General features: G+C 70.0%; 51 protein-coding genes, 1 tRNA gene and 1 pseudogene (1 of these 53 running past the window's edge). 31 read left to right on the plus strand and 22 right to left on the minus strand.

Annotated features, from left to right (window positions below):
- The 4 genes and pseudogenes from EV684_RS08915 to EV684_RS08930 form a co-directional block, all read right to left on the minus strand.
- Positions 1-1,308, minus strand: a pseudogene (locus tag EV684_RS08915) (diguanylate cyclase); the annotation flags it as partial.
- Between the two features lie 25 nt (positions 1,309-1,333).
- On the minus strand, positions 1,334-1,552 hold the full coding sequence (locus EV684_RS08920) for a hypothetical protein (RefSeq protein WP_132646344.1): 219 nt from the start codon (positions 1,550-1,552) through the stop codon (positions 1,334-1,336).
- A 161-nt stretch (positions 1,553-1,713) separates the two neighbouring features.
- Positions 1,714-3,099, minus strand: a complete 1,386-nt coding sequence (locus EV684_RS08925) for a sensor domain-containing protein (protein WP_132646346.1) — start codon at positions 3,097-3,099, stop codon at positions 1,714-1,716.
- Positions 3,100-3,243: 144 nt separating this feature from the next.
- Positions 3,244-3,684 (minus strand): phosphate-starvation-inducible protein PsiE, encoded by a 441-nt coding sequence (locus tag EV684_RS08930; protein ID WP_132646348.1) that lies wholly within the window; start codon positions 3,682-3,684, stop codon positions 3,244-3,246.
- A gap of 450 nt (positions 3,685-4,134) precedes the next feature.
- Between EV684_RS08930 and EV684_RS08935 the strand changes: the two genes are divergently transcribed.
- The 17 genes from EV684_RS08935 (at position 4,135) to EV684_RS09015 (ending at position 19,644) form a co-directional block, all read left to right on the plus strand.
- The gene (locus EV684_RS08935; RefSeq protein WP_132646350.1) at positions 4,135-6,063 is read left to right on the plus strand and encodes a methyl-accepting chemotaxis protein; all 1,929 of its coding nucleotides are present in this window, start codon (positions 4,135-4,137) and stop codon (positions 6,061-6,063) included.
- Positions 6,064-6,185: 122 nt separating this feature from the next.
- Entirely contained in the window at positions 6,186-7,817 is a 1,632-nt protein-coding gene (locus tag EV684_RS08940) for a chemotaxis protein CheW (protein ID WP_132646352.1), read from the plus strand.
- A 16-nt stretch (positions 7,818-7,833) separates the two neighbouring features.
- Entirely contained in the window at positions 7,834-8,940 is a 1,107-nt protein-coding gene (gene cheB / locus EV684_RS08945; protein ID WP_132646354.1) for a chemotaxis-specific protein-glutamate methyltransferase CheB, read from the plus strand.
- Between the two features lie 42 nt (positions 8,941-8,982).
- Positions 8,983-9,609, plus strand: a complete 627-nt coding sequence (locus EV684_RS08950; protein ID WP_242478613.1) for a HEAT repeat domain-containing protein — start codon at positions 8,983-8,985, stop codon at positions 9,607-9,609.
- A gap of 68 nt (positions 9,610-9,677) precedes the next feature.
- Complete coding sequence (locus EV684_RS08955) at positions 9,678-10,532, plus strand: CheR family methyltransferase (RefSeq protein WP_243651121.1); 855 nt, start codon at positions 9,678-9,680, stop codon at positions 10,530-10,532.
- A gap of 50 nt (positions 10,533-10,582) precedes the next feature.
- Positions 10,583-11,011: a response regulator gene (locus EV684_RS08960; protein ID WP_132646358.1), complete on the plus strand. Its 429-nt coding sequence runs from the start codon at positions 10,583-10,585 to the stop codon at positions 11,009-11,011.
- Complete coding sequence (locus EV684_RS08965; RefSeq protein WP_132646360.1) at positions 11,008-13,344, plus strand: chemotaxis protein CheA; 2,337 nt, start codon at positions 11,008-11,010, stop codon at positions 13,342-13,344. Before EV684_RS08960 ends, EV684_RS08965 begins: the two co-directional genes overlap by 4 nt.
- On the plus strand, positions 13,326-13,556 hold the full coding sequence (locus EV684_RS08970; protein ID WP_132646362.1) for a hypothetical protein: 231 nt from the start codon (positions 13,326-13,328) through the stop codon (positions 13,554-13,556). Before EV684_RS08965 ends, EV684_RS08970 begins: the two co-directional genes overlap by 19 nt.
- A gap of 139 nt (positions 13,557-13,695) precedes the next feature.
- Positions 13,696-14,061 (plus strand): response regulator, encoded by a 366-nt coding sequence (locus EV684_RS08975; protein ID WP_043815880.1) that lies wholly within the window; start codon positions 13,696-13,698, stop codon positions 14,059-14,061.
- 1 nt (position 14,062) lies between these two features.
- Entirely contained in the window at positions 14,063-15,127 is a 1,065-nt protein-coding gene (locus tag EV684_RS08980; protein WP_132646364.1) for a methyl-accepting chemotaxis protein, read from the plus strand.
- A gap of 28 nt (positions 15,128-15,155) precedes the next feature.
- Complete coding sequence (locus tag EV684_RS08985; protein WP_132646366.1) at positions 15,156-15,542, plus strand: response regulator; 387 nt, start codon at positions 15,156-15,158, stop codon at positions 15,540-15,542.
- The gene (locus tag EV684_RS08990; protein ID WP_132646368.1) at positions 15,539-16,393 is read left to right on the plus strand and encodes an STAS domain-containing protein; all 855 of its coding nucleotides are present in this window, start codon (positions 15,539-15,541) and stop codon (positions 16,391-16,393) included. Before EV684_RS08985 ends, EV684_RS08990 begins: the two co-directional genes overlap by 4 nt.
- A gap of 10 nt (positions 16,394-16,403) precedes the next feature.
- Positions 16,404-16,811, plus strand: a complete 408-nt coding sequence (locus tag EV684_RS08995; RefSeq protein WP_132646370.1) for an STAS domain-containing protein — start codon at positions 16,404-16,406, stop codon at positions 16,809-16,811.
- The gene (locus tag EV684_RS09000) at positions 16,804-17,196 is read left to right on the plus strand and encodes an ATP-binding protein (protein WP_132646372.1); all 393 of its coding nucleotides are present in this window, start codon (positions 16,804-16,806) and stop codon (positions 17,194-17,196) included. The genes EV684_RS08995 and EV684_RS09000 overlap by 8 nt, the downstream gene beginning before the upstream one ends.
- Entirely contained in the window at positions 17,193-17,627 is a 435-nt protein-coding gene (locus tag EV684_RS09005; protein ID WP_132646374.1) for an ATP-binding protein, read from the plus strand. The genes EV684_RS09000 and EV684_RS09005 overlap by 4 nt, the downstream gene beginning before the upstream one ends.
- Before the next feature lie 5 nt (positions 17,628-17,632).
- Positions 17,633-18,253 carry a SpoIIE family protein phosphatase gene (locus EV684_RS09010; protein ID WP_165908443.1) on the plus strand — a complete coding sequence of 207 codons (621 nt, stop codon included), beginning with the start codon at positions 17,633-17,635 and terminating at the stop codon, positions 18,251-18,253.
- Positions 18,253-19,644: a two-component system sensor histidine kinase NtrB gene (locus EV684_RS09015; RefSeq protein ID WP_165908444.1), complete on the plus strand. Its 1,392-nt coding sequence runs from the start codon at positions 18,253-18,255 to the stop codon at positions 19,642-19,644. The genes EV684_RS09010 and EV684_RS09015 overlap by 1 nt, the downstream gene beginning before the upstream one ends.
- A 51-nt stretch (positions 19,645-19,695) precedes the next feature.
- Here EV684_RS09015 and EV684_RS09020 read toward each other — a convergent pair whose 3' ends face one another.
- From EV684_RS09020 to EV684_RS09040, 5 genes are read right to left on the minus strand one after another with little or no spacing between them, the layout of a single operon-like run.
- Positions 19,696-20,514 (minus strand): SDR family NAD(P)-dependent oxidoreductase, encoded by an 819-nt coding sequence (locus tag EV684_RS09020; protein ID WP_132646380.1) that lies wholly within the window; start codon positions 20,512-20,514, stop codon positions 19,696-19,698.
- Positions 20,511-21,233 carry an SDR family NAD(P)-dependent oxidoreductase gene (locus EV684_RS09025; protein ID WP_132646382.1) on the minus strand — a complete coding sequence of 241 codons (723 nt, stop codon included), beginning with the start codon at positions 21,231-21,233 and terminating at the stop codon, positions 20,511-20,513. The genes EV684_RS09020 and EV684_RS09025 overlap by 4 nt, the downstream gene beginning before the upstream one ends.
- Entirely contained in the window at positions 21,226-22,005 is a 780-nt protein-coding gene (locus tag EV684_RS09030) for a citryl-CoA lyase (protein ID WP_132646384.1), read from the minus strand. The genes EV684_RS09025 and EV684_RS09030 overlap by 8 nt, the downstream gene beginning before the upstream one ends.
- On the minus strand, positions 22,002-23,543 hold the full coding sequence (locus EV684_RS09035; RefSeq protein ID WP_132646386.1) for a class I adenylate-forming enzyme family protein: 1,542 nt from the start codon (positions 23,541-23,543) through the stop codon (positions 22,002-22,004). The genes EV684_RS09030 and EV684_RS09035 overlap by 4 nt, the downstream gene beginning before the upstream one ends.
- A gap of 24 nt (positions 23,544-23,567) precedes the next feature.
- Positions 23,568-24,548, minus strand: a complete 981-nt coding sequence (locus EV684_RS09040; RefSeq protein WP_132646388.1) for a tripartite tricarboxylate transporter substrate binding protein — start codon at positions 24,546-24,548, stop codon at positions 23,568-23,570.
- 68 nt (positions 24,549-24,616) lie between these two features.
- Here EV684_RS09040 and EV684_RS09045 point away from each other — a divergent pair, with 68 nt between their 5' ends.
- A complete protein-coding gene (locus tag EV684_RS09045) occupies positions 24,617-25,447 on the plus strand; it encodes an IclR family transcriptional regulator domain-containing protein (protein ID WP_132646858.1) in 831 nt (276 codons plus the stop codon).
- A 60-nt stretch (positions 25,448-25,507) separates the two neighbouring features.
- Here EV684_RS09045 and EV684_RS09050 read toward each other — a convergent pair whose 3' ends face one another.
- Together EV684_RS09050 and EV684_RS09055 are read right to left on the minus strand one after the other, a co-directional pair.
- Complete coding sequence (locus tag EV684_RS09050) at positions 25,508-26,587, minus strand: sensor histidine kinase (protein WP_132646390.1); 1,080 nt, start codon at positions 26,585-26,587, stop codon at positions 25,508-25,510.
- Complete coding sequence (locus EV684_RS09055; RefSeq protein WP_132646392.1) at positions 26,584-27,303, minus strand: response regulator; 720 nt, start codon at positions 27,301-27,303, stop codon at positions 26,584-26,586. The genes EV684_RS09050 and EV684_RS09055 overlap by 4 nt, the downstream gene beginning before the upstream one ends.
- A gap of 124 nt (positions 27,304-27,427) precedes the next feature.
- Here EV684_RS09055 and EV684_RS09060 point away from each other — a divergent pair, with 124 nt between their 5' ends.
- The 5 genes from EV684_RS09060 to EV684_RS09080 all read left to right on the plus strand — a co-directional run bounded on the left by EV684_RS09060 (position 27,428) and on the right by EV684_RS09080 (position 34,259).
- The gene (locus EV684_RS09060; protein WP_132646394.1) at positions 27,428-28,546 is read left to right on the plus strand and encodes an efflux RND transporter periplasmic adaptor subunit; all 1,119 of its coding nucleotides are present in this window, start codon (positions 27,428-27,430) and stop codon (positions 28,544-28,546) included.
- Positions 28,547-28,560: 14 nt separating this feature from the next.
- Positions 28,561-31,692 (plus strand): multidrug efflux RND transporter permease subunit, encoded by a 3,132-nt coding sequence (locus EV684_RS09065; RefSeq protein ID WP_132646396.1) that lies wholly within the window; start codon positions 28,561-28,563, stop codon positions 31,690-31,692.
- A gap of 2 nt (positions 31,693-31,694) precedes the next feature.
- The gene (locus EV684_RS09070) at positions 31,695-33,092 is read left to right on the plus strand and encodes an efflux transporter outer membrane subunit (protein WP_132646398.1); all 1,398 of its coding nucleotides are present in this window, start codon (positions 31,695-31,697) and stop codon (positions 33,090-33,092) included.
- A gap of 228 nt (positions 33,093-33,320) precedes the next feature.
- Positions 33,321-33,776, plus strand: a complete 456-nt coding sequence (locus EV684_RS09075; protein WP_132646860.1) for a helix-turn-helix domain-containing protein — start codon at positions 33,321-33,323, stop codon at positions 33,774-33,776.
- Positions 33,777-33,800: 24 nt separating this feature from the next.
- A complete protein-coding gene (locus EV684_RS09080; protein ID WP_132646400.1) occupies positions 33,801-34,259 on the plus strand; it encodes a PIN domain-containing protein in 459 nt (152 codons plus the stop codon).
- A 115-nt stretch (positions 34,260-34,374) separates the two neighbouring features.
- Here EV684_RS09080 and EV684_RS09085 read toward each other — a convergent pair whose 3' ends face one another.
- Both EV684_RS09085 and EV684_RS09090 read right to left on the minus strand, forming a co-directional pair.
- Positions 34,375-34,656 carry a type II toxin-antitoxin system Phd/YefM family antitoxin gene (locus EV684_RS09085; protein WP_132646402.1) on the minus strand — a complete coding sequence of 94 codons (282 nt, stop codon included), beginning with the start codon at positions 34,654-34,656 and terminating at the stop codon, positions 34,375-34,377.
- 111 nt (positions 34,657-34,767) lie between these two features.
- Positions 34,768-35,667 (minus strand): restriction endonuclease, encoded by a 900-nt coding sequence (locus EV684_RS09090; protein ID WP_132646404.1) that lies wholly within the window; start codon positions 35,665-35,667, stop codon positions 34,768-34,770.
- A gap of 377 nt (positions 35,668-36,044) precedes the next feature.
- Between EV684_RS09090 and EV684_RS09095 the strand changes: the two genes are divergently transcribed.
- Entirely contained in the window at positions 36,045-37,268 is a 1,224-nt protein-coding gene (locus EV684_RS09095) for a nucleotide pyrophosphohydrolase (protein WP_132646405.1), read from the plus strand.
- Positions 37,269-37,553: 285 nt separating this feature from the next.
- Here EV684_RS09095 and EV684_RS09100 read toward each other — a convergent pair whose 3' ends face one another.
- Positions 37,554-40,133 (minus strand): AAA family ATPase, encoded by a 2,580-nt coding sequence (locus EV684_RS09100; protein WP_132646406.1) that lies wholly within the window; start codon positions 40,131-40,133, stop codon positions 37,554-37,556.
- 737 nt (positions 40,134-40,870) lie between these two features.
- On the opposite strand from EV684_RS09100, the gene EV684_RS09105 reads away from it, so the two are divergent.
- The 4 genes from EV684_RS09105 (at position 40,871) to EV684_RS09120 (ending at position 44,441) form a co-directional block, all read left to right on the plus strand.
- The gene (locus EV684_RS09105) at positions 40,871-41,680 is read left to right on the plus strand and encodes an abortive infection family protein (protein WP_132646407.1); all 810 of its coding nucleotides are present in this window, start codon (positions 40,871-40,873) and stop codon (positions 41,678-41,680) included.
- A gap of 226 nt (positions 41,681-41,906) precedes the next feature.
- The gene (locus tag EV684_RS09110) at positions 41,907-43,241 is read left to right on the plus strand and encodes an SIR2 family protein (RefSeq protein ID WP_243651124.1); all 1,335 of its coding nucleotides are present in this window, start codon (positions 41,907-41,909) and stop codon (positions 43,239-43,241) included.
- Between the two features lie 106 nt (positions 43,242-43,347).
- On the plus strand, positions 43,348-43,836 hold the full coding sequence (locus EV684_RS09115) for a toll/interleukin-1 receptor domain-containing protein (protein ID WP_132646411.1): 489 nt from the start codon (positions 43,348-43,350) through the stop codon (positions 43,834-43,836).
- A 5-nt stretch (positions 43,837-43,841) separates the two neighbouring features.
- Positions 43,842-44,441: a TIR domain-containing protein gene (locus EV684_RS09120; protein WP_132646413.1), complete on the plus strand. Its 600-nt coding sequence runs from the start codon at positions 43,842-43,844 to the stop codon at positions 44,439-44,441.
- Between the two features lie 415 nt (positions 44,442-44,856).
- Here EV684_RS09120 and EV684_RS09125 read toward each other — a convergent pair whose 3' ends face one another.
- On the minus strand, positions 44,857-45,336 hold the full coding sequence (locus EV684_RS09125; RefSeq protein ID WP_132646415.1) for an RNA polymerase sigma factor: 480 nt from the start codon (positions 45,334-45,336) through the stop codon (positions 44,857-44,859).
- A gap of 28 nt (positions 45,337-45,364) precedes the next feature.
- Positions 45,365-45,946 carry a transposase gene (locus EV684_RS09130; RefSeq protein WP_132646417.1) on the minus strand — a complete coding sequence of 194 codons (582 nt, stop codon included), beginning with the start codon at positions 45,944-45,946 and terminating at the stop codon, positions 45,365-45,367.
- A gap of 94 nt (positions 45,947-46,040) precedes the next feature.
- Here EV684_RS09130 and EV684_RS09135 point away from each other — a divergent pair, with 94 nt between their 5' ends.
- Positions 46,041-46,370, plus strand: coding sequence for a helix-turn-helix domain-containing protein (locus EV684_RS09135; protein WP_132646419.1), 330 nt, complete (start codon positions 46,041-46,043; stop codon positions 46,368-46,370).
- Between the two features lie 83 nt (positions 46,371-46,453).
- Here EV684_RS09135 and EV684_RS09140 read toward each other — a convergent pair.
- Positions 46,454-46,530 (minus strand) — tRNA-Arg (locus EV684_RS09140).
- Positions 46,531-46,586: 56 nt separating this feature from the next.
- On the minus strand, positions 46,587-47,510 hold the full coding sequence (locus tag EV684_RS09145) for a LysR family transcriptional regulator (RefSeq protein ID WP_165908445.1): 924 nt from the start codon (positions 47,508-47,510) through the stop codon (positions 46,587-46,589).
- Positions 47,511-47,632: 122 nt separating this feature from the next.
- Here EV684_RS09145 and EV684_RS09150 point away from each other — a divergent pair, with 122 nt between their 5' ends.
- Complete coding sequence (locus tag EV684_RS09150; RefSeq protein ID WP_132646423.1) at positions 47,633-48,361, plus strand: siderophore-interacting protein; 729 nt, start codon at positions 47,633-47,635, stop codon at positions 48,359-48,361.
- Between the two features lie 35 nt (positions 48,362-48,396).
- On the opposite strand, the gene EV684_RS09155 is transcribed toward EV684_RS09150, so the two are convergent.
- The 4 genes from EV684_RS09155 to EV684_RS09170 are packed head-to-tail and all read right to left on the minus strand — an operon-like array spanning position 48,397 to position 55,515.
- Positions 48,397-49,848: a patatin-like phospholipase family protein gene (locus tag EV684_RS09155; RefSeq protein ID WP_132646425.1), complete on the minus strand. Its 1,452-nt coding sequence runs from the start codon at positions 49,846-49,848 to the stop codon at positions 48,397-48,399.
- Positions 49,835-51,232 carry an efflux transporter outer membrane subunit gene (locus tag EV684_RS09160; protein WP_132646427.1) on the minus strand — a complete coding sequence of 466 codons (1,398 nt, stop codon included), beginning with the start codon at positions 51,230-51,232 and terminating at the stop codon, positions 49,835-49,837. Before EV684_RS09160 ends, EV684_RS09155 begins: the two co-directional genes overlap by 14 nt.
- Position 51,233: 1 nt before the next feature.
- Positions 51,234-54,362, minus strand: coding sequence for an efflux RND transporter permease subunit (locus tag EV684_RS09165; RefSeq protein WP_132646429.1), 3,129 nt, complete (start codon positions 54,360-54,362; stop codon positions 51,234-51,236).
- A gap of 10 nt (positions 54,363-54,372) precedes the next feature.
- Positions 54,373-55,515, minus strand: coding sequence for an efflux RND transporter periplasmic adaptor subunit (locus EV684_RS09170; protein ID WP_132646431.1), 1,143 nt, complete (start codon positions 55,513-55,515; stop codon positions 54,373-54,375).
- 110 nt (positions 55,516-55,625) lie between these two features.
- Between EV684_RS09170 and EV684_RS09175 the strand changes: the two genes are divergently transcribed.
- A protein-coding gene (locus tag EV684_RS09175; protein WP_132646433.1) for a TetR/AcrR family transcriptional regulator crosses the window boundary here: on the plus strand, positions 55,626-56,036 show its 5' portion. Its footprint extends 219 nt past the window's final position; 411 of the gene's 630 nt are visible here — the first part of the coding sequence; its start codon is at positions 55,626-55,628; the stop codon falls past the right edge of the window.

Consider the following 56,036-nt stretch of genomic DNA (forward strand, 5'->3'; position numbering starts at 1 on the left):
GAACGCGGCCTCGCCCAGCTTGCGCACCTGCTGGTAGTTGTAGAGCCGCGTCAGGCCGTCGTGCTCGGACTGCCAGCGGTAGCGCCGGCGCTCGAGCAAGGACCGCCGCAACAAGACGGTGAGCAGGATCGCGATCAGCAGCAGCCCGCCCAGGCCCGCGCCCATCAGCAACTGCCGGCGCTGCGTCGACGTGACCTGCAGCGCCGCGAGTTCCTTCTCCGCCTGCAGCAGCGCGATCTGCTGCTCCTTCAGGCGGGTGTCGAACTGCACCTGCAGGAAGGCCAGCCGGCGCTCGCGTGCATCGCTCTCGGCGGATGCCGTCGCCGCCGCCGTGGCCTTGTAGTGCACAAGAGCCTCGACGAGGTCGCCACGCTTCTCGGCCAGCCGCGCCAGGAAGTGCTCGGTCTCCGCGATCGCGAGGTGCGCCTCGTGGCCCCGGTAGTACTTCAAGGTGTCGGCCAGCAGCCGGCCGGCACGGCCCAGGTCGCGGCCCGACTCGATCAGGCTGCCGGCGAGCATCAGCCGCGTGCTCCACGCGCCGGCGGCATAACCGGCCTTCCCGAACTCCACCAGCGCCTGCTCGGCCCAGCCCAGCGCCTCGTCATGGCGCCCCTGCGAGGCCAGCATCTTCCCGATTCCATACTTGCCGTTTGCGGCATAGACGATGTCGCCGGCGCGCACGCAGGCATCGATCTGGCGGCGACGCCAGCGTTCGGCGTCGCGGAAACGACCCAGATGCTCCTCGGCGATGGCGATGTCGCTCAGGGCGAGGCACTGCGCACGCTGGTCTTGGCTCTGGTCGACCAGCGCCAGTTCGCGCATCGCGAGTTCGCGCGCTTTCTCGCTCTCCCCCACGAGGGTATGAAGATAGCTGGCCACGCCCAGCAGGCTCGCCGACTCCTGCGGCGCCCGGTCCAGGTCGGCGAGCGCCTCGTCGAGCCAGACGAACGCCCGCGACCACTCCTCGACATTCGCCGCGGTACTGATCGCGGTGCTGTAGACCCGGACCCGCAGCGCCGGGGGCAGCGGCTCGCGCAGCAGCGCCCCAAGGCCATTCATCGCCCCGACCTCGTCGCCCGACAGTCCCAACATGCGCAGGCGCACGAACTCCACGCGCTGCCGCTGCTCCCGGCTCAAGGCATCCAGTCGCGGCGACAGCGCCTGGATGCTCGCGTTCGCATCGCGCCAGCTCGAGGCGATGCCCAGACGCTCGATCTCGGCCACCTCGGCTTCAAGCGCCTCGTTGGCGAAGCTCGGCGCTGCGGCCAGCACCAGCCACAGCAGCGCACACGCCCAGGATCGGCGCATATCGGCGTTCGACGGCCGAAGCCGCCTACTGGTCGTAGGCGCGGATGACGTGGTTCGTGGCGAACTGCCCGTCTTGAAGCCCGGTGAGGCGCTTGATCGTGTCGTAGTCCTTGGCCAGCAGGGCGGCGCCCTCCTCCGCGGACAGACCGAAACGTTGGATCACCGCCTGCGGGTTCTGGTCGTACTCGGCGCTCAACGCGGCATCACTGCCCAGCTTCCTCATCAGATCAAGCAGCTTCGACATGACGGCTTATTCCTTATTGATGATCGACGACGTATCGCGTGGCGCTGCGTCCGACTGCCGCCGAACGGACCGACCGGCACTGGTTCACCGGTCGGACGCACCCTCTGTTTCGCGCGATACAAACGACCACCATAGTATAGGGGTCGACCCGTCGTGCAGGCCTATGTAGCGCCGATGCCGAAAGCATCGCCACAAGGCAGCACGCACACCCGGTTGCCACCCGCGCGCTTGGCGGCATACATCGCCTGGTCCGCGCGGTGGATCAGCTGGTCGCCGTCTTCGCCGTCCGCCGGGTAGCCGACGAGGCCGATGCTGGGCGACACCACGACGGCGTGCCCGGCGATCTCGAAAGGCTGGCACAGCGCCTCGCGGATCTTCTCGGCCACCAAGGCGGCGTCCCCGGGCGCGTGCAGCTGGGCGAGCAGCACGACGAACTCGTCGCCGGCCATGCGGCCGACGGTGTCGGAGGCGCGCACGCAGTGTTTCAGGCGCTGCGCCACCTGCTGCAGCAGGCCGTCGCCCACGGCGTGGCCGAAGCGGTCGTTGACCGGCTTGAAGTCGTCGAGATCCAGGTACAGCAGCGCCAGGCCGCCGCCGTCGCGCCGGGCGCGCGCCAGCGCCATCGCGACGCGGTCGCGCACCAGGCTGCGGTTGGGCAGGCCGGTCAGCGGGTCGTGCTGCGCCACGTGCAGCAGCCGCAGCTGGGTCTGTTTGCGTTCGATCGCGGCGGCGATCTGGGCCGAGACGAACTTCAGCAACTCGACCTCGGCCGCGCCGTAGCGCACGTCGCGCGAATGGCTCTTGAGCACCAGCGCGCCGATGACGCCCTGCGGCCCGCCAAGCGGCACCCCCAGCCAGTCGACCGCCGTGCGGCCGACGTCCGGGTGCATGGGCGCGGGCACTGCGTCCGCGGGATCGCGGCTGAACAACCGCTCGCGCCCGCTGCGGATGACCTCGGCGCACAGCGTCTCGGCGTCGAGCGCGCCGGGCGGCGGCGCCGCGTCGAGCTCGTCGACGAAGTACGGGAAGCTGAGCCAGTCGCCCGGGGCGTCGTAGAGGGCGACGAAGAAGTTCTTCGCCGGCAGCAGCCCGTCGATGATGCGGTGGATCCGCGCGAACAGCGCCATCAGGTCCTCGGCCGCGTGCGCCGCCTCGGAGATCGCGTACAGCGCCGCCTGCACCGCCTCGGCGCGTTTGCGCGCGGTGACGTCACGCGCCACGGCCACCCGCACCCCGTCGGCCGGCGACCAGCGCGCCGACCACATGAGGTGCACCACGCGCCCGTCCTTGCGCACGTAGCGGTTCTCGAAGATCGGCTTGTGATGGTCGGCGACGATCTCGGCCACCGCGTCGAGCGTGCGCTCGCGGTCCTCCGGGTGCACCAGCTCGATCATCGGCCGGCCGATCAGATCCTGCGGCGCATAACCGAAGATGCGTTCGCCGGCCGCGCTGACGAAGACGAAACGCCCCTCGGTGTCGACGACGCAGACGGCGTCGAGCATGAGGTCCATGACGTTCGCCAGGAACGCGCGGTCGAGGTGATCCATGTGAAATGCAGTCTCCGGGCTGCGCCGATTGTGGGGCGGCCCGGCGCAGGGCCGGAACTCACGGGCCTGCCGGCGACCGCATTCGGCGACACGCCGCCTCGGCGGGCGTGGCCGCGGCGCTCTCGGCCGCGGGCCCGGATGCTCTCAGGACTTGCCGCCGCGCACGATGACGACCACGGCGATCGCCAGCACGAGGATGGCACCCGCCTCGAACATGATGTTCTCCGGCTTCATCTCCTTGCCCTGGAGCACGATGAGGCGGGCGAGCGCCGTGATCGCGATGAACAGCGGATAGATGAAGGGCGAACCGCGGCCGGTGTAGAAGACCGCGATCATGCCGATGACCTCGGTGTACAGGAACATCAGCAGGATGTCCGCGAGGTCGATCTTGCGCGAGCCGATGACGCCCCAGATCTCGATCGCGGCGGCGCCCACGGTCATCAGCGCCACCGTGATCAACAGGCCGCGTTCGACGAGACGCAGTGCGCCGACGATCAGCGCCTCCTCGTCGTTGCCGACCTTGGGCGTCGCCGGGTCGGCGATGAGCTTGGGGGCCTCGTGGGACGGATCGTGCTCGGCACTCATGCGGCACAGGATAAGAGCTCGGACTTGTCCGTCATCCCGTGGGTGCGCTCGCAGCGTGGGCCGGCACCGTGAACTGGGCCGACTGGGCCGCCGCCGCACTCGGCGGCACCCAGGACGGCCCCTCGGGCTGGCCGCGTTCGCTCTGGCGATCCGGCACAGGCGCCCCACACGAGGGCGAGATCGCACTACTCTAGTGCATTGATGAAAGCGCGATAAAGCATAAAACCGCACATTTCCATCCCACTTCATTCCGTCACTGACCGGCGGCCAGCCGTCCAATCGAAGACGTTGGTCAGCCAATAAGCGCGAGCCGGTCGAACAAGCAGTCTCCGACGATGAGCGTTTCAGGGAACCCCCCGGGGTTTCCGGCCTGACGCCAATACCCGCCATCGCGGCCGGCTCTTCGTGCCGCGGGGTTCAAGAGCCAGAACGTTCACCCGGAGCACTCGCATGTCCCTGATCCGCAAGGCCACCGTGGCCAAGGAAGTCCCTCAAGCCGCGCACGGCTTCTCCGCCGCCATTCCGAAGAACGTCGCCCGTGACGCCGACGCCCAGCGCAAGCGCGCTCGCACGCTGGCCAAGCAGCAGCAGGCGTCGGAGCGCGTGGCGTCTGCGGCCAGCGAACTGTCCGCGGGCATCAACGAAGCCGCGTCGGCCGCCGAAGAGCTCAAGCGCGCCGCCGCGCAGATCGCCACCGGCGCCGAGGAAGCCTCGGGCGCGGCCCAGGAGTCGCTGGCCGCGGTGACCCAGGTCTCGACTGCGATCACGCGCCAGATGGCCGCCGTCGGCCAGGCCCAGCGCAAGGCCGAAGGCATGCAGAGCCTGGCCGGCGAGATCAACGGCCAGGTCGAGGCCACCGTCAACAACGTGACCACCGCGGCGCAGCGCCAGGCCGAGTCGGTGAAGATGGTCGCCGAGCTCGAACGCCAGGCCGCCAACATCGGCGAGATCGTCAAGGCCGTCGCGCGCATCGCCGACCAGACCAACCTGCTGGCGCTCAACGCCGCCATCGAGGCCGCGCGCGCCGGCAAGCACGGCAAGGGTTTCGCCGTCGTCGCCGACGAGGTGCGCACGCTGGCCGAGACCTCGGAGAAGAGCGCCAAGCAGATCCAGGAGCTCGTGGGCCAGATCCAGGGCGAGGTCAAGACCATCGCCGAAGGCATCAACGAAGGTGCCGAGGCGGTGCGTGCCGAAGTCGAGAAGAGCGCGCTGATCTTGAAGCAGCTCGAGCAGATCCGCCAGGACGCCGCCGCCATCGCCAGCGGCTCGGTCGAGATCTCCACCGCCGCGATGCAGAGCAACGTCGCCGCGCAGCAGGCGCTCAAGGGCTCGGAGCAGATCGCCGCCGCGTCGACCGAACAGTCCTCGGCCTGCGAGGAGGCGAACAAGACCGTCGAGGAGCAGACCACCGCGCTGTCGCAGTGCGAGCAGACCGCCGCCGGCCTGTCGGAGATCGCCGACGAGCTGAAGAACTCCACCGACATCGCCAAGAGCGCCGAGGAAGTGGCGAGCTCCGCCGAGGAGCTGTCCAGCGCCGTCCAGGAGATCAACCGCTCGGCCTCGCAGATCATGGTCGCGCTCGATCAGATCCGCAAAGGCGCGCAGGCCCAGGCCGCCGCCAGCGCCGAGTCGGCCGCCGCCGTGGCCCAGATCGAGAAGGGTGCGCAGATCGCCGAGACGCGCGCGACGCAGGCCAACACGCGCACCGATTCGATCGCCGAGCTGATGGCCGAGAACAAGAAGAACATCGACAGCCTGATCAGCGGCATCGCGTCGAACGTCGGCAGCACCGAGATCAGCATCAAGCAGGTCAAGGACCTGGAGCTGGTGTCGCGCAAGATCGACAAGATCGTCGACGCGATCACCCAGGTGTCGGTGCAGACCAACATGCTGGCCGTCAACGGCAGCATCGAAGCCGCGCGTGCCGGCGACTTCGGCAAGGGCTTCGTCGTCGTCGCCACCGACATCCGCAACCTGGCGCACGACTCGGCCGAGAACGCCGACCGCATCAAGGACATGGTGAAGTCGATCCAGGACCAGATCGGGCTCGTCGGCCGTGACCTCGGCGCCATCGTCGCGTCGGCGCTCAACGAGGTCGAGAAGGCCAAGGTCATCACGATGGGCCTGAACACGATCGAGGGCGACATCGTCGAGATCCAGAAGGGCAACCGCGAGGCCGTGGCCTCGGCGCAGGAGATCGCTGCGGCGGTCGCGCAGGTGAAGGTCGGCGTCGAGCAGGTATCGGCCGCCGCGGCCCAGGCCGAGAAGGCCGCCGAGCAGGCCGCCGCCGCGGCCAAGCAGCAGGCGCAAGGGGCCGAGGAGCTGTCGGCCGCGATCGAGGAGATCGCCTCGCTCGCCGACGAGCTGCAAAGCGCCTGAGGGCGTTCGCGCCGGGCGGCACCGACGCCGCGCGGCCGGGCCCGACGGGCCCGCCGCGCCGCCCGGGCGCCGGCGCGCCTGCCCTCTGCATCCGACCCCGAATCGACCACAGGAGGTCTGCGATGAACGCAGCCTTGACACCCAATGCGGGCATCCCCCCGACCGACGGCGACGAGCCGGACGACGACGCGGGCCATGCCAACCAGTTCGTCACCTTCGCGGTGGCGGGTGAACTGTTCGCGGTGCCGATGGCACCGGTGCAGGAGATCATCCGCGTGCCCGAGGTGGCCCACCTGCCGCTGGCACCACGCACGCTGGACGGCCTGGCCAACCTGCGCGGCCGGGTGCTGCCCATCATCAACCTGCGCCGCCTCTTCGGCTGCGACGAACGCGAGCACGACGACGCCACGCGTGCGCTCGTCATCAACCTCGGCCAGCCGCTCGGGTTCGTCGTCGACCGCGTTGCCAGCGTCGTCACCATCGAGCCCGGCGAGATCGAGCCGGCCGACAGCATCCAGAGCGTCGTCGACGCCGACTACCTGACCGGCGTCATCAAGCGCGCCCGCGCCGACGGCGGCCACGACATGCTGCTGGTCATCGACTTCGCGCGCCTGATCGAAGGCCAGTTCGCCCATTGCGGCGGCGGCGCCGAGCGCAGCAGCCGTGGCGGCGCCGGCCTGAGCGGCGCCGCGGCCCTGGCCGAGGCGAACGAGGACGGCGGCGCCGGCGACGAGCTGCGCCTGGTCTCGTTCTCGGTCGCCGAGCAGGAGTACGCGCTGGACATCGCCGAGGTGCAGGAGATCGTGCAGCTGCCCGAACGTGTCAACGAGCTGCCCAACACGCCGTCGCACGTGCTCGGCGTGATGTCGCTGCGCCAGCGGCTGCTGCCGCTGGTGAGCCTGCGCACGCTGTTCGGCCTGCCGCGCCTGGCCTACGCCGAGCAGCACCGCATCGTCGTGACCTCGCTGCCCGGCGGCCTCAACGTCGGCCTCGTGACCGACTCGGTGAAGGAAGTGCTGAGCGTGCCGCGCTCGCAGGCCGAGCCGATGCCCGGGATGCTGGCCGCCGGCGGCGGCATGGACGAGTTCGCGTCGATCTGCCGGCTCGAGGGCGGCAAGCGCCTGGTGTCGATCATCGCCACCGACAGGCTGCTGCGCATGCCGGCCATCGAGGCCGCGCTGGACGCCACGCGCGACGCCGGCACCCCACTGCAGCAGGAGGCCGCCATGAGCGCCGACATCGCCGAAGACGACAGCAGCACCGACGACGACACGCAGGTGGTGATCTTCCGCCTCGGCGCCGAGGAGTTCGGCGTGCCGATCATGAGCGTGCAGGAGATCGTGCGCCTGCCCGAGACGCTGACGCGCGTGCCGCGCACGCCGGCCTTCGTCGAAGGCGTGATCAACCTGCGCGGCACGGTGCTGCCGGTGATCGACCAGCGCAGCCGCCTGGGCCTGCCCGGCATCGAGCGCAACGACCGCCAGCGCATCATGGTCTACCTGCTGGCGGGCATGCGCACCGGCTTCATCGTCGACTCGGTGGCCGAGGTGCTGCGCATCCCGCGCGACCACGTCGTCGCGGCGCCGGCGATGTCCGACGAGCAGAGCCGGCTGATCAGCCGCGTCGCCAAGCTCGACGGCGACAAGCGCCTGGTGATGCTGATCGACCCGCAGCACCTGCTGCAGGGCCGCGAGATGCAGCAGATGCACCAGTTCGACAACGGCTCGCAAGCCCCGCTGGCCCAGGCCGCGTGAGCCCCGCCGACGCACCATGAAGAAGGTCCTGGTCGTCGACGACTCGGCGCTGATGCGCAAGCTGCTGATGGGCGTGCTCGCCGAGGGCGGCTACGAGGTCAGGAGCGCGCGCAACGGCGCCGAGGCCGTCGACGTCGTCGTCCAGTGGCAGCCCGACGTCGTCACGCTGGACATCAACATGCCGGAGATGGACGGCCTGACGGCGCTGTCGCTGATCATGTCGGCGCGGCCGACGCCGGTGGTGATGGTGTCCTCGCTGACCGAGAAGGGGGCGCTCGCCACCTTCGAGGCGCTGGCGCTGGGCGCCGTCGACTTCATCCCCAAGCCCGGCGGCACGATCTCGCTGCACGTCGACGACATCAAGTCGATCCTGCTGGACAAGGTGCGCAGCGCCAGCCGCGCACGGCTGGGCGGCCGCACGCCGGGGCAGCGCATGGCCGCCGCCGCGGTGGCGCCGCGCCGTGCCGAACCCGCGCCGCGGCGCGCCGTTCCGCCCTCCCCGCCCGTCGCCGGGGCCCCGGCGGCAGCGGCGGTGCCGAAACCGGCAGCGGTGCCGGGGCTGGTGCTGATCGGCGTGTCCACCGGCGGCCCGCGCACGCTGGAGGACATCCTGCCCAAGCTGCCGGCCGACTTCGCCTGGCCGGTGCTGGTGGCGCAGCACATGCCGGCCAACTTCACCGACACCTTCGCCCGGCGCATGGACGGCCTGTGCGCGATGAAGGTGGTGGAAGCCGCTGCGCCGATGCCGCTGCAGGCCGGCACGGTCTACATCGGCCGCGGCGGCACCGACCTCACCGTCAGCGACCGCGGCGGCGTGCTCTATGCCGCGCCGCGGCCCGAAAGCCCGGGCGTGCTCTGGCATCCCTCGGTCGAGGTGCTGGTCAACAGCGCGCTGCAGCACCTGCCGGCGTCCCGGCTGGTGGGCGTGATGCTCACCGGCATGGGCAACGACGGCGCCGCCGCGATGGGCCGGCTGCACGCCGAGGGCGGCCGCACGATCGCCGAGTCGGCCGACACCGCCGTCGTCTTCGGCATGCCGGCCGAGCTGATCGAGCGCCGCGGCGCCAGCCTCGTGCTGCCCTGCACCGGCATCGCCGCGCAGCTGCGCATCTGGCTGACATGAACACCAGGCGCTGAACGGCGGCGCCCACAACAAGGATCAGGCATGGCACTGAAAAAACCCGGCGACCCCTCGACCCTGCGCCCGATCGAGACGCGCGAGTACCCGCGCGACCTGGCCGGGCTGCTGGCGCAGCTGGGCGACCCCGACAGCAGCCGGCGCCGCTGGGCGGCGCGCGACCTGGCCGCGCACCCGGCCGCGGCCGCGGCGGTCTGCGCGCGGCTGGCGGTCGAGACCGAAGCCAGCGTGCGCGCCGTGCTCTTCAGCACCGCCACCCACCTCGGATCGCCCGAGGTGGTGCAGGCGATGATCGAGCTGCTGCGCAGCGAGGACCCCGCGCTGCGCAACGGCGCCATCGAGGTGCTAGCCAGCCTGCCCGGCGCGGTCGCCGAACACGTCGACCGCCTGCTCGCCGACAGCGACGGCGACGTGCGCATCTTCACCGTCAACCTGCTCGGCGAGCTGCGCCACCCGCAGGTGCCGGCCTGGCTGAACCAGGTGCTGCTGCACGAGGCGCAGGTCAACGTCGTCGGCGCCGCGCTCGAGGTGCTGAGCGAGCTCGGCGGCCCCGAGAACCTGCCGGCGCTGCAGCAGGTGCGGCGCCGCTTCGCCGCCGACGCCTACATCGACTTCTGCGTCGGCCTCGCGCTGGAACGCATCGAGGCAGCATGAGACCTCAGGACTTGTCCGGGGCTCAATCCCGCCTGGCGGGACCGGCCGCCAGGCCGAAGGGTGCTCCAGTGACATCGGGCACCGTGGCCGCGCCGCCCGTCATCACCGACGCGGACTTCCAGAAGTTCGCCGAGTTCTTCTACCGCAAGACCGGCATCCACTTCGACGAAGGCAAACGCTACTTCGTCGACAAGCGCCTGGTCGACCGCATCCAGGCCACCGGCGCCGAGAGCTTCCGCAGCTACTTCGTCGCGCTGCGCTTCGAAGCCGACGGCGCCGAGATGCAGCACCTCGTCAACTGCATGACGGTCAACGAGACCTACTTCTTCCGCGAGGCCTACCAGTTCGACTGCCTCGTCAACAACCTGCTCGACGAGGTCGCCGCGCGCAAGCGCCCGGGCCAGCGCATCCGCATCTGGTCGATCCCGTCGTCCACCGGCGAGGAGCCGTATTCGATCGCGATCTACCTGCTCGAACGCTGGCCCAGGATCGACGAGTTCGACGTCGAGATCCTGTCCTCCGACATCGACACCACGGTGCTCGCGTCGGCCCGGCGCGGCGTCTACTCGCCGCGCTCGGTGCAGTACCTGCCGCCGGCGTACCTGAAGAAGTACTTCACGCGCCACGGCCAGGACGAATGGGCGATCTCGCGCGACCTGGTGAGCGCGGTGGAGTTCAGCCGCGTCAACCTCTCGGAAGGCGCGGACACGCGCCAGTTCCGCGACATCGACATCGTCTTCTGCCGCAACCTGCTGATCTATTTCGACGACCTGTCGCGCCGCGTCGCGGCCGAGGCGCTGTACGACACGATGAGCCCCGGCGGCTTCATCTGCCTGGGGCACTCGGAATCGATGAGCCGCATGTCCTCGCTCTACACCGTGCGCCGCTTTCCCGACGCCATGGTCTACCAGAAGCCGCAGTGAGGACGACATGAACCACCCCCGCTGCGCCGACGGCAACACGGAAGACTGAGATGGCGAACACCACCAAGCACATCCTCGTCGTCGACGACGCCGCGACCGTGCGCATGTACCACCGCAAGCTGCTGGGCGACGCCGGCTGGGCCACCGACGAGGCGGTCAACGGCGTCGAGGCGCTGGAGCGTGTGCTCGCGCAGGACGCCGGCAGCGCCTTCGACCTCTACGTCGTCGACATCAACATGCCGCGCATGGACGGCTACAGCTTCGTGCGCGAGCTGCGCAAGCTCGAGGCCCGGCACCAGGCGCCGGTGCTGATGGTGTCCACCGAAGCCCGCAGCCAGGACGCCAGCAGCGCCTTCGACGCCGGCGCCAACGGCTATCTCGTCAAACCCGCCCGGCCGGCGGACCTGGTGCTGACCGCCGCCCTGCTGCTGGGCGACACCGCGGCCACGCTGAAGGCGGCCGAAGGAGCCGGAACATGAACCAGAGCGAACTGCTGGACCAGTTCGTGCTCGAGGCGCGCGAGTGCCTCGAGGCGATCGGCAAGGGCCTGCTCGAAGTCGAGCGCGAACCCGAGGACGCGACCCTGCTGAACGACCTGTTCCGCTCGGTGCACACGCTCAAGGGCAACTGCGGGCTGTTCGAGTTCAAGCCGCTGGAGCGTGTCGTGCACGCCGGCGAGGACCTGCTGGACCGCGTACGCAACCAGGAGCTGGCCTACAGCGCCGAACTCGCCGACGCGCTGCTCGACGCGATGGACTTCAGCGCCCAGCTCATCGACCAGATCGAAAGGAGCGGGCGCATCGAGGCCGGCGCCGACGCCCGGGCCCAGGCGCATGCGAAGGCGCTGCGTGCGCTGCTCGACGGCGCGCCCGCCGAGCCGCCGCAAGCCGCGCAAGCGGCCGCCGAGCCGGCCGCCCACAGCCCTGCCGGGACGGCGCAGACGGCGGCGCCGGACTGGCTCGACCGGCTCGACCCGGCGCTGCGTGCGGCCCACCCCGGCGCCACGGCCTGGCGCTACCAGCCCGAGGAAGGCTGCTTCTTCAAGGGAGAGGACCCCTGGCGCCTGGCCTGCACCACGCCCGGCCTGCTGGCGGTGACGGTGGCCGGCCAGCAGCCCTGGCCCGAGGGCGAGGCGCTGAACGACTGGGACTGCTACCAGTGCCGGCTCGACATCGTGCTGCTGAGCAGCGCGCCGCGCGCCGACGTGCAGGAGCACTTCCGCTGCGTGCTCGAACAGCTGCAGGGCTGGCAGGCACCGCCGGCGCCGCCGGCCGAGCCCACGGCCGCCGAACGTGCGGCCCGCGCGCGTGCCCGACAGCTCTGGGCCGACCAGCTGGCGCTGCTGGCGCGCAGCACGGTGGCGCCGGGCACGGTGCGCGCGGCGCGCCGCACGCTGCAGCGGCTGCTGGCCTGGCTGGACGACGGCAGCGCCGTCGCCGGCCTGCAGGCGCTGGCCGACGACGCCGACGCGGCCACGCTGCTGGCCTGGGCACGCCGGCACGCGCTGCCGGCCGAACCGGCCACGGCCGAGGCCGCGCCAGGCGTGGCCGAAGCGGCCGCCGAGCCCGCCGCCGCAGACCCCGGCCGCCGCGGCGGCGACGAGGCCAACGGCGCCGGCGCGCACAAGGTGCTGAAGGTCGGCCAGGAGAAGGTCGACCGGCTGATGGACCTGATCGGCGAGATGGTGGTGGCCAAGAACAGCCTGCCCTACCTCGCCCAGCGTGCCGAGACCGTCTTCGGCCAGCGCGAGCTGGCGCGCGAGATCAAGGCCCAGTACACGGTGATCAACCGCATCGCCGAGGACATGCAGCACGCCATCATGCAGGTGCGCATGCTGCCGGTGGGTGCGGTGTTCCAGCGTTTCGGCCGCCTGGTGCGCGACATCTCGCGCAAGCTCGGCAAGGAGGTCCACCTCGTCGTCGAAGGCGAGGAGACCGAGGCCGACAAGAACGTCATCGAGTCGCTCGCCGACCCGCTGATCCACATCCTGCGCAACAGCCTGGACCACGGCATCGAGACGCCGCAGGCGCGCCGCGACGCCGGCAAGCCCGCGGCCGGCACGATCCGCATCCGCGCGCACCAGGAAAGCGACCGCGTCGTCATCGAGATCAGCGACGACGGGGCCGGCGTCGACGCCGCCCGGGTGCGCACCAAGGCCGTCGAACGCGGCCTGATCCCCGCCGACCGCGCCGCCACGCTCGGCGACCACGACGCGGTGCAGCTGATCTTCCTGCCGGGTTTCTCGACCGCCGAGCAGATCTCCGACCTGTCGGGCCGCGGCGTCGGCATGGACGTGGTGCGCACCGCCATCGAGCGCATCAACGGCAGCGTCGAGCTGAGCAGCGTGCAGGGCCGCGGCACGACGCTGCGCCTGTCGCTGCCGCTGTCGATGGCCATCACCAACGTCATGGTCATCGAGAGTGCCGGCCGCCGCTTCGGCGTGCCGATGGACCTGATCGTCGAGACCGTGCGCGTGCACGGCGACGACATCCACTGCTTCAAGCAGGCGCGCACGACGGTGCTGCGCGGGCGCATCGTGCCGCTGCGTGCGCTCAACGAGCTGCTGGCGCTGGACACCGAGCCGCTGAAGAACGCCGACGGCGAACTCGCCGTGCTCGTGGTGCGCCTGGGCGCCGAGGCGGTCGGCCTGATCGTCGACCAGTTCCACGGCGCCAGCGACATCATCCTGAAGCCGCTGGAAGGCGTGCTCGCCGGCCTCACCGGCTTTGCCGGCACCGCGCTGATGGGCGACGGCGGCGTGCTGATGGTCCTGAACCCGAAGGAACTGCTGACATGGGCATCCGCTACCTGAAGAAACACGCCGCGCTCGAAGGCGTGGTCAGCGTCGACGACGCCGAAGCCCTGCTGCAGTGGCTGCTCAAGCAGCCGCGGCCGGCGGTGCACCTGGGCAAGTGCGAACACCTGCACGCCGCCGTGCTGCAGGTGCTGCTGGCGCTGCGCCCGCACATCACCGCCGCCCCGCCAGACGCCTGGCTGGCCCAGGCGCTGCAGCCCGCGCGCTGACCGTCAGCACTCAAGTCATCCGTCCAACTGCCGATAGACCACGGATACGACTCATGGCGCCAAGCGCCTTCGACGTCACGAGGAGGCCCCCGGCTGCCGACCCGCGACAGGTCACACAGCCGCCCAACTTCCCGATCCCATGAAGACCATATTCATCGTCGACGACTCCGCCACCATGGTCATGAGCGTCAAGAGTTCGCTCGAGATCGCGGGCTTCAAGGTGGAGACGGCCGCCGACGGCGAGCAGGCCATGGCCAAGATCAACAAGGGGCTCAAGCCCGACTTGATGATCACCGACATCAACATGCCGAAGATGGACGGCATCGAGCTGATCCGCCAGGCGCGCCGGGTGCTGCGTTTCACCCCCATCCTGACGCTGACCACCGAGAGCCAGCAGGCCAAGCGCGACGAGGCCAAGAAGCTCGGCGCCACCGGCTGGCTGGTCAAGCCCGTGGCCAGCGCCGACCTCGTGCGCGTGATCAAGCAAGTGCTGCCGGGAGCCTGAGGTGACGACCGAGCAGACCGGCTCGGCCCCAGCCCTGCCCTGGAGCACACGCTGGCGGGCGCGGCTGGCGAAGTGGATCGCCCCCGCAGCCGCGCCGGGGCAACGTGATCCCGACGGCGCGACGCTGGAAGGCATCCGCGAACTCGACCGTCAGGTGCTGCTGCAACTCGGGCGCGCGGTGGGCCTGTCCGAGACCGCGGCGCTGCAGTTCGTCGAGCGCCTGGCCGAGCTGCGCGGCCTGTCCAGCCGCCTGGTCACCTACCTCGGCCACGCGCAGACGCAGAGCGAGGCGATGCAGGCCGGCATCGAGTTCAACGGCCACATCATCCAGGAGCTGGCGGCCTTCGTGCAGACGCTGCCGGCGCAGATCGCGCAGGAGCGCGGCCACTTCAAGCAGCTGGTCGACGAGGTCAAGAGCCTGTCGGACATGACCGACACGATCCGCGCCATCGCGCGCCAGACCGAGATCCTGGCGATCAACGCCGCGATCGAGGCGGCCCGCGCCGGCGAGGCCGGCAAGGGCTTCGCGGTGCTCGCCGGCGAGGTGCGCCGGCTGGCGACGCAGGCCAACGAGACCGCGGCCAAGGCCAACGAGGACATCTCGCGCCTGGTCGGCACCGTCGAGGCCGGCTTCAGCGGCGACTTCGCCGAACGCACGCGCCACAACGAGGCCGAGGCCGACCGCCTGGGCCAGATGACGCGCCAGCTCGACGAGAGCTACGTCGACATGCGCCAGTTCTACGAGATGCTGATGACCGCCGTCACGCAGCACAACACCGACCTCGACCAGGGCATCGGCCGGCTGCTGGACACCGCGCAGTACCAGGACGTGTTCAAGCAGATCGTCGACCGCGTGGAGCCGGCCATAGCCAACCGCAACACCGTGCTCGCCGAGCTCATCGCCCGGCTGCGCAGCGGACGCCAGGACACGCAGGACATCGAGGGCCGCGCCCAGGCGCTGGCGCCCGAGTACCTGCAGCTCGAAGCCGAACACGCCGACCCCGACGCCGGCGCGCCCGCCGGCGCGCCGTCCGGCGAGCCGCTGCAGCGCATCGAGCTGTTCTGACGCAAGACGAGATGAAAGGTCGAGCGCCATGGCTCAGATCCTGCTGATAGACGACGACGAACTGCTGCGCGACACGCTGCGCCAGATGCTGGAGCTCGACGGCCACGCCGTCACCGAGGCGGCCGACGGCGAACAGGGCCTGGCGCTGTTCCGCAGCCGCGCCGGCCGCTTCGACGCCGTCATCACCGACATCCTGATGCCCGGCATCGACGGCACGCGTGTCATCGTCGAGCTGCACCGCACCCACCCGCAGCTGCCGGTGATCGCGATCTCCGGCGGCCGGCGCGTGCTGTCGCCGCAGTTCAACCTCGAGACCGCAGCCCTGGCCGGTGCCAGCTGCCAATTGAGCAAACCGTTCAGCCGCCATGATCTACAGTCGGCGCTGACTCAGGCCCTGGCGGCATCCCAACGATGACAGCAAGCCCCGACCCCCTGCTGCTGACGCTGCTGCGCCGCCGCAGCGACAGCCTGAGCGCGCGCTGGCAGGCGCGCCTGAAAGCCAGCGGCGGCAACTACCTGCGCGGCCTGACCCCGCAGACCGAGCTGAACGCCGAGATGCAGGCGCTGCTGGACGGCCTGGCCCAGGTGCTGGACTCGGGCAGCGAAGCCTTCGACCGTGACCCGGACCACCCGCTGTCGGCCGCGCTGCGCAGCGCCAGCCAGGTGCGCGTGGCGCGCGGCTTCACGCCGGAGGAATCGATCACCTTCGTGCTCGCCTGCAAGGAGTCGCTGATCGAGGAACTGCACGAGGACGTGGCGCTCGCCGACACGCGCCTGGCCGCGACGCTGCACGTCGAGCGCCTGCTCGACCGCTGCGTGCTGGTGCTGGCCTCGTCCTTCGTCGCCGCGCGCGAGGAGGTCATCAAGCGCCAGAGCGAGTCGCTGCGCGAGGTGTCCACGCCGGTGATCACGCTCTGGGACTCGATCCTGCTGCTGCCGCTGGTCGGCGTCGTCGACTCGGTGCGCGCGCAGCAGATCTCCGAGCGCCTGCTCGAGGCCATCGCCGCATCGGAGTCGGAAGTCACGCTGATCGACGTCACCGGCGTGCCGGTGATGGACACCAGCGTCGCGCGGCACATCCTCAAGACCGTCGCCGCGGCCGAGATGCTGGGCACCCGCGTCATCCTCACCGGCATCAGCCCGAGCACGGCGCAGACGATGGTCAAGCTCGGCATCGACATGTCCGGCGTGCCGACCCGCGGTTCGCTGAAGGCCGGCATGGCGCTGGCGCTGCAGCTCACCGGGCGCCGCGTGGCGCCGGTCTAGGCCCGTCCCGATGCGCGTGCCCATCCTGCGGCTCAACGCCCGCGTGCTGCTGGTGGCGCTGGGCGCCGACATCACCGACGAAGGCGTGATGGACTTCCAGGCCGCCCTGACCGAGCGTGCGGCCACGATGCAGGCACGCGGCGTCGTCATCGACGTCTCGGCGCTGGACCTGATCGACTCGTTCATGGCGCGTGTGCTCAACGACAGCGCGCGCATGCTGCGCCTGCTGGGCGCCGAGGTCGTGGTCTGCGGCATCCAGCCGGCGGTGGCGATGACGCTGGTCGAGATGGGCAGCCGGCTGGTCGACGTCAGGACCAGCTTCACGCTGGAACGCGCGCTGGCGCAGCTGGACGGGCTGATGGCGCGCGCGCTCGACCCGCCCGCCCCCGGCGCCGACGAGCCGCCGCGCCATGCTTGAGCTGCGCAGCGGCGAGGACATCGTGCGCGCCCGGCTCGCCGCGCGCGACCTCGTGCGCCAGGTGGGGCTGGGCGTCATGGACCAGACCCGCTTCGCCACCGCCGTCTCCGAACTCGGCCGCAACGCGGTGCGTTACGCCGTGCAGGCGCGCTGCGAGCTGGCCGACCTGTCGGACGCGCGCCACTGGCGGCTGCAGGCCATGATCAGCGACCAGGGCCCCGGCATCCGGGACCTCGACCTGGCGATGCAGGACGGCTATTCCACCGGCGGCAGCCTCGGTGCCGGCCTGCCCGGCGCACGCCGGCTGGTCGACGTCTTCGACATCCGCTCCGACGGCAGCGGCACCGTCGTCACGGTGCAGCTGGTGCGCCCGCGCCGGCCATGAACGCGGCGCAGGCGGCGCAGGCGGCGGCCGTGAGTTTCGACGTGCGCGGCGAGTACGACGTCGCGACCGTCATCGCCGGCGCGCAGCGCTTCTGCGCCGGGCACGGCGCGAGCCCGGTGTTCTGCGCCCACGTCGCGACGGCGGCCTCGGAACTGGCCAACAACCTGTGGCTCTACGCCGACCATGGCGGCCGGTTGCGGCTGACGCTGCTGCAGCGGGGCCGGCACCAGGGCGTCGAGCTGGTGTCCGAGGACGACGGCCCCGGCATCGCCGACCCGGCCCTGGCGATGACCGAAGGCTGGAGCAGCGGCGGCGGCATGGGCTGCGGCCTGCCCGGCGTGCAGCGCCTGATGGACGAGTTCGACCTGCAGACCGGGCCCGGCCGCGGCACGCGGGTGGTGGCACGCAAATGGTGGCCCCCGCTGCGCTGACGCCCGTGGCCGTGCATCGGCGCTGGGCGGCGGGCGTGGCCAGCGCCACGCGCGCGATGGAGCGCCAGGGCCCCTGCGGCGACGCCGCCGCCTGGTTCGACCTGAGCCCCGCCGGCGCGGCCGCCACGCAGGGCCTGCTGGCCATCGTCGACGGGCTGGGCCACGGCGCGGAAGCCGCCTGCGCCGCCGACGCCGCAGTGCAGGCGCTCGCCACCGCCCCCGAGGCCAGCCTGCCGGCGCTGATGCAGCGCCTGGACCGCGCGCTCGCCAGCCTGCGCGGCGCCGCGGTCGGGCTGGTGCGGGTGCAGGGTGACAGGCTGCGCCACGCGGGTGTCGGCAACACACGCTGCATGCGGCTGCGCGACCACCACATGCGCCGGCTGCCGTCGCAGAACGGCATCGTCGGTGGCGGCCTGCCGGCGCGGGTGTCGGAGTCCGAGCTGGACCTGTTGCCCGGCGACTGGCTGCTGCTGTTCAGCGACGGGCTCGACGAGTCGCTGCAGCTGCCGGTGCTGCTGCCCGAATGGGAGCGCGACCCCGGCCTGCTGTGCGCACACCTGCTGCAGCAGGCGGCGCCAGGCCGCGACGACGCCGGCGTGCTGGTGATGCGCGTCGGAGGCGGCTGATGGACCGCGTCGACGCGCTGCTGCCGCGCTACGTCGAGCTGCTGCGGCGCATCGCGCTGACCGACAGCGAGCTGGAACACGAGACGGCGCTGGGCGAAGCCACCGAGCTGGCCAAGACCAGCCTGGCCGACGGGCCGGCGATCGACCAGATGCACGAGCTGCACCGCCGCGCGCAGGTGGCGCTGGCGCAGGCCTGGCGCGATGCGCCGCCCGGCAGCGCCGAACACGCCGGGCGCGAGCGCCTGGTGCGCGGCGACGCGCTGCCGCTGCTGCTGGCGCTGATGCTGCCGCACGAGCTGGCCCAGCGCGCGCACCACGAGCAGCGCTGGCGGCGCGAGCACGAGACGCTGGTGGCGATGTTCGAGCAGACCGACGAGATGATCGTCGTACTCGACCTCGACGGCCGGTGCGACGACGTCAACCCGGCCTTCTGCCGCGCCACCGGCTGGACGCGACGCCAGGCGGTCGAAGGTGCGGGGGCCTGGGCCGAGCCGCCGGGCGGCACCCGGCCCGGCCGCCGCGTCGGCCCGCTGGCCTGCAGCGACGGCAGCACGCTGAGCGTGCAGTGGTCGATCTCGCCGATCCTGGGGCGCAAGGGCGAACTGCTGAACCACGTCTGCATCGGCCGCGACGTCGGCCGCCAGCAGCGGCTGGAGGACAGCCTGCGCGAGAACGACAAGCTGCGCGCCGTGGCCACGCTCGCAGGCGGCATCGCGCACGACTTCAACAACCTGCTGGGCTCGATCAACGGCCTGGCCGAACTCTGCGAGCTGGAGGCCGTGCCCGGCTCGCGCCAGGCGCGCAACCTGGGCCGCATCCGCCTGGCCGGCGACAAGGCCGCGGCGCTGGTGCGCCAGATGCTGGACTTCTCGCGCCAGAAGCCGCCGGCGCCGCAGCGCATCGGCCTGGGCGCGTGGCTCGCGCACGCCGAAGGGCTGCTGCGCGCCGCGCTGCCGCACCAGCAGACGCTGACCATCACCTTGGCCGCGGACAGCAGCGTGCGCATCGACCTGGTGCAGATGGAGCAGGTGCTGCTGAACATCGTGCGCAACGCCGCCCAGGCGATGGGGCCCGAGCGCGGGCAGGTGCGCATCACCGCGGATCGTGGGCAGCCAGCGACGGTCGACGCGGCGCCCGGCACGGCGCCGGACTGGGCGCGCGTGAGCATCGCCGACACCGGCAGCGGCATCCCGGCCGAGCTGCTGGGCAAGATCTTCGAGCCCTTCTTCACCACCAAGCCGGTCGGCGAAGGCACGGGCCTGGGCCTGGCGGCAGCACACGGCATCGTGCGCGCGCACGGCGGCGTGATCGAGGTCGACAGCCAGCCGGGCGAGGGCAGTACCTTCAGCATCTACCTGCCAGCCGCCGAGGATGGCGAGAGCGCCGGATGAGGCATTGGCGCCGCCGCGGCCGGCGGCATCGCAGCGACCAGGCCCCGCCGCTCAGGCGTAGCGCCCCACCAGCCCGCCGTCGACGACCAGCTCGGTGCCGGTGATGTAGGCCGCGGCGTCGCTGAGCAGGAAGGCGCAGGCATGCGCCACCTCCCAGGCGGTGCCCATGCGGCCCATCGGCACCTGGCGGTCGCGCGCGGCCCGGGCCTCGTCCAGGTCGGCGGCAAAGCGGTCGGCCACGGTCCTGGCGATGCGCGGCGTGTCGATCAGCCCCGGCACGACGCAGTTCGCGCGCACGCCGCGGCCGGCGTATTCGAGCGCGATCAGCTTCGTGAAGTGCGACAGCGCGGCCTTGGTCACGCCGTAGGCCAGGTGCGGGTAGCCCAGGTAGCGCAGCCCGGCCACCGACGAGATCGTGACGATGGCGCCGCGCCCGCGCTCGGCCATGCCCGGCAGCACCTGCTGCGCCGCCGTCAGCAGGCTGCGCACGTTGACGGCGTGGATGCGGTCCAGGTCGGCCGCGCTCGTCTCCATCGGCCCGCCGGTCTTGCCGATGCCGACGTTGTGGTGCAGCGCGTCGACCGGGCCGAAGTGCTCCGCCGCCTCCGCGAAGATGCGCACGATGTCGGCCTCCTGCGCCATGTCGCCGACGAAGGTCTCGGCGCTGCCGCCCTCGGCGCGGATCAGCGCGCTGGTCTCGTCGGCCGAGCCGCGGTCGCGGTCGGCGACGCAGACCTTCGCGCCCAGGCGCGCATAGGTGATGCAGGCCGCACGGCCGATGCTGAAACCCGGCCCGGCCGAGCCGCCGCCAGCGACGAAGACGACGCGGCCTTCCAGGCTCAAGGGCATTGCGGTTGGCATCGCGTTCATGCCGCCAGCCCCACCGTCATGCCGCCGCAGACGTACAGCACCTGCCCGGTGACGAAGCCCGCGCGCGAGTCGAGCAGCGAGGCGACCATGTGCGCCACTTCGGCGGGCTGGCCCATGCGCCGCAGCGGGATCGTGTCGACGATCTGCTGCGTGGCCGGCGCGCCCGGCGGGTTGACGCGGTCGAACAGCGGCGAGGCGATAGGCCCGGGGCCGATGGCGTTGACGGTGATGCCGTGCGGCCCGAGTTCGAGCGCCATCGTCTTCGCCAGGCCGTGCAGCGCGGCCTTGCTGGCCGCATAGGCGCTGCGTGTGGCCTTGCCGACGGCGGCGCGGCTGCTGATGTGCACGATGCGGCCGAAACGCGCCGCCTTCATGCCCGGCAGCAACGCCTGCGCGCAGACGATGGAGCCGCCGACGTTGAGCGCCATCACGGCCTGCAGGTCGGCCAGCTCGGTCTCCTCGAACGAAGCCGGGCGCACGATGCCGGCGTTGTTGACGAGGCGCGTGATCGGGCCTTCGCGCTCGAGCACCGCGGCCAGCGCCGCCCGCAGGCCGGGTTCGTCGGTCAGGTCGGCCTGCACGAAGACCTCGTCGGCGTGCGGCGCGGCGGCGGGCTGCAGGTCGAGGTTGACGACGCGATAGCCGTCGGCCCGCAGGCGCTCGACCATCGCCCGGCCCAGGCCGTGGCTGCCGCCGGTGACGAGCACACGTTCAGCCATGGTCGATGACCGTCGGCATCGCGTGCTCCACGGTGTCCCAGATGAAGCGGCCCGAAGGGCTTTGCTGTTCCTCGACGATGTGCGCCACCAGCCCGGCGGCACGCGAGATCACCGCGAAGCCGCGCATCACGCCGGTGGGCACGCCGATCTCGCCCAGCAGCGCGGCGACCGCGCCGGTGGCGTTGATCGTGATCGCGCGGCCCGCCACCTCGTCGACCGCGGCCGACAGCGTCATCAGCGCGGCGACCTTGTCGCCCTTCAGGTCGGGCTCGGCACGGCCCATCTCCAGCAGCTTGTAGGCGCGCGGGTCCACCGGCTTGTGCAGATGGTGGCCGAAACCCGGCACCGCGCTGCGTTCGGCCTTGTGCTGGCGCGCGATGGCCAGCGCCTCGGCCTTCTGCGCGTCGGCATCGCCCGCCGCCTGGATGCGGTCGAGCAGGCGCGAGCAGTTCTCCATCGTGCCGACGAAGCTGCTGCCCACCGCCAGCAGCCCGGCCGAGACGGCGCCCTGCAGGTTCTCGGGCGCGCTCATGTAGATCAGCCGCGTGGCGATGGCGCTGGGCGTCAGGCCGTGCTCCATCAGCACGATCAGCACCGCGTCGACGATGCGCATGTCCACCGGGCGCGGTTCGCGCGCCAGGATCTGCATCACCATCACCTCGGTGAACGTGCGCCGGCCCAGCAGGTCTTCGACGAGGTTCTTGTCGCGGTAGTGCAGGCTGGTCAGCGTGTGGCTGCACAGGCGGGTCTCGGGCACCTTCTGGGTCGTCATGTCGGGTCTCCGGATGTGGGTGCCGAAGACTCCAGCGCCATCTGGCGCACCTCGGTCTTCAGCACCTTGCCCACCGGCGAGCGCGGCAGGCTGGCGTGGAAGTGGATGTGTTTGGGCGTCTGCACGGGGCCCAGCTTCTCGCGCACCCAGGCGATCAGCTCGGCTGCCGTGGCGGTGGCGCCGGCGCGCAGCTGCACCGCGGCCTGCACGGCCTCGCCCCATTTGTCGTCGGGAATGCCGAAGACGGCGCACTCGTGCACCGCGGGGTGCTGGCCGAGCGCGTTTTCGACGTCGATCGGGTAGACGTTGAAGCCGCCGGTGATGACCAGCTCCTTCAGCCTGTCCTTCAGGAACAGATAACCGCGCTCGTCGATCAGCCCGCGGTCGCCGGTGTGCAGCCAGCCGTCGACCAGCGTCTCGGCGGTCTTGTCGGGCAGCCGCCAGTAGCCGCTCATCACCAGGTCGCCGCGCGCGACGACCTCGCCGATCTCGCCGGGCGGCAGCAGCCTGCCGTCGGGCGCCATGATCTCGACGTCGCTGAACCAGCTGCGCCGGCCCACGCTGGCCCAGTTGTCTTCGTCGTCGAAGTCCTCGGGCCGCATCAGCGTCAGGATCTGCGGCGCCTCGGTCTGGCCGTAGGTGGTGCCCAGCACCGGGCCGAAGAAGGCACGCACCTGGCGGATCTTCTCCGGCGGCATCGGCGCGCCGCCGTAGATCAGCCGGCGCAGCCGCGGGTAGTCGGCGCGGCTGCTGCCGGGCAGGGCCATCAGCATGTAGACCAGCGTGGGCGGCATGAAGCAGCAGGTGCCGGCGCGGTCACGAAAAGCCGCGCGCACCGCCTCGGCACCGGCCTGGGCCAGCACGACGTGGCAGCCGCCCTGCGCCAGGATCGGCATCACGTAGGTGCCGGTGCCGTGCGTGATCGGCGCGGCCAGCACGTAGCGCTCGTGCTCGTCGAAGCCCCAGCCGTGGATCTGGTTGGTGATGTTGGCCAGCCAGGCGCGGTAGGGCTGCATCACGCCCTTGGGCGCGCCGGTGGTGCCGCCGGTGAACTTGATGGCCTGCGTGTCGCCGTCCTTCAGGCCCAGCGCGGCGAGGTCGATGCGCGGTGCGCCCGCGTGCCGCGCGATCAGCGTGGCCAGCGTCGGCTGCGCATCGTCGCCGGGTGCGCCGGTCCAGATGCGCTGCGTGTTCGCCGCGGCGAGCAGCGCCGCGCTGTCCGGATCGACGACGACGATGCTCGGCTGGGTGATGTCGACGATGCGCTGGATCTCGGGCGCCGTGCTCTTCACGTTCAGCGGCACCCAGACCTTGCCGGCGGCCAGCGTGGCCAGGAACGCGAGCAGGTGCTCGCGCGAGTTCCTGGCCAGGATGCCGACGCGGCTGCCGGGCGTGGCGTCGAGCGCGCACAGGCCCGCGGCCAGCGCCGCCACCTCGCCGGCCAGCACGGCGTAGCTGGTCAGGCCTTCGGGCGCGTCGATCGCGCTGCGCTCGGGCCAGCGCGCCGCTGCGCGCCAGAAAAAGTCGATCGGGAACATGGAATCCTCGTGTCGGCTCGGCCGTCAGTCCGCCTTGGCGCCCGAGGCCTTGACCACGGCGTTCCAGCGCTTGATCTCGGCGCTGGCGAACTTGCGCATGTCGGCCGGCGAGCCGCCCGCCGGCGTGGCGCCCATCTCGGCCAGGCGCTTCTTCACCTCGGGCAGCGCCAGCACCTTGGCCAGTTCGGCGTTGAGCTTGCTGACGATGGCCGCCGGCGTGCCGGCGGGTGCGGCCAGGCCGAACCAGCTCTGCACGTCGAAGTCGGCGTAGCCCGACTCGATGAAGGTCGGCACGTCGGGCAGCAGCGGCGAACGCTGCGGGCTGGTGATCGCGATCGGGCGCAGCCGGCCGCTCTGGATGTGCGGCATCGCCGACGGCGCGTTGTCGAACATGCTCTGCACCTGGCCGCCGAGCAGGTCGCTCACCGCCGGCGCGCTGCCGCGGTAGGGCACGTGCAGCATGTTCAGCTTGGTCATCATCTTGAACATCTCGCCGGACAAGTGGATGGACGAGCCGCTGCCCGACGACGCGAAGGAGACGCCCTGCGGCTGCGCCTTCGTGTAGGCCACGTACTCGGCCAGCGTCTTCACCGGCACGTCCTTGTTGACGACCAGGATGTTGGGCACCTTGGCGATCAGGCCGATGGGCTCGAAGTCCTTCTCGGGGTCGTAGCCGAGCTTGGGGTACAGCGTCGCGTTGATCGTGTTGGCGATCGTGTAGACGTAGAGCGTGTAGCCGTCGGCCGGAGAACGCGCCACCGCTTCGGCGCCGACGTTGCTGTTGGCACCGGCGCGGTTGTCGATGACCACCGTCTGGCCCAGGCTGTCGCCGAGCTTCTGGCCGACCAGGCGCGCGATGACGTCGGTGGCGCCGCCGGCGGCGTAGCCGACGACCAGCTTGATCGGCTTGTTCGGGTAGGCGGGCTGGGCCAGGGCGGGCAGCGCGGCGCCGGCCCCGGCCAGGGCAGCAGCGGCGATCCAGGTGCGGCGGGTGATCCGGGTCATGTCGTGTCTCCTTCGTATGGCGGCGAGCCCGCGGTGTGCGGCGCTGCGACCTGAGAAAATTCTTCGTGATGGGGTCCGACAACACGCCTTCGAACGTCCGCCCAGCGGACGAACTTCGGGATAGTCCCAGGCCGCCGGGCGCGCGCGAGCAGCCGCCCGACGGTGAAGGCCGCACGCTGCGCCGCGGCCTGCTGCTGCTGGACCGGCTGCAGCGCGCCGGCGACGCCGGCCTGCGCGTGGTGGAGCTGTGCCGCGCCAGCGGCCTGCAGCGCGCCACCGTGCACCGGCTGCTGGCGACGCTGCTGGACACCGGCCACGTGCAGCGCAGCGGGCGCTTCCACTACGTCGCCGCGGTGCGGCGCGAGGCGCAAGGGGCCGGGGCCTCGGACCTGGCGCGGCGCATCGCGCCGGTGCTGGCGCGCGTCAGCAAGGGCTGTGGCGACGCGGCCTTCGCCGTCGTGCGCGAGGGGCACAGCTCCTGGTGCATCGCGCGCCACGTCGGGACCTACCCGGTGCAGATCCTGTCGGTACAGGTCGGCGCGCGCCAGCCGCTGGGCGTGGGCGCGGCCGGGCTGGCGCTGCTGGCGGCCTTGCCCGACGACGAGGCCCAGGCCGCGATCCACGCCCACGGCGTGGTGCTGGCGCGCTACGGCGGCATGACGCCCGAGCGCCTGGAACTGCTGGTGCGCAACACGCGCGAACGCGGCTGGGCGGTGGTCGGCAACCACGCGGTGCAAGGCGCGCTCGGCGTCGGCCGCGCCGTCTGCGACGCCGAGGGCCAGCCGCTGGCCGGCATCAGCGTGGCCGCGAGCACGGCGCGCATGACGAGCCACCGGCAGCGGTGGATCGCGGGCTTGATGAAGGAGGCGTTGGAGGACTGGGACCGAGGCGCAGCCTGACGTCGCGGGATCGCGGGACGAGCGCCCGAGCCCCCTCCACGCAGGGACCTCGGCGCCGACCTACCCGGCATCGCCCGTGGCCGGCCAGCTCAGCCACACCGCGCTGCCGCCGTCCGGCAGCGCCCGGTGGCCCACGCGCCCGCCGTGCGCCCGGGCGATCGCCTTGACGACCGCCAGCCCCAGCCCGCTGCCGCCGCTGCGGCGCGAGCGCGACGGGTCGCCGCGGCGGAAGGCCTCGAACAGCTGGCCTTCCAGCTCGGGCGGGATGCCGGGGCCGGCGTCTTCGACCGCCAGCGTCGCCCAGCCTTCGTGCAGCCGCGCGCGCACGTGCAGGGCGCCGGGGTCGGCGTGCATCAGCGTGTTCTCCAGCAGCGCCATCAGCGCCTGGCGGATGCGCACCGGGTCGCAGTCGACCGCGGCCGGCAGCTCCAGATCGAGCGCGAGCGTGAAACCGCGCGCCGCCAGCCGCGCCTCGACGGCGTGCACGACGGCCGCGATCTCCGCGCCCAGGTCGGCCGGCGTGCGCTGCAGGTCGAGGTGGCCGCTGTCGGTCAGGCTCAGCACGCGCAGGTCCTCGATCAGCCGGTTCAGGCCCTCGACCTGGCGCAGCAGGCTCTCGAAGAGCTGCGGCTCCGGCGCGAACACTCCTTCGGTCAGCCCCTGCAGCCGCCCGCGCAGCACCGTCACCGGCGTGCGCAGTTCGTGGGCGATGGCGGCGCTCCAGAAGCGGCGTTCCTCGGCCATGGTCTGCAGCCGCTCGGCCATCGTGTTGAAGTCGCCAACCAGCCGCGAGGCCTCGCCCAGCGACGGGTCGTCGCTGGCGGCACGCGCCTGGAGATTGCCTTCGGCGACCTCGCGCAGGCTTTCGGCCACCGAGTTCAGCGGCCGCAGGATGCGGCGCGACAGCCGCGTCGCCGCCAGGATCGCGATCGCCAGCGCCGCGGCCGTCGTCGCCAGCATCCAGGCCACCTCGGCACGGTTGGGCACCCAGCTGTCGGAGATGCTCGACGGCGAGTAGGTCATGAAGAACGCATAGAAGGCGTACGAACCCAGCACCGACAGCAGGATGACGGCCAGCGCCAGCGCCGCCATCGCCAGCACGATCTGGCGCCTGAGCCCGGAGGCCGCGGCGGCGCTCATTCGGCCGCCGCCAGGCGGTAGCCGACGCCGCGAATGCTGTGCGGCGAGCCCGTCACGCCGCAGGCCTCGAGCTTGCGCCGCAGCTTGCTCAGGTGGCTGTCGACGGTGCGCTCCTGGGCTTCGCCCTCGGGCAGGCAGCTGGCCAGCAGCTCCTCGCGCGTGTGCACGCGCCGCGGCGCCTGCGCCAGGCAGGCCAGCAGGCGGAACTCGGTGGCCGTCAGGTTCAGCGGCCGGCGCCGGCCGTCGACGAGCACCGCGGCCTCGTGGTTCTCGCGGTCGATCTCGAAGGCACCCGCGCGCAGCACCGGCGGCGCCTCGGCGGCGCGCCCGAAGCGGCTGCGCCGCAGCACCACCTGCACCCGCGCCACGACCTCGGCCGGGTTGAAGGGCTTGACGACGTAGTCGTCGGCGCCGATGCGCAGCCCGGTCAGCTTGTCGATGTCCTGGTCCATCGCCGTCAGCATGATCACCGGCGTCTGGCCGCGGTGGCGGATCTCGCTCAGCACCTTCCAGCCGTCCAGGCGCGGCATCAGCACGTCCAGCAGCACGAGGTCGGGCTTGAGCGACAGGTGCAGCGCCAGCGCCTCGCGGCCGTCACGCGCGTGCGCCGTGCGCAGCCCGCTGCGGCCCAGGTAGGCGGCGAGGATCTCGGCGATCTCGGTCTCGTCCTCGGCGATCAGGACGAGCGCGTTCAGCGGCTCGGCGGCGGTGGGCATCGCGTCTCCTCGGTTCGCCTCCATCGTATCTCCACAAAACCTCGATCGTCCCGCAGCCCGGCGCCACGACACTGCCGCGCCTCGACGCGCCGGGCCTTCCTTGGCGCGCGCTCTGGGTGTGGACATGAACGACAACTGGACTCGGCGGGCGGCGCTTCTGGCCGCGGTGGTAATGGCGGGCTGCACGCCGGCCGAGGACGACACGGGCCCGGCACCCGCGCCGCACGTCGCGGTGCAGACGCTGGCGCCGACCGCGCTGACGGTGTCCGAGGACCTGCCGGGCCGCGTGGCCGCCTGGCGCAGCGCCGAGATCCGGTCGCAGGTCGGCGGCATCGTGCAGCGCCGGCTGTTCGAGCAGGGCGCCGAGGTCGCCGCCGGACGGCCGCTGTTCCAGATCGACCCGCGGCCGTTCCAGGCCGAGCTCGAGATGGCCGCGGCGTCGCTGCAGCGTGCCGAGGCGGCGCTGGCGCGGGCGCAGCGGCAGGAGCAGCGCCTGGCGCCGCTGGTGGCGGCCGAAGCCGTCAGCCGCCAGGCGTACGACGATGCCCTGAGCGCGCGCGACCAGGCCGCGGCCGAGGTCGCGCTCGAACGCGCGACGCTGGCACGGCGCCGCCTGGACCTGCAGTTCGCCACCGTCACGGCGCCGATCGCCGGCCGCGTCGACCAGGCCCTGGTCAGCGAAGGCGCGCTGGTCTCGGCCAGCGACACGGCGCCGATGGCGCGTGTGCTGCAGATCGACCGCGTCTACGTCGACCTGCGCCTGCCCGGTGCCTCGGCCACCGCTGAATGGCCGGCCGAGGCCGAAGTCCAGATCCTCGACGCCGGCGGTGCCCCGACCGGGTTGACCGGGCGCGTGCTGATGACCGGCACCGCGGTCGACGTCGGCACCGGCGAGCGCCTGCTGCGCGTGGCCGTGCCCAACCCGCAGCGCCGGCTGCTGCCGGGCCAGTACGTGCAGGCGCGTGTGCCGCGGGCCCGTTACGAGGCGGCGCTGACGCTGCCGCAGCAGGCGGTGTTCCGCGTCGGCGGGCAGGCGCGTGTCTGGGTCGTCGACACGCAGCAGCAGGCCCATGCGGTGCCGGTCGAGCTCGGTGAACTGGTGCAGCGGCGCTACCGCGTCGCCGCCGGGCTGCAGGCCGGCCAGCAGGTCGTCGTCGAAGGTGGCGAACGCCTCGGCGACGGCCTCGTCGTGGCCGCCCGGCCCTGGGCCGAACCCGCGACGGCCCGCGCCGCGCGCCGCTGAAGCCGGAGCGCCGCATGCCGCAGTTCTTCATCCAGCGCCCGGTGTTCGCCTGGGTCATCGCGCTGTTCATCGTGCTCTTCGGGCTGATCGCGATCCCGCAGCTGCCGATCGCACGTTATCCGTCGGTGGCGCCGCCGTCGGTGTCGCTGGTCGCCAGCTATCCCGGCGCCACGCCGCAGACCTTGGCCGACTCGGTCGTCGCGCCGATCGAGCGTGAACTCTCGGGCGTCAAGAACCTGCTGTATTTCGACTCCTCGGTCGACGCCTCGGGCACGGCGCAGATCACGGCCACCTTCAAGCCGGGCACCGACCCTGAACTGGCCCAGGTCGACGTGCAGAACCGCCTCAAGGCGGTCGAGCCGCGGCTGCCGCAGGCGGTGCGCCAGAACGGGCTGCAGGTGGAGTCGGCCAGCTCGGGGTTCCTGATGCTGGTGGGCCTGGTGTCCGACGACGGCCGCCACGACGCGCTGGCGCTCGACGACTACATGGCGCGCCACCTCGTCGAGGAGTTGCGCCGCATCGAGGGCATCGGCCGCGTGCAGCTGTTCGGCGCCGAGCAGGCGCTGCGGGTCTGGGTGCAGCCCCAACGCCTGGCCGGCTACGGGCTGACGATGGGCGACGTGGCGCAGGCCATCGAGCGCCAGAACGCGCAGATCGCGCCCGGACGCCTGGGCGACGAGCCGGCGCTGCCGGGCCAGCGCGTCACCGTGCCGCTGACGGTGCAGGGCCAGCTGTCGTCGCCTGAGGAGTTCGCCGCCATCGTGCTGCGCGCCGGCCGCGACGGCTCCAAGGTCGTGCTCGGCGACGTCGCCCGGGTCGAGCTGGGCGCGCAGACCTATGCCTTCTCCAACCGCGAAAACGGCCGGCCGGCCACCAGCGCCGCGCTGCAGCTGTCGCCGGGCGCGAACGCGGTGCGCGCCGCGCAGGCGGTGCAGGACCGCCTGGACGAGCTGGCGCCGACGCTGCCGGCGGGCATGCGCCCGACGGTGTCGTTCAACACCGCGCCCTTCGTGAAGATCTCGATCGAGAAGGTGCTCTACACGCTGGCCGAGGCCATGGTGCTGGTCTTCCTCGTGATGTACCTGTTCCTGCAGAACCTGCGCTGCACGCTGATCCCGGCGATCGTCGCGCCGATCGCGCTGCTGGGCACCTTCGCGGTGATGCTGGCGATCGGCTTCTCGATCAACGTGCTGACGATGTTCGGCATGGTGCTGGCGATCGGCATCATCGTCGACGACGCCATCGTCGTCGTCGAGAACGTCGAGCGGCTGATGGCCAGCGAAGGCCTGTCGCCGAAAGCGGCCACCGCCAAGGCGATGCAGGAGATCACCGGCGCGGTGGTCGCGATCACGCTGGTGCTGACGGCGGTGTTCATCCCGATGGCGTTTGCCAGCGGCTCGGTGGGCGTCATCTACCGCCAGTTCAGCCTGGCGATGGCGCTGTCCATCGGGCTGTCGGCCTTCCTGGCGCTGAGCCTGACACCGGCGCTGTGCGCCACGCTGCTGAAGCCGGTGTCCGCGGTGCACCCGCGCAACCGCTTCTTCACCGCCTTCAACCGCGGCTTCGAGAGCCTGAGCGGGCGCTACGGCCGCGGCGTCGCCGCGCTGCTGCCGCGTGGCGGCCGCGTGATGGCGGTGTTCGTGGCGCTGTGCCTGCTGCTGGTGCTGGCCTGGCGCGAGCTGCCCTCGTCCTTCCTGCCCGAAGAGGACCAGGGCTACTTCATGACCTCGATCCAGCTGCCGGCCGACGCCACGGCCGAACGCACGCTGGACGTCGTCATGGCTTTCGAGGCCCACATCGCGACGCGCCCGGCGATCGAGTCGAACCTCGTGGTGCAGGGCTTCAGCTTCTCGGGCTCGGGGCCGAACGCGGCGATGGCCTTCACGACGCTGAAGGACTGGGACCAGCGCGACGGCGCCACCGCGATGGATGAGGTGGGGCGGGCGATGGAAGCGATGCAGGACACGGCCGAAGGCCAGGTGATGAGCATGATGCCGCCGGCCATCGACGAACTCGGCACCTCGTCGGGTTTCACGCTGGTGCTGCAGGACCGTGCCCGGCACGGCCAGGCGGCGCTGAAGGCCGCCGAGGCGCAGCTGCTGGCGCTGGCGGCCGAGAGCCCGCGGCTGCGCGAGGTCTACGCCGACGGCCTGCCCGCCGGCAGCAGCCTGCGGCTGGACATCGACCGCCGCAAGGGCGAGGCGCTGGGCGTGTCCTTCGACGCCGTCAGCCAGACGCTGTCGGCGGCGATGGGCTCGCTCTACGTCAACGACTTCCCGCACGACGGCCGCATGCAGCAGGTCATCGTGCAGGCCGACGCGTCGGCGCGCATGCAGCTCGACGACGTGCTGCGGCTGCAGGTGCGCAACGCCGACGGCGGCATGGTGCCGCTGCGCGAGCTGGTGACGCCGGTGTGGAGCGAGGCGCCGCTGCAGATGCAGCGTTTCCAGGGGGTGCCGGCGACGCGCATCAACGGCAGCCCGGCGCCGGGTGTGTCCAGCGGCGAGGCGATGGCCGAGATGGAGCGCCTGGCGGCGCAGCTGCCGCCGGGTTACAGCGTCGCCTGGACCGGGCAGTCGCTGCAGGAGCGCCAGTCGGCGGCGCAGGCGCCGCTGCTGATGCTGCTGTCGGCGCTGGTCGTATTCCTGGTGCTGGCGGCGCTGTACGAGAGCTGGTCGCTGCCGCTGTCGGTGATGCTGGTGGTGCCGCTGGGGCTGGTCGGCGCGGTGGCCGCGGTGATGCTGCGCGGCCTGCACGACGACGTGTTCTTCAAGGTCGGGATGATCACGATCATCGGCCTGTCGGCGAAGAACGCGATCCTGATCTGCGAGTTCGCGCGCCAGCTGCATGCCCAGGGCCACGGCCTGGCCGACGCGGCGCTGCAGGCGGCGCGGCTGAGGCTGCGGCCGATCCTGATGACCTCGCTGGCCTTCACGCTGGGCGTGCTGCCGCTGATGCTGGCCAGCGGCGCCAGCGCCGAGACCCAGCACGCGATCGGCACCGGCGTCTTCGGCGGCATGCTCAGCGCCACGCTGCTGGCGGTGTTCTTCGTGCCGGTGTTCTTCGTCGGGGTCGTCGGCGGCACCGAGCGCTGGCAGCGCTGGCGCGGCCGCCAGGCCGGCACCACGTCGCCGCAGGAGGTTTGACGATGCGGACCCCGTTTCTGGCCCTGCTGCCGCTGCTGCTGGCGGCCTGTGCCGGCGCACCGACACCGCTGCCGCAAGCCGACGCCGGCCTGCCGGCGGCCTTCCCGCTGGCCGCCGAGGTCGAACCCGAGTGGCGCGGTGTCTTCGCCGACCCGGCGCTGCAGCGCCTGACGGCCGCCGCGCGCGAGCACAACCGCGACCTGCGGCTGGCTGCGCTGAACGTCGAGATCGCACGCGCGCAGTACGGCATCGAACGAGCGGCACGCCTGCCCGCCGTCGGGCTGGAAGCCGGCGCGCAGCGCGAGCGGGCGCTGGCCGGCGACGGCAACAGCCGCACCACACGCTCGCAGCAGGCCAGCCTCGGCCCGGGCCTCAGCGCCTTCGAGCTCGACTTCTTCGGCCGCGTGAAAGCCCTGTCCGACGCCGCGCTGGCGCGTTACCTCGCCAGCGAACACGGGCGGCGCGCGGCCGAACTGGCGCTGGACGGCGCCGTGGCCGACGCCTGGTTCGCCCAGCGCATGGCGCTGGCGCAGCGTGACCTGGCCGAGCGCACACACGAGGACTGGCGGCAGACACTGGCGCTGCTGCAGCTGCAGCGCGAAGCCGGCCAGAGCAGCGCGCTGGATCTGGTGCAGGCCGAAGGCGAGCTGGCCTCGGCCGAAGCCGAGCTGCAGGCGCGCCGGCGGACGCTGGAGCAGGCCGGCAACGCGCTGCGGCTGCTGGTCGGGGCCACGCTGCCCGACGAGCTGCCGCCGCCGCTGGCGCCGGACGCTCCGCCCGTGGCCCTCCAGGCCCCGGCGGGCCTGCCGTCGCAGCGCCTGCTGCGCCGGCCCGACCTGCAGCAGGCCGAGCAACTGCTGGCCGCGTCCCAGGCCGAGGTCGGCGCCGCCCGTGCGGCCTTCTTCCCGCAGATCACGCTGACCGCGGCGCTGGGTGTCGCCAGCCCGTCGCTGGACGCGCTGTTCGGCGACGGCCGCCGCGTCTGGCGGCTGGCGCCGCAGGCCAGCCTGCCGCTGCTCGACGGCGGCCGGCGGCGCCAGGAGCTGCGGCTGGCCGAGCTGCGCCGCAGCGAGGCCCTGGCGAGCTACGAACGCGGCATCCAGACCGCGTTCCGCGAGGTCGCCGACGCACTGGCCGCGGCGGCGACGCTGGGGCCGCAGATCGAAGCCCAGGCGCGCGCCGTCGCCAGCGCCGCACGCCGTGTCGAGCTGACCGAGCTGCGTTATCGCGCCGGGCTGGAGGGGCGGCTGGAACTGCTGGACGCGCGGCGCCAGCAGCACGCGGCGCAGCTCGCGCTGCTGGAGCTGCGCCGCGCCGAGCTGGGCAACGCCGTGGCGCTGTTCCTGGCCTTGGGCGGCGAGGCGGCAGCGGGTCGGCGGGGTGAAGGCGGCGGCGGCTGAGCTTCTGGCTGTCTTGCGGGAGCGGCGCCCGGCGCGTGGGGGAGGCGGGCACCGCGGCAAGACAGGCCCCCCCCGTGCGCTTGCCGTGCCATTGCGCCCTGCCAACGGCGGCGCGGGCCGGTTGCCGACCCGTCTTCGCAGTCGTTTTGTTGGCTTCGCTCGTTTCGTTCGCTTCGTTCGTCGGCTGGTATCGATCGGTCCGTTGGAGAAGCCACCATGACTGCCCCCATGCGCCGCCCGCCGCAGCTGCCCAGCGATCACGAGATCGCCCAGGCCCGCGAAGCCAGCCGGCAGCTCGCCCGCCTGCTGCCGGCCGATGACGGCAGCACCCATGCCCCGGCGCTGCGCCTCGTCACCGACGACAACCAGCACGAGATGATCGCCATCCCGCCCGGCGCCCTGCGCCTGCTGGTGGACATGCTGACCCAGCTCGGCCAGGGCCGCGCGGTGACCCTGCGGCCGCAGAACGCCGAGCTCACCACCCAGGAGGTGGCCGACTACCTCAACGTGTCCCGCCCTTACGTGGTGAAGCTCATCGAGGAAGAGAAGCTGCCCGCCCGCAAGGTGGGCACGCGCCGCCGCGTCGCGTTGGAAGACCTGCTGCGCTTTGACGAACAGCAGCGTGCCCGCCAGCGTGCCGCTTTGGACGAACTGGCCCGCATCGACGCCGAACTGGGCCTCTGATTCCCGGCACGCCGCCCCTGCCAGATGAGCCATTTCACGGCCGTCCTGGACGCCAACGTCCTGCACAGCCAGCCGCTGACCAGCCTGCTGCTGGAACTGGCCGTGGCGCGGCTGTACCGCCCGGCCTGGAGCCAGGACATCCACGCCGAGTGGCGCCGATCCGTGCTGCGCGCCAGGCCCGAGGTGGACCCCGCCGCGCTGGACCGCCGCCGTGATGCGATGGATGCGGCCCTTCCGGACGCCTGTGTCAGCGGCTACGCACCCATGATCCAGGCGCTGACCCTGCCCGACCCCGACGATCGCCACGTGCTGGCCGCCGCCGTGCGGGCCAAGGCCCAGGTCATCGTCACCTTCAACGAGCGCGACTTCCCGGCCGACACGCTGGCGGGTTTTGACGTGGTGGCCCAGCACCCCGACGTGTTCCTGCGCCACCTGGTGGACCTGCAGCCGGCCCTGTGCGTGCACGCATCGAGCAGATGCTGAAGGGCTGGCGCCAGCCGCCCAACACGCCGGAAGCCTTCATCGACATGCTGGAGCGCGCCGGCCTGCCGGACACTGCCGCGGCGCTGCGAGAGCTATTCGCGGCGGGGTGAGGCCATCAGGGCCTGGTCTCTGCCCGCTTCGCGCGCAGCCGCGCCACCACTTCGGCCGCAGGCACGACCTCCCCGGCATCGACCTCCTGCTGGCCGAGCGCCAGCATCGCCAGCAAGGCCAAGGTCTCCTGCGTCTCCGTGTAGGAGGCCATGTCCTGAAGAACGGCCTTGGGCTCTCCGTTCTCCGTGAGCACCAAGGGCTGACGCTGAGCCGCCACCTCGGCGAGCACCTCCGAGGCATGCGCCACGAAGTCGCTGAACGGCTTCGTTCGAGACGGCTCACGCATGGCATTCCTCCAGTTGGATCGACGAAGCCGAGTTGTCGCCATCATCGGCCCACCTGGATGAAGGCGATCCGCAATCCTGCCGCCTGCAGCGACACCGCGAGCCGCGCGACCTCACCCCATCCCCCGCGTCCCCTTGCACCCCGGATAGTCGACACACCCCCAGAAAGCCGCCCCGGCGCTCGCGCCACGCTTGGCCACGCGCCGCACCATGCGTTTCCCGCAGACCGGGCAACTCGGCCGCTCGTCGCCATCCCGCTGCACGGGCGCAGAAGCAACGTGAGCCGCTGGCGTCTGCAGCGCCGGCTCCTGCCTCGCAGGCTGCGCGCCCCCTCCCCTCGCCTTCTGGAGCAGCTGCCGCAGCCGCGGCCCGTCGACCAGCTCGACGTTGCGCCCGCTCGCGAAGCGCCGCGCCTCGTCGGTGAAGCGCCCTGAGGTCACGACGAAGCCGCCGGCGGCACCCCTGGCGGCCATGACGCCGTACAGCTCGCGCACCACGTCGACGCCCACCTTGTAGGCGCGCCACTGCTTGCACTGCACGAGGTACTTCTCGCTGCCGTTCTGGCCCGGCCGCGACAGCACGAGGTCGACCCCGCCGTCGGCACCACCGCCGCCGGTCTCGACGACGCGGAAGCCCTGCAGCCGGAAGCCCTCGCCGACCAGCATCTCGAACTCGCGCCAGCTCATGCCGTCGAGCGCATCGGCCGACGGGTTCTGCGCCACTTCCGCCGCAAGGCGGCTGCGCTGGCGGCGGCGCCATGCCGACATCGCGGCCCCCACCAGGCTGAAGAACGGAAGAAGGTACTGCCCGAACGAGGCGAAGGTCTTCCACAAGGTCCGGGTGGCCATGGCGCCGTACTGGCCCACCTCGGTGGCGACCGGCACGGCCTGCGTCGCAACGGGATGCAGCAGCAGATAGAACAGCGGCGCCGCGATCACGCCCACCCACCAGGGCATGAGCGCGAACAACTCCATCACCGCCTCCGCGAGGCCTCCTTGGTTTCGCCTGGCCATTTCGTGTTTCTCCCTGCGCCGATTCTGTCGCGCAGAAACCGGCGCAAGCGCCTGCCGCACCTGCGGCCGTCGTCCCATCCGCCGAGGCGGATGGCAGCCATTTGCTGGCGCTCAGCCTATTCGGCCATTCAAGTCTTTCGTTCTCCTCGTCTCTCTCCGGACCGGCTCGCACGCGCCGGTGCGGCCCCGCGTTCACACCCATCCACGGGGTCGGACACTGCGACCCCGCCGCGTGAACCGAACACCCGCAGGCGGCGGCTGGCGACGCAGAAGGCGTTGAGAACGCTGATGGAGCCGTCGTGCGGACAGCCGACAAGCTGCACCGTCGCCACCCGAGACGCTGGCAAGATCGCCGCAAAGAACGAGGGAGGCTCCGCATGAACGTGTCCGAGCTGCAGGCCGAGTTGCGCCACTTCGCCGCCGAGCGCGACTGGCAGCCGTTCCACACGCCGAAGAACCTGAGCACCGCGCTGATGGTGGAGGCGGCGGAGCTGGCCGAGATCTTCCAGTGGATGACGCCCGAGCAATCGGCCCGCGCCCACGAGGACCCCGCCGTCAAGCAACGCATCGGCGAGGAGGTGGCCGACGTGCTGCTGTACCTGCTGCAGCTGGCCCACCACAGCCGCATCGACATCGCGCAGGCGGTGAAGGACAAGCTGGCGCTGAATGCGGCGAAGTACCCGCCCCTGCACACGATCGCGCGCATCCCGCCGGCACGGGCCGCGGCGCCCGGGCCGCACGTGCTGGTGGACTACGAGAACGTCCAGCCGACCGAAGGCGAGCTTCGGGAACTGGTGCCGGGCGCCGGCCAGGTCTGGGTCTTCCACGGGCCCCATCAGCACGAGGTCGAGCGCCGCTTCGCGTCCTTCGGCACGAACGCGACCGCGGTGCCGATCAGCCGGCCCGGCAAGAACGCGCTGGACTTCCACCTGTCGTTCTACCTGGGCTACATCGCGTCGCGAAACCCCGGCTCGCCGATCGTCGTGGTGGCCAACGACAAGGGCTACGAGCCGATGATCGAGCACGCGCGGGGCATGGGCTTCGCGGTGCAGCGGCTGGCGCATGGCCAGGTCAAGCCGGCGGTGGCGAACGCGGAGGCACCAAGCCCCGCAGCCAAGCCCGTAGCGAAGAGCGCACCCGCGAAGAAGGCAGCGGCCAAGAAGGTGCCGGTGAAGAAAGCAGCAGCCAAGAAGGCCGCTGCAAAGAAGGCTCCGGCCAAGAAAGTAGCGGCGAAGAAGGCCACGGCCGCGAAGAAGACCGCTGTCGCAACGGCGAGCGGAACGCCAGCGACTCAGAAGGCCGATTTGCCCGTCGGGGCGGAGTCAGCCAAGCAGGCCGGCGTTCCAGATACGACGACGAAGCCCGCGAAGGCGGCGAGCAGCGCCCTGCAGACGATGGAAAGGCTGTCCAACAGCCTGCGCAAGATGGGCGACAAACGGCCCACCAAGCTACCGTCGCTTCGGCGGTCGCTGAAGTCATTCCTGGGGATCGACGCGACTGACGATGCGGTCAGTGCGGCGTTGAACGGTTTGGTGGCGGCCGGAGTGGTGCAGGTCGATGACGGTGGTCGCGCGTCGTATCCAAGCTTCGGCGGCACGTGAGGTGGCCGCGTGGTGCGCGACGCGTCGAACCCTGCGGCTTCACCGGCTTGGTCGGCACAGAACGGCGGCTGTGCAGCGGCTGCTGCCCGTCGATCCGAGCAGGCGAACTCACGCCGACTGGCACCAAGCAGACATTCCGCACAGTGGCCGTGCGCCCAGTCAAGGTGAGCTAACCTAGCGTAGCGACGCGAGCAAAGTCGGCGCTGGTCGCAGCTTCAAGAACAGTGCAGAACAGCTCCGCGCACCACACTAGCGATGCAACGTCCTTGTCGTTTCATATGACGCCTAGCCCAGAGCCTTCTTGCTCCTGTTTTCGAAGTCGTCGCGCCATGCCTTGAGCGCTTCAATGTCTGCACGTAGCTCGGGCTCGTCGGGGATGAAGGCCGGAACCTCCATCGACTGACTGTGCTCATAGAAGGAGTACTTGGTCATCAAGCCGTCGATCTTCGCGCAGTCGGCAGGTTCAATTGCAGACAACGCGGATAGTCGGTTCTCCGTCGTCACACTCCGTCGATGCCTCTTGACGACCTCGTTGAGTAAGTCGTCTTCGACCGTTCGCTCAAGCAGTTTTCGGAAGTCGCTGCAGATGCCTTGCGCCAGGGCCCGATAGGCTTCGCTACCTCCACCGTCTCCGGCCTTTTTGGCGGCTTGAAGGCGAGTGAGCAGCAGGTTGTTTGCCTTGTCTGTCCGGAGTGTCCACACAGTCTCGGGCACGGGAAGGCCCGCGGAACCCGAATAGGCCTCGATACATCGCTGAACCAGGTGGTCCTTCTTCCATTGTTCGCCGTTCTTCTTGGCCACATCCTCCATTGCGCCATACAGCGACAGCCTGTGAGTGAATACTAGGACCTGGCGGGTCTTGGCGAGCTCTGCCAGTCGCTTGGCCACCGCCCACTCGAAGTCGTGGTCGAGGGACGAGATGGGATCGTCGAAGATAAATGGCGCGACGTGAGGTTTGGCGGTGACGTCTGCCAGGAAAGCTGCAAGGGCGACGATGCGCCGCTCGCCTTCGCTGAGCACTCCAACGGGGTCGTCGCCGCGCTTCGCACCTGTGAGCTTGAGCTGGTGCATGGCCTTGCCGCGCTCAATGCGGGTCTTAACGATGCTCACACGTACTCGCCTCGCACCAAGGGCTTCCAGTTCGGCGTTGAACCGGTTGACGTAGGCTTCGGTGATGATCTTCTCGGTCACCTCACCAGCCTTCATCGAGACCTTGCGCGAGCTGGCGAAACCCTTCCAGGTCTCGAAGTCCTGCCAGGACTTCAGCCGCTCGACCTCTTTGATGACGGCCGCCTTCTGCTGGTAGATCCACTTCTGAGCCTCTAGCGCGAGCTTCTCCCTGGCAGCTTTCGCGCGGTCGAACTCTCTGGCGTCTTTGTCGAGTTGGATCGCTTCCTCGTCAAGGCCCTTTGCTCGAGCCTGCAGCTTGGCTGCGAGAGGCGCCACGTCCGGAGCCGCCACTGCCGCCCCATTCGCCTCCTTCGCCACAAGTGCTGCATGGGTCGAGCGTGTGGGGACCCAGAACGCCTTCAGTTCATCCAGCCACGCAGCTTCGTCCAGCCCGGCAGCAGCGCACTGCGTCGTGAGCTGCTCGTCGGTCGGTGGTACTGGCAAAGCTGTGATCGCGTCGGCATGAGCTTTCTCAGCCGCCTTGGCTTCAGCTTCAAGCTTGCTTCCAACGAACTGCTCGAAGTCTTGAAGTCGCTGCTGTGCATCGGGCTGAAGCTCTTGGTGGCAAAGCAAGCAACGCGCCTTGTCGGTCACTGGGAACTGCTTCTGCGGGTACGCCGTCCGGGAGTACTCCCGCGCGGCGTCCCACATTGCACGCCAGGTTGCCTGTCCGACTCCGTCTAGAAGCGCGGAGCTGACTGTCGCTGCCTCAGAAGCGATTCGACGCTTGTCCTTTGCCGCCGTATGGAGCGTGCGGATGCTCTGGACGCCTGCAGATCCCAAGGCAATAGCTCCCTGGCCGAGAGCGGCGATGATCTTCTCGAGTTGAGCCTTTTTGGCCCTGCGTTGGGTAGCGCCCGCCGCGGGGTCGGCAACCTTGAGCCTATCGCCCAGGTCCTGGAGCGTCTTGGCCTGAGCCTCCGTCCAGCTTGTGAGCTGGTCGATATCCGCCTGCGTCATCGTGTGCCGCAGCTTCGTGTACTGACCTGCGGGAACCGTCCCCGCGTACTCCTGAGGAACTGCCGGCAGCGCACTGACCAACTTCTCTTGCTGCGTCTGCAGCTTTGCCTTAATGCCGTCGCACGCAGCTGCCAGTTGCTCGAACATCAGCACCAGAGGCGGCACGTAGCCAGCCGAGCTCTCCTTGGTGAGGTAGTGCACCGCTTCGTCGCTGTCAAAGATGTCGACGGCCCGCAAGGCTGGGACGGCATCACTGTCAGCAAGCCACACCAGAGATGCCGGGCTAGCTCCCTGCCCGTAGTCAATCTTGCACTGGCGGATCTTTGGCGGGTCTCCGAAGACGTTGGCCTTCAGTGCCGCGGCCCGCGGCTTGCCGCTCGCGCGCTTGAGTATTCGGGTGTAGCCGGACTTGCCAGAGCCGTTGTGGCCGTAGACGACCACAAGATTGCCCTTGCCGAAGTCCAACGGAGACTTGGGCGAGAGGTTCTCAATCCCTTCAACCTCGGAAATACCGAAGAGCCGAAGCTCGCCCGACGCGACGGGGGCCTGGGTTAGCGATGTAAAGGCACGGTGCTTCGTCACCTTGCGCCCGTCCTCAGTCTTAATCAGTTCCGCGGTCGCCTTCAAGTCCTCTTCGTGGAGCTGGCCGGAACTCAGCAGCCGGTCTGCTGCCTCCTGAAGCCAATTTTGCTGACTGAGCAGCCAAGCCTTCGTGTCCTCGTGAACAGTGCTCATTGTGGTCTACCTAGGTGAGGCACCTACTATTCATGTTAGCCGGCGCCACCGATGCGGCGTCAAGGATGTGTGGTGCCTTCTTTACGACGCGCATCGAAAATGCGCAGAGCGAGCCTGCATGAACCGCACGTCACCAGGGGCGGCGGCCAGAGTCAAGAATGCTCTTCCATCGCGGTAAACCCGGGGCTGGGCAACATCAAGACCGTGCTGGCCGTCAAGTACCGCTACCGCCTTCCTCGACGCTGGTCGTCAGCACTTTCTCGGCGTGCTGAAGAAAGGCTGTAGTGATCCTGTCTGCCATGGCGGAATGGTACTTGCGCGTCGAGCTGCTGCTGCGCAGCGAACGACCGATTCCCGATCAAGCTGTCGCTAGTCACGCAAGGCTCGACCGACCGCCCCCAGTCTAGAGCGCCCACTCGTCGGACGGCTGCTGTGCAGCGGGTGCGGTCCCCGACGCCCCGCCGGTGCCGTCCGCTTGCGGCTGCTTACCGGTTGCCGGGCTCGTCGGTCGATGCACGCCAGATCAGTTGCCGGAAGGTGCGCCGTTGGCGCAACGCAATCACGGCTCCCGTGCCCCCAAGCGCGCCAACCGCTCGCCGGCCGTCCGGCGTCGAAAAGATCTTGACCACCCGAACGAGGGGGCGCCTGATGCCTTCAGCAGCTGCTTTTCGCAAAGCTTGCGTTGATAAGCGGCGTAAGCTTATTGACAACAAACTTTTATTGCCCCCGCTCCATCGATGCGACGTCTCATCCCCGCAGCGGTGTTGGCCGTTGTAGCCGAAATCACGTCTAGCCGGGAGACCCACGCGTCTCTTGACAACTTGTTCAGCTACGCCGGCGCGCCAGGCGAACCACCTGAAGGAAGTAAGGCTGTGAAGGCGCAAGCGTGGCTGCGACTCACGAACAAGGATGAAACAGTCGACCCGCTTGCTGTTCTAGGGAAGCTCCTCGAGGTTTACATGGAGGAGCCGCTAGATCCCAACAGTACTTGGGACGTCCAAAAGCTCGAGAGTCGTCAAAGAATACAAAGGGTCTTGGCGCAGTGCCAGCTCCGGTACGTCGATGGAGGCAGGGTTACCGGTGCGCTTGCTGCGCCCTCAAGAACGCTCGAGGAGTTTATTCGCGATCGAGATATAGCATCGGTAGATGATGAGTTCTCGCGTGCTCTAATAAACGTCGAAACAAACCCGCGTGAGGCTGTTTCTGCGGCCAGCAATATCCTTGAGTCGATATGCAAAGTTTATATCGCAGAAGAGAATATCGAGGCACCCGCCAAGCTCGACCTCAAGCCAGTTTGGTCCGTTGTCCGGAAGCACCTTGGCTTCGATCCGGGTTCTCTGGAAGACCAAGACCTCCAGCAGATTCTCAGCGGCATAATCTCCGTCGTGGACGGAATTGGGGCCCTTCGCACACATGCCAGCTCGGCGCACGGCGCAGGCAAGAAGAGCTACAGGTTAGAGCCACGGCACGCACGACTTGCAGTGCATAGTGCGCACACAGTCGCTCTTTTCATTCTTGAATCGTGGCAGCGAAAGCGGGCCACCTAACCAAGTCCTTACGGAATAATCAGCGATCGTTCGCATCCGGAACGGCTTCCTGGATCGCCGAGTATCCGAGCCGCTCATTTGCGGTGGAATCGACTTCGGATTTCGTTTTGCATCTCCCCGTTCTGAATTCATGCGCTTGACCCCTGATCGAGAAATCGAGGCCTTCATAAAGGCATATGTACATGACCTCCAAAGTGACAGTGCTGCCATCTTTGCTGGGGCAGGAATGTCTAGAACCGTCGGTTATGTCGACTGGCGGGAACTCCTTGCTGACATAGCGCAGGAACTGGGCCTAGACATTAAACTCGAGCACGACCTCATTGCCGTCGCGCAGTATCACGTCAATCAGCGAGGCGGTAATTCCGATGGTGTGGCCAAGAAGATCCTCCAGGAGTTCAGCGAGCAGGCCGAACCTTCGGAGGTGCACCAACTAATAGCCCGCCTGCCCATCGGCACGTACTGGACGACTAACTACGACACGTTGATAGAGGAGGCGCTGCGCGCGGCGTTCCGCGTCGCCGACGTAAAGCACAAGATCGAGCAGCTAACGAGCACGAGGCCGAAGCGGGACGCCGTTGTCTACAAGATGCACGGCGACGTATCGGATCCGCATTCCGCCGTGCTCTATAAGGCGCAGTACGAGCGCTACCACGTTGAGCGCGCACCATTCGTTACGGCGCTTCTTGGTGATCTCGTATCAAAGACGTTTCTATTTATCGGATTCAGCTTTAGCGACCCAAATCTGGATTACGTACTGAGTCGTCTCCACGTCTACGGCGCAACTAAACGTACGCACTACTGCATCATGAAAGCAGCTGTTGCCGCAGATCCAGAAGACCAGCCTCTGGAGGAGCGCCGACAAGAACTTCGTGTCAACGACTTGAAGCGCTTCGGGATACAAACTTTGTTAGTGGCCGATTACGATGATATCCCCCGAATCCTGAAGCTGATCGAGAGCAGATTCAGGAAAAAGACGGTGTTCTTCTCGGGAAGCGCCGAAGAGTACGGCACTTGGGATCGGCCAACTGCCCTCACGTTTGTGCACAACCTGTCAATGGAATGTGTCAAGCTAAACTGCAGGGTGGTCAACGGATTCGGCTGGGGTGTCGGTAGTGCCGTAATAAATGGCGCCCTTGAGGCGATCTACGGAAGCCCGCAAAAATTTTCCGAAGACCAACTCGTCGTGCGGCCATTTCCACAGCATGGCGAGAATCTAAAGATATTGTGGGAGCAATATCGCCAGCGAATGATTTCGCTTGCGGGTGTCGCTATATTTGTCTTTGGCAACAAGCTTGACGACGCCCGCAACCTCGTTCCAGCCAACGGGGTTCGTCGAGAATTTGAAATCGCAGTGGCTAATGGTCTCGTCCCTGTTCCGGTTGGTGCCACAGGCTATGTGGCGGAGGAATTATGGAGTGAGGTCCTTAAAGATCCAGCCAAATATTACTCGGGCTTCGAGGCCTGGATCGTGCCTATCATCAAGGAACTCGGGCGGAAAGACCTCGAGCCGCATGTCCTGATGAAGCACGTCCTCGAGATTGTGCAAAAACTGAGCAAATGAGCGCAAGGCGCATTTTGCATTGATCCGCGACGCTGCTGAAACCGTTGCACAGGAAGCATTTGCGGATACGGCTTAAGTTCCGATTTGACAAACAGCGGCGGCCCTAATGAATATTAATCAGGCGACACTGCGGAGCGCAGGAAGTTCGATCGTCCCTCAGCGGCATTCGGCTCCGATTCAGAGGACGGCATTTCTATGTCACAGCCATCATGACCGTTCTCTAGCCTTGGGACTGCAGACCGTCCTTAAGCAGCATGGGATGGAGCTCTACATAGATTGGCAGGATAGCACCATGCCGGACAAACCATCGGCGGAGACGGCTAAGAGGCTACGCGCTCGAATCCAGGAATGTTACTGGTTCCTCTTTCTGGCAACCCAACAGTCCATGATGTCACGCTGGTGCCCTTGGGAGCTGGGACATGCGGACGGCACTAAGTTGAATGAACGAATTCTAGTCGTCCCCACAAATGACGATAGAGGATCGTACGGATCCGAGTACATCGACCTTTACCGTCGCGTGGAATTCGCGAACGACGGCCGCTTGGCCGCGTTCTATCCTCGCCAATCTAGTGGCCAGTACGTTAACTCACTTTAACCGCCATGGCTCGAAGGACGTTCTTTAGCTTTCACTATAAGCCGGATGTTCAGCGCGCGCAGGTTGTGCGCAAATCACAATTCTTCAAAGAGAATGGTGACGCTGGATTTTATGACGCGTCTGCGTTCGAAAGAGCAAAGAATGAGAACGCAGCTGCTCTTAGGCGCTTCCTGCGCGAGGAGATACAAGGCACCAGCGTCATTTGCGTGCTGATCGGTGCCGAAACGGCATCGCGCCGGTGGGTGCGGTTCGAGATCTCGCAGGCGCTATTCGACAATCGCGGCCTGATGGGTGTCAGGATTCACTCTATCGCCGACTTTGACGGAAATACGTCGCAGGCAGGTGACAATCCTTTCGATCTCGTTGGCGTCTACCGCAAGGATGACGTCCTTCAAGTCGTCGAGCGTAAGGCGGTTAGCGACAAGTGGACCTATACAACAGACTTCGGCAAGGAGGAAATCAAAAAGTGGCCGTACACGGCAAACCTCCCGCCGACGGGCTGCACAGCACTCAGCCGTTTCTTCTCCGTTCATAATTGGAGCAGCTCATCCCACGCGAACATTGGGCCTTGGATCGAAGCCGCGGCTAAGCAAGCAGGGTACTAAGCGTCTACGCTCGGCGCGCCGCAAAAGCGCCCCTCTAGTTGGCGTCTGAGCAGATCACTTCTCTTTCACAGCAAGCGGTATCCGCCGCGCTCAGAAGAGGAGGAAGTTGACGAGGGACTCTCATGGGGACGGTGCCGCCCCGCTCCCGGTGTTAGCTTTCGCAGGGACGGCGGAGGGCCATCGGCGGCACGATAGTTTATTCAGGAGGCGAATTGCGTCCTGCTAGCGAAGCCTGTGTTCGAGGCATGGCTTCGATGTTAGGTACTCGACGTTAATCCTTGGCGCCGCGGCGCGAAGGATGACCGTCGGGTTTCGTCTTGAGCAGTCTCATCACCTCCGGCCATCGAGCGGCAGCACCCAGTCTGAAGCGGAAGCTCATTCCCTGCGCTGCACTTGCTCCTGGCTCCCAGTCGATCTACCACCCCTCCATCCAACTCGTGAGCTGAAGCGTCGCCTTCGCGATGTGTTTTTCCACCGCGCTGACACTCAGCCCATGCAGCCGGGCGATCTCCTGGTAGCTCAGGCCTTCGATGCGATGCGCCAGGAAGACGGCGCGTGTCTTGTCGGTCAACCGGGCCAGGCAGACGCTCAACCGCGCCATGCGCTCCTTGGCCAACAACACGGCTTCGGCTGCAGGCGCGGTGTCGATCAGCACCACGTCGTCTAGCAGCAGTTCCTCGCCTCGCACTGCGCGTGCGCGGAAGGCGTCGATCGACAGGTTGAGCGCCGCGCGCATCAGGAAGGCCTCGGGCTCGGCAACCGTCTGCTCGCGCTGGTAACGCGCCAGGCGCAGCCAAGCCTCTTGGACCAGGTCATCGGCATCGTGCTCGGTACGGCCACGGCGCAGCAGCGCAGCGCGCACGCGGCCCATGACGACAGGCCAGTCGGGAATCATGGAAGGCGTTCCGCGGAGAGCGCAGCGGTCAGACGGCCGAAGCCGTCAAACAACGAACTCGCTGCCGGCAAATGGCGCCTGCAGCCAACGCGTTGGGCAGTTGCCCGCGCACGTTCAGATGCCGCTCGGCGCGCATCAACACGCCGGCGAGGAATGTGGTGGCGGAAGCTGCGTCGTCGAAGCCGCCCACACGAACCACCGCGCGCACGAGCGCCGCATTCAGCGGGCGCAAGGCCGCTTCGGCCTTCGCCGAGAGGACGAGCAAGCGGGCGTTCAATGGGCCGTAGGCAAGCTGAGACGGCGCAGTTTTTCGGCCCGAGGTTCGCTCAACCACGTGTCCCAACGATTCGACGCCGCGTGACCGCAAGTCATCGATGAGCCACGGCCGAAAAGGCCGAAAGGAATGCGACGGCCCGTCATCGAGCCAGACGCCCAGCAGGTCCGGTTCACGCGCTGAGAGCCAGCCGACAGCCCATCGGGCGATGACCGTCCTCGCTTCATCCGGCTGGCGGATTCGCACGGCCAACGCCTCGACGCAAATCAGCCGGTAGCTCTGGCAAAGCGGGCGCTGTTGCCATGCCTGTTCACGAGGCTGCAAGTCGATCTGCATGCCGGGCTCCCGTCGAAGGTCAGAGGCGAAGGCGGGCAAAGCTACGTATCTCGTAGTAGTCGGATTCTACGGAAACTACGACTCTCGTAGCAACATGAAAGCTACGGGTTCGGATTCAGCGACGGATGTCTGGCGCACGCGCCTGAAGCAGGCGCGCCTTTCGCTCGGGCTGAGCCAGAAGCAGCTCGGGGTCGACGCCGGCCTGGACGAGTTCGTCGCCTCGACCCGGATCAACCGCTACGAGCAAGGCGTGCACGCTCCGGACTATCCGATGTCCGTACGACTGGCAAAGGTGCTGGGCGTGCCGGTCGCTTATCTCTACTGCGACAGCGAAGAACTGGCCGAGCTGATGCTGGCTTATCACCGGGCGCCGAAGGCAGCGCGCAAGCGGGCGATGGCGGCGTTGTCGGGCGATGCCGGATAGCGGCAGCGCACTCCGATCGGTAGACAGGTCGCGTTTGCGGTAGACAACCGCAACACAGCCACGCGCCTAAGTCCTTGATTGATTGGCCTGCCCGGAGGGACTCGAACCCCCGACCTGTTGCTTAGAAGGCAACTGCTCTATCCAGTTGAGCTACGGGCAGCCGGGCGCGATTCTAAGAGGGTGCGCGCGGCTCGCGGCCGGGGCGTCGCGTGGTGGTCACGGCGACGCGGCGCCCTGCGGGATCGCGGCCGCCGCGCGCAACAGCTCCAGCAGGCGGCGCAGTGCCGGGCCGGCAACGGCACCGCGGCGGCGGATCACCGCGGTGCCGAAGGCCGGCAGGCTCTGGCGCCCCGCGCAGGTCTCGATCGGCAGCCGCACCAGCCGGCCGGCCGTCAGGTCCTCGGCGACCAGGTGGTCGGGCAGGCTGCCCCAGCCCGCCGCCGCCAGCAGCAGCTCGCGCTTGGCATGCAGCGAGCTCACCTGCCAGCGCTCTCCCGCCGGCACGCCGGTGCCCGCCTCGCCCCCGCCGGCTTCGCCCGGGGTCCACACCACCTGCATGTGGCCGCGCAGCGCCTCGGCCGGCAGGGCCCCGTCGTGCCGGGCCAGCGGGTGCGCCGGGGCGGCCACGGCCACCAGCCGGTGCTCGCCCCAGCGCAAGGCCTCGAACGCCGCCCCCAGCGGCGCGGTGTCGCTCACCGCCCCGAGCTGCGCCCGGCCGCTGGCCACCCACTCCAGCACCTGCGCCCGCGGCACGACCGACAGCGTCAGCGTCACCTGCGGATACGCGGCGTGCAGCTCGCGCAGCACGCCCGCCAGCGGCGCCTGCGCGACGAAGGGGTCCAGCGCGACGCTCAGCCCCGCCTCCAGCCCCTTCGCGAACGCGCCGGCTTCACGCTCGAAGCTCTTCAACTCCTCGATCACCCGGCGCGCGCGCACCAGCAGCGCTCGCCCGGCCTCGGTGAGCTCGGCGCGGTAGCCGCTGCGGTCGAACAGCAGCAGGCCGCAGGCCTCCTCCATCCTGCGGATCGAATGCGTGACGGCCGATTGCGCGCGCCCCAGCTTGCGCGACGCTGCGGCAAATCCGCCGCACTCGGCGACAGCCACGAAGACGATGAAATGGTCCAGCGAACAGCGGCTCACTCCATCAACTCCATCGATCGAATCGATCCACGCCGCCCCCTTCTGTCGCCGGCCCCGCACGGCGAGCATGTCGGGGTCCACAAGACCATCGCACCGGCCCCCGCCGCCCCGACACCACCGCCATGAGCCCTTCCGCGGACGAACGCGAGCCCTCCCCGGTCACCAGGCTGGTGCCGCGCCTGCTGGGCCGGCTGATCTTTCGCAGCGCCACCGTGCACGCCAACCGCATCGTCGGCCCCGGCCTGCGCCTGATCACGCTGCAGGGGCCGCAGCTGCGCGGCCTGCGCTGGCAGCCCGGCGACAAGCTCCAGATCCGCGTCGCCCCGGGCCTGATGACGACACGCGCCTTCACGCCCACCGGCTGGGACGAGCGCGGCGGCCGCACGCAGCTGCTGGTGCACTCGCTGTCCTGGGGCCCGGGCAGCGTCTGGGCGCGCAAGGTCGACCACGGCGACCGCGTCGACTTCATCGGCCCGCGCCGCTCGCTGGACCTGGCGGCGCTGGACCCGGCCGACACGGTGCTCGTCGGCGACGAGACCTCGGTCGCGCTGGCCGCCTCCTGGCGGCCGGCGCTGTGCGTGCTGGAAGTGATCAACGGCCACTCGGCGCAGGAGATGCTGGAGGCGCTGGCGCTGGACGCCGTGGCCGTCGAGCGCCGCGACGGCGGCCTGCACCTGGACGACATGGTCGCGGCGATGCTCGAGCAGGCCGGGCCGCAGACCCGCTTCGTGCTGACCGGGCGCGAACGCACGATCGGCAGCCTGCTGCAGAGCCTGCGCCGCGCCGGCGTCGCGCCGCGGCGCATCCTGGCCAAGTCGTTCTGGTCCGAACAGCGCACGGGCATGGACTGAGCCCGCGCGCGGCGGGCAGGCGGCCGGGGGCCGGCTCATCGATCGGCCTCGCGCTGGGCGCGGTAGCCGGCCAGCCCAGCGCTGCGCCGGGCCGCCCAGGCGCCGGCGGCGATCGCGGTGTCGACATCGGCGGCCGACAGCGTCAGCCGCGTCGGCATCTCGCGCATGCGCGCGGCCAGCTCGGGCGGCAGGCCCTCGAAACCGAGCACGTCCACCTCGACGACGAGATCGGCGCAGTCCCACGGCGACGCCTCCCCGCGCAGCGCCCGCACCCGCTCGGGCGGCAGGGCGCAGCGGTAGGCCACGAGCTGCTCTCGCCAGCGCGCCATCTCGCGGCGGAACACCTGCAGGCTCAGCCGGGTGGCGGAGTCGACGGCCGCGTCGGCCGCCGCCAGGCCGATGTCCACCGCGGACGGCCCCTCGGGCGTCATCGCCCAGTCGCCGTTGGGCGGGCGCCCGGCGTCGACGACGAGGAACAGCATCCGGCGCAGCGTCACGGCATCGGCCTCGGATAGCGGCGCGTAAGGCTTGTCGGCGACGGCACGCGCGACGAGCAGGCTCGACAGCCCCTGGTTGTCGGTCAGGCCGCCGTCGGCCAGCTTCACGTAGCGCATGCGGCCGGGGTTGCGGTAGTTCTTCACCGCGCGCGCCGTGCTCGCCAGCAGGTCGGCGCTGGCACTGCCGTCGGTGGGCTCGAGCCTGCTCCAGGCCGGAAGATCGTCGTCGCAGCGTTCGCCCCAGCTGCGCAGCACCACCGGCGCAAACGCCAGCGGCACGGCCATCGAGGCGGCCACCGCCTCGCTCACGCGCAGGCTGCCCAGGTCGCTGCACAAGGCGGCGAAGACCTCGGGCACGAACGGGAACGGCGTGCGGTTGTACAGGTCGGTGGCGTTGATCCAGACCTCCGGGCCGCCGCGCCCCCAGAGGGTGTCGAAGTCGGCGCCGCGGAAGACGTCGCGGTCGAGCACCCGGCCGAGGTTGCTGCGGTCGTTCATGCCGCCGGCCAGCAGGCGCAGCAGGTTGGCCGGCGACCACGGCGACAGCCGCAGATGCAGCTCGTAGTCGCGCAGCAGCAGCTCCTCGCGCGCGCTGTCCAGGCCGGGCCGGCCCTGCAGCGCCAGATAGGCCGCCGTCAGGGACCCGCCCGACACGCTGGAGATGAAGTGCACGTCCGCGTAGACGTCCTGCGGCGCCGCAGCCAGCTCGCGCATCACGCCCAGCGAGAACGCCGCGGCGCGCAGGCCGCCACCCGACAGCGACATCCCGATCATCTGGCGATCCGCCGGCTGCGGCGGGTGGGGCGCCACCAACGGCGCGCTGCCGTCGGCGGCCGGTCGGTTCAGCGGTACGTTGTCCAGCACCGCGGCACAGCCGCCGAACAGGCCGACCGCCAGCACGGCCAGGGCACCGCCCAGCAGGGTCGCCGGCACCCAGTCGAGCACGCGCCGCCGGCCCGGCCGCGCGCCCGCAGGCTCACGCGGTGCCACCGCCCAGCGCCTTGTACAGCGTGATGCCGTTGTCCACCTGCTGCTGGCGCAGGTCGACCAGGCCTTGCTGCGCGCTGTCGTGGGTGCGCTGCGCGTCCAGCACCTCCAGCCAGCTGTCGGCGCCGCGCTCCCAGCGCGCGCGCGCCAGCTCCAGCGCCGAGCCGCTGGCCTTTAGCAGCGCCTGCTGCGCGGCGATGCGCTCGCCCAGCGCCTCGCGCTCCGCCAGCGCCTGGGCGACCTCCTGGAAGGCGACCTGGATCGCCTTCTCGTACTGCGCCAGCGCGATGTCGCGCGCGGCGCGTGCGGCCTCCAGGTTGGCGCTGTTGGCGCCACCGTCGAAGATCGGCAGCGACACCTGGGGCACGAAGCTCCAGCTGCCCGAGCCGCCGTTGAACAGCCCCGACAGCTCGGCGCTGGCGCTGCCGGCCGAGGCGGTGAGCGCGATGCGCGGATAGAAGGCCGCCCGCGCGACGCCGATGTTGGCGGTGGCCGCGCGCAGCTGGTGTTCGCTTTCCAGCAGGTCCGGGCGGCGCAGCAGCAGCTCCGAGGGCAGCCCGGCGGCGATCTGCAGCCCGGCCGGCGTGGCCGCCGGGTCCAGCGCCTGCGGCGCCAGCGCCGGCGGCACCGGGCCGCCGATCAGCACCGCCAGCGCCTCGCGGTCGGTGGCGAGCACGGCCTTCAGCCGCTGCACCTCGCCGCGCGCGCTTTCCAGGCTGGACTGCTGCTGGCGCAGCGCCAGCGCCGAGTCGGCGCCGGCGGCCAGGCGGCGTTCGGTCAGCGCCACGGTCTGCAGCCGGCTGTCCAGCGTCTGCCGGGCCAGCGCCATGCGCTGCAGGTCGGCCGACCAGCCCAGGTAGGCCTGCGCGACCTCGGCGACGACGGTGATCTGGCTGGCACGGCGCGCCTCTTCGGTGGCGGCGTACTGGGCGAGCGCCTGCTCGCTGAGGTTGCGCACGCGGCCGAAGAAGTCGAGCTCGTAGGCGCTGATGCCCACCGTGGCGCCGTAGCTGTGCGAGACCAAGGTGCGCCCGGTGCCCGACAGGTCGGCCGGCGTGCGCGCGGCGTCGCCGCTGCCGGAGGCCTGCAGCGTCGGCCGGCGTGCCGCGTCCTGCACGCGGTACTGGGCACGCGCCTGCTCGACGCTGGCCACGGCCACGCGCAGGTCGCGGTTGTTGACCAGCGCCAGCTCGACGAGCTGCACCAGCCGCGGGTCGTCGAACTGCTGGCGCCAGGGGCGCTGGGCGTCCGACGCCGCATCGGCCCCGGCTGCCGGGAAGGCGGCGGGCACCGGCGCGGGTGGGCGTTCGTAGGTCGGCGCGAGGTTGGCGCAGCCGGCCAGCGCCAGCGTCAGCGCGGCCAGGGCGAAGGGAATCTTCCGGTTCATCTCAGTGAGCCTCCACCGCGGCCGCCGGGGGCGCCGCACGGCGCCTGAACAGGCGCTGGACGATGACGAAGAACAGCGGCACCGCGAGCACCGCCAGCAGCGTGCCGCTGAGCATGCCGCCGACGACCGCGGTGCCCAGCGCGTTCTGCGCGCCGGCACCGGCGCCCTTGGCGACCATCAGCGGCAGCACGCCGAGCACGAAGGCCAGCGAGGTCATCACGATGGGCCGCAGGCGCAGCCGCGCGGCTTCCAGCGCGGCCTCCACCGGCGTACGCCCGCGGGCGAGCAGGTCACGCGCGAACTCGACGATCAGGATCGCGTTCTTGGCCGCCAGGCCGATCGTCGCCAGCAGGCCGACCTGCAGGTACACGTCGTTCATCTTCCAGCTCAGCAGCGCCGCCAGCAGCGCGCCGAAGACACCCAGCGGCACCACCAGCAGCACCGCCACCGGCACCGACCAGCTCTCGTAGAGGGCGGCCAGGCACAGGAAGACGAACAGGATGGACACCGCGTACAGCGCGCCGGCACGCCCGCCGGCCTCGCGCTCCTGCAGCGACAGGCCGGTCCATTCGTAGCCGATGCCTGCCGGCAGCTCCGCCGCGTGGCGCTCGACGAGCGCCATGGCGTCGCCGCTGGACATCGCGCCGGGCATCGCCATGCCCAGGATCTCGACCGACGGCACGCCGTTGTAGCGCTCCAGGCGCGGCGAGCTGCGCGCCCAGTCGGCGCTGGCGAAGGCGCTGAACGGCACCATCGTGTCGGCGCTGTTGCGCACCTGCCAGCGCTCCAGGTCGGAGGGCATCATGCGCGAGGGCGCGTCGCCCTGCAGCATCACCTTCTTCACCCGGCCGTTGTCCATGAAGTCGTTGACGTAGCGCCCACCCCAGGCGATGGCCAGCGTGTCGTTGACGTCGCCGGCGGCCAGGCCGAGGCTGGCGAGCCGGTGCTCGTCGATGTCCAGGCGGTACTCGGGCGTGTCGTCCATGCCGTTGGGGCGCACCGCGACCAGGCCGGGCTCGCGGCCGAGCGCGCCGAGCAGCTGGTTGCGCGCGGCCATCAGCGCGTCGTGGCCGAGGCCGGCGCGGTCCTGCAGCATGAGGTCGAAGCCGGTGGCGTTGCCCAGCTCGGCGACCGCCGGCGGGGCCACGGTGAACACCGTCGCGTCGGGGATGGCCCCCAGGGCGACCAGCGCGCGGCGCGTGATCGCCGACACGCTCTGGTCGGCGCGGCGGCGCTCGTCCCAGGGCTTGAGCTTGATGAAGCCCATGGCCATGCTCTGGCCCGAGCCGGCGAAGCTGAAGCCGGTGACGGTGAAGATCGAGTCCACCGAGTCCTTCTCGTCCTGCAGGAAGTGCTTCTCGACCTGGTCGACGACCTCCTGCGTGCGCTGCTGGGTGGCTCCCGGCGGCAGCTGCACCATCGTGAACGCGAAGCCCTGGTCCTCGTCGGGCAGGAAGCCCGAGGGCATCTTGCTGAAGCCGACGGCGACCAGCAGCACCAGCAGCGCGTAGACCGCCATCGACACCCGGCTGCGCGCGATGACGCCGCGCACCAGGCCCTGGTAGCGCTGCGTGCTGCGGTCGAACCAGCGGTTGAACAGGCCGAAGAAGCCGGTGGTCCTGGCCTCGTGCGCCGGCGCCAGCAGCGTCGCGCACAAGGCCGGCGTGAAGATCATCGCCACCAGCACCGACAGCGTCATCGCGGTGACGATGGTCACCGTGAACTGACGGTAGATGACGCCCACCGAGCCGCCGAAGAAGGCCATCGGCACGAACACCGCCGCCAGCACCAGCGCCACGCCGACCAGCGCGCCGCTGATCTGCCCCATCGACTTGCGCGTCGCCTCCAGCGGCGACAGCCGGTCCTCGCGCATCACGCGCTCGACGTTCTCGACGACGACGATCGCGTCGTCGACCAGCAGGCCGATGGCCAGCACCATCGCCAGCATCGTCAGCGTGTTGATCGTGAAGCCGAAGACCGCCATCACGCCGAAGGTGCCCAGCAGCACGACGGGCACCGCCAGCGTCGGGATCAGCGTGGCGCGCAGGTTCTGCATGAACAGCAGCATCACCAGGAACACCAGGCCGATGGCCTCGGCCAGCGTCTTGACGACCTCCTGGATCGACAGGCGCACGAACGGCGTCGTGTCGTAGGGCTTCACCGCCTCCACGCCGGGCGGGAAGAAGGCGCCCAGACGGTCGAGCTCGGCATCCACGGCCTGGATCGTCGACAGCGCGTTCTCGCCGGTGCCCAGCTTGATCGCCAGGCCGGCGGCCGGGCGGCCGTTGTAGCTGGCCGACACGGCGTAGTTCTCGTTGCCCAGCTCCAGGCGCGCGACGTCGCGCAGGCGCACCGCGCTGCCGTCGGTGCGCGCACGGATGACGATGTTCTCGAACTCCTCGGGCGTCTTCAGCCGCGAGCGCGCGCTGATCGTCGCGTTGAGCTGCTGGCCCTGCACGGCCGGCAGGCCGCCGAGCTGGCCGGCGGAGACCTGGACGTTCTGCGCCTGCACCGCGTCGCGCACGTCCAGCGGCGTCAGCGACAGGCCGGTGAGCCGGTCGGCGTCGAGCCAGATGCGCATCGAGCGCTGCGCGCCGAAGAGCTGCGTCTCGCCGACGCCCTTCACGCGCGCGATCGGGTCCTGCACGCTCGAGGCGATGTAGTCGGCCAGCGCCCCGGCGTCCAGGCTGCCGTCCTTGGAGACGAAGGCGATGACGGCCAGGAAGTTGGTCGCCGACTTGGTCACCTGCACGCCCTGCTGCTGCACCTCCTGCGGCAGCAGCGGCGTGGCCAGCGACAGCTTGTTCTGCACCTGGACCTGGGCGATGTCCGGGTCGGCCCCGTTCTCGAAGGTCAGGGTGATCGTCACCGAGCCCGAGGAGTCGCTCACCGAGTGCATGTACTGCAGCCGGTCCAGGCCCTTCATCTTCTGTTCGATGACCTGGGTGACGGTGCTCTCCAGCGTCTGCGCGGAGGCCCCCGGGTAGCTGGCGGTGATGGAGACGGCCGGCGGGGCGATGGCCGGGTACTGCGCGATCGGCAGCGTGGCGACGGCGAACAGGCCGGCCATCATCGTGACGATGGCCAGCACCCAGGCGAAGACCGGGCGGTCGATGAAAAAGCGTGCCATGTCGGCTTCCTCAGCGAGCGGCGGCCGAGGCCGGCACCGCCTGCACCGCAGCCCCGGGCTGCGCCTTCTGCTGGCCCGTCAGCGCGATGCGGTCGCCGGCGGCGACGCCGCTGCTCAGCAGCCACTGGTCGCCGATGGCGCGTGCAGCGGTCACCGGCTGCAGGCTGATCCTGCCGTCGGCGCCGACACGCGAGACCTGGGCCTTGCCGCTGGCGTCGCGCGAGACCGCCTGCTGCGGCACGAGCAGCGCCTGCTCGAGCACGCCCTCCTCGATCACGGCGCGCGCGTACATGCCGGGCAGCAGCTCGCCGCGCGGGTTGGGCACGCGCACGCGCATCGTCACCGTGCCGGTGGTGGCGTCGACGCTGGTCTCGGCGAACTCCAGCGTGCCGGGCTCGGCGTAGGCGCTGCCGTCCTCGAGCTTGATCGTCACGCGGGCGGCGCCGTTCTTCATCTTGCCCTGGGCCAGCGAGCGCTTGAGCGCGAGCATCGCGCTGCTGCTCTGGGTGACGTCGAGGTAGATCGGGTCGAGCTGCTGGATCGTCGCCAGCGCGCTGGCCTGGTTGGCCGTGACCAGCGCGCCCGGCGTCACCGACGAGCGGCCGATGCGGCCGGTCACCGGCGCCGTCAGCCGCGTGTACTGCAGGTTGATGCGCTGGGTCTGCAGCGAGGCACGTGCCGAGGCGACATCGGCTTCGGCCTGCTCGAGCGAGGCTTCGGCGTCCTCGGCGTCCTGGCGGCTCACCGCCTGCACCTGCACCAGCTCGCGCTGGCGCTGGGCACGCAGCCGGGCGCTGGTGCGCGTGGCCTCGGCGCGTGCCAGCGTGGCTTCGGCGCTGGCGACCGCGGCCTCATAGGTCGCGGGGTCGATCTGGTAGAGCAGCTGGCCGGCCCGCACCACGCTGCCCTCGGTGAAGGCGCGCTGCTTGATCAGCCCGCCGACCTGCGGCCGCACCTCGGCGCTGACGACCGCGGCCACGCGCCCGGGCAGTTCGGAGCTCAGCGCCAGGCGCTGCGGCTGCAGCGTCATCACGGTGACCTGCGGCGTGCCGGCCTGCGGCGGCGCGCCGGATGGAGGATCGCCGCAGGCGCTCAGCAGCACGGCCGAGCCGAGAGCCGCGACGAGGGTAAGGGAGTAGGGAACGGTCGCCATGCGCACCTCAAACAAAAGTCAATACCGTACTGTACGGTTTACTTTAGGCTTGACCCGCGCCGGCTGTCAATCAAAAATGAACTCAGCGGTATCGTTATGAGAACTTTGGCATGAAGGTGCGAACCGAGGCGAAGCGCGACGCCATCATCGAAGAGGCCCGGGCGCTGTTCCTGGAGGTGGGTTACGAGCGCGCGTCGATGAGCGAGCTGACGCGCCGCCTGGGCGGGTCCAAGACCACGCTGTACGGCTACTTCGCGTCCAAGCAGGACATCTTCACGGCCGTCATCGAGGCCCTGTCCTCCGAGCACCTGGCGGGCGCGTCGGCCGAGCTGGAGAACATGCACGAAGTGGGCGTCACCGCAGCGCTGACGCGTTTCGCCGAGCACATGCTGACGCTGATGCTGAGCAGCGAGTCGCTGGCGCTGCAGCGTGTCATCCTGGGCGAGTCGGGCGTCTCGTCGGTCGGCGAGATCTTCGTCGAGCACGGCCCCAAGGTGAAGCTGGCCGAGATGGCGGCGGCG

The organism is Rubrivivax gelatinosus (assembly GCF_004340905.1).
Taxonomy (GTDB): domain Bacteria; phylum Pseudomonadota; class Gammaproteobacteria; order Burkholderiales; family Burkholderiaceae_C; genus Rubrivivax; species Rubrivivax gelatinosus.

Coding starts and splice junctions, on each gene's coding strand:
- EV684_RS09005 (WP_132646374.1), top strand. CDS start 17,193: ATGAACGCGGCGCAGGCGGCGCAGGCGGCGGCCGTGAGTTTCGACGTG.
- EV684_RS09130 (WP_132646417.1), bottom strand. CDS start 45,946: ATGCAGATCGACTTGCAGCCTCGTGAACAGGCATGGCAACAGCGCCCG.
- EV684_RS09020 (WP_132646380.1), bottom strand. CDS start 20,514: ATGAACGCGATGCCAACCGCAATGCCCTTGAGCCTGGAAGGCCGCGTC.
- EV684_RS09030 (WP_132646384.1), bottom strand. CDS start 22,005: ATGACGACCCAGAAGGTGCCCGAGACCCGCCTGTGCAGCCACACGCTG.
- EV684_RS08950 (WP_242478613.1), top strand. CDS start 8,983: ATGGCACTGAAAAAACCCGGCGACCCCTCGACCCTGCGCCCGATCGAG.
- EV684_RS09135 (WP_132646419.1), top strand. CDS start 46,041: ATGAAAGCTACGGGTTCGGATTCAGCGACGGATGTCTGGCGCACGCGC.
- EV684_RS08920 (WP_132646344.1), bottom strand. CDS start 1,552: ATGTCGAAGCTGCTTGATCTGATGAGGAAGCTGGGCAGTGATGCCGCG.
- EV684_RS08970 (WP_132646362.1), top strand. CDS start 13,326: ATGGGCATCCGCTACCTGAAGAAACACGCCGCGCTCGAAGGCGTGGTC.
- EV684_RS09050 (WP_132646390.1), bottom strand. CDS start 26,587: ATGAGCGCCGCCGCGGCCTCCGGGCTCAGGCGCCAGATCGTGCTGGCG.
- EV684_RS09035 (WP_132646386.1), bottom strand. CDS start 23,543: ATGTTCCCGATCGACTTTTTCTGGCGCGCAGCGGCGCGCTGGCCCGAG.
- EV684_RS09070 (WP_132646398.1), top strand. CDS start 31,695: ATGCGGACCCCGTTTCTGGCCCTGCTGCCGCTGCTGCTGGCGGCCTGT.
- EV684_RS08960 (WP_132646358.1), top strand. CDS start 10,583: ATGGCGAACACCACCAAGCACATCCTCGTCGTCGACGACGCCGCGACC.
- EV684_RS09040 (WP_132646388.1), bottom strand. CDS start 24,548: ATGACCCGGATCACCCGCCGCACCTGGATCGCCGCTGCTGCCCTGGCC.
- EV684_RS09120 (WP_132646413.1), top strand. CDS start 43,842: ATGGCTCGAAGGACGTTCTTTAGCTTTCACTATAAGCCGGATGTTCAG.
- EV684_RS08930 (WP_132646348.1), bottom strand. CDS start 3,684: ATGAGTGCCGAGCACGATCCGTCCCACGAGGCCCCCAAGCTCATCGCC.
- EV684_RS08940 (WP_132646352.1), top strand. CDS start 6,186: ATGAACGCAGCCTTGACACCCAATGCGGGCATCCCCCCGACCGACGGC.
- EV684_RS09015 (WP_165908444.1), top strand. CDS start 18,253: ATGGACCGCGTCGACGCGCTGCTGCCGCGCTACGTCGAGCTGCTGCGG.
- EV684_RS08985 (WP_132646366.1), top strand. CDS start 15,156: ATGGCTCAGATCCTGCTGATAGACGACGACGAACTGCTGCGCGACACG.
- EV684_RS09090 (WP_132646404.1), bottom strand. CDS start 35,667: ATGGCCAGGCGAAACCAAGGAGGCCTCGCGGAGGCGGTGATGGAGTTG.
- EV684_RS09025 (WP_132646382.1), bottom strand. CDS start 21,233: ATGGCTGAACGTGTGCTCGTCACCGGCGGCAGCCACGGCCTGGGCCGG.
- EV684_RS09100 (WP_132646406.1), bottom strand. CDS start 40,133: ATGAGCACTGTTCACGAGGACACGAAGGCTTGGCTGCTCAGTCAGCAA.
- EV684_RS09075 (WP_132646860.1), top strand. CDS start 33,321: ATGCGCCGCCCGCCGCAGCTGCCCAGCGATCACGAGATCGCCCAGGCC.
- EV684_RS09110 (WP_243651124.1), top strand. CDS start 41,907: ATGTCTAGAACCGTCGGTTATGTCGACTGGCGGGAACTCCTTGCTGAC.
- EV684_RS09170 (WP_132646431.1), bottom strand. CDS start 55,515: ATGGCGACCGTTCCCTACTCCCTTACCCTCGTCGCGGCTCTCGGCTCG.
- EV684_RS09065 (WP_132646396.1), top strand. CDS start 28,561: ATGCCGCAGTTCTTCATCCAGCGCCCGGTGTTCGCCTGGGTCATCGCG.
- EV684_RS09085 (WP_132646402.1), bottom strand. CDS start 34,656: ATGCGTGAGCCGTCTCGAACGAAGCCGTTCAGCGACTTCGTGGCGCAT.
- EV684_RS08935 (WP_132646350.1), top strand. CDS start 4,135: ATGTCCCTGATCCGCAAGGCCACCGTGGCCAAGGAAGTCCCTCAAGCC.
- EV684_RS09000 (WP_132646372.1), top strand. CDS start 16,804: ATGCTTGAGCTGCGCAGCGGCGAGGACATCGTGCGCGCCCGGCTCGCC.
- EV684_RS08990 (WP_132646368.1), top strand. CDS start 15,539: ATGACAGCAAGCCCCGACCCCCTGCTGCTGACGCTGCTGCGCCGCCGC.
- EV684_RS09165 (WP_132646429.1), bottom strand. CDS start 54,362: ATGGCACGCTTTTTCATCGACCGCCCGGTCTTCGCCTGGGTGCTGGCC.
- EV684_RS09125 (WP_132646415.1), bottom strand. CDS start 45,336: ATGATTCCCGACTGGCCTGTCGTCATGGGCCGCGTGCGCGCTGCGCTG.
- EV684_RS09160 (WP_132646427.1), bottom strand. CDS start 51,232: ATGAACCGGAAGATTCCCTTCGCCCTGGCCGCGCTGACGCTGGCGCTG.
- EV684_RS08975 (WP_043815880.1), top strand. CDS start 13,696: ATGAAGACCATATTCATCGTCGACGACTCCGCCACCATGGTCATGAGC.
- EV684_RS09080 (WP_132646400.1), top strand. CDS start 33,801: ATGAGCCATTTCACGGCCGTCCTGGACGCCAACGTCCTGCACAGCCAG.
- EV684_RS09055 (WP_132646392.1), bottom strand. CDS start 27,303: ATGCCCACCGCCGCCGAGCCGCTGAACGCGCTCGTCCTGATCGCCGAG.
- EV684_RS08965 (WP_132646360.1), top strand. CDS start 11,008: ATGAACCAGAGCGAACTGCTGGACCAGTTCGTGCTCGAGGCGCGCGAG.
- EV684_RS08995 (WP_132646370.1), top strand. CDS start 16,404: ATGCGCGTGCCCATCCTGCGGCTCAACGCCCGCGTGCTGCTGGTGGCG.
- EV684_RS09095 (WP_132646405.1), top strand. CDS start 36,045: ATGAACGTGTCCGAGCTGCAGGCCGAGTTGCGCCACTTCGCCGCCGAG.
- EV684_RS09150 (WP_132646423.1), top strand. CDS start 47,633: ATGAGCCCTTCCGCGGACGAACGCGAGCCCTCCCCGGTCACCAGGCTG.
- EV684_RS09060 (WP_132646394.1), top strand. CDS start 27,428: ATGAACGACAACTGGACTCGGCGGGCGGCGCTTCTGGCCGCGGTGGTA.
- EV684_RS09045 (WP_132646858.1), top strand. CDS start 24,617: ATGGGGTCCGACAACACGCCTTCGAACGTCCGCCCAGCGGACGAACTT.
- cheB (WP_132646354.1), top strand. CDS start 7,834: ATGAAGAAGGTCCTGGTCGTCGACGACTCGGCGCTGATGCGCAAGCTG.
- EV684_RS08925 (WP_132646346.1), bottom strand. CDS start 3,099: ATGGATCACCTCGACCGCGCGTTCCTGGCGAACGTCATGGACCTCATG.
- EV684_RS09105 (WP_132646407.1), top strand. CDS start 40,871: ATGCGACGTCTCATCCCCGCAGCGGTGTTGGCCGTTGTAGCCGAAATC.
- EV684_RS09115 (WP_132646411.1), top strand. CDS start 43,348: ATGAATATTAATCAGGCGACACTGCGGAGCGCAGGAAGTTCGATCGTC.